Annotated in this window: 49 protein-coding genes; 27 read left to right on the forward strand and 22 right to left on the reverse strand. The window is 73.7% G+C overall.

What is annotated here, in order from left to right; all coding sequences use genetic code 11:
- The coding region (locus tag ABEA77_RS24580; RefSeq protein WP_345651625.1) for a hypothetical protein at positions 1–1,235 on the forward strand (1,235 nt) is incomplete at its 5' end.
- A gap of 95 nt (positions 1,236–1,330) precedes the next feature.
- Here the strand turns inward: ABEA77_RS24580 and ABEA77_RS24585 are convergent.
- Positions 1,331–1,687: a HesB/IscA family protein gene (locus tag ABEA77_RS24585; RefSeq protein WP_345651628.1), complete on the reverse strand. Its 357-nt coding sequence runs from the start codon at positions 1,685–1,687 to the stop codon at positions 1,331–1,333.
- Between the two features lie 280 nt (positions 1,688–1,967).
- Between ABEA77_RS24585 and nadA the strand changes: the two genes are divergently transcribed.
- Positions 1,968–3,155 carry a quinolinate synthase NadA gene (nadA, locus tag ABEA77_RS24590; RefSeq protein ID WP_345651631.1) on the forward strand — a complete coding sequence of 396 codons (1,188 nt, stop codon included), beginning with the start codon at positions 1,968–1,970 and terminating at the stop codon, positions 3,153–3,155.
- A 94-nt stretch (positions 3,156–3,249) separates the two neighbouring features.
- On the opposite strand, the gene ABEA77_RS24595 is transcribed toward nadA, so the two are convergent.
- The 5 genes from ABEA77_RS24595 to ABEA77_RS24615 all read right to left on the reverse strand — a co-directional run bounded on the left by ABEA77_RS24595 (position 3,250) and on the right by ABEA77_RS24615 (position 9,863).
- The gene (locus ABEA77_RS24595; RefSeq protein ID WP_345651633.1) at positions 3,250–6,396 is read right to left on the reverse strand and encodes an efflux RND transporter permease subunit; all 3,147 of its coding nucleotides are present in this window, start codon (positions 6,394–6,396) and stop codon (positions 3,250–3,252) included.
- A gap of 217 nt (positions 6,397–6,613) precedes the next feature.
- The gene (locus ABEA77_RS24600; protein ID WP_345651635.1) at positions 6,614–7,300 is read right to left on the reverse strand and encodes a response regulator; all 687 of its coding nucleotides are present in this window, start codon (positions 7,298–7,300) and stop codon (positions 6,614–6,616) included.
- Positions 7,297–8,547: a sensor histidine kinase gene (locus tag ABEA77_RS24605; protein WP_425588381.1), complete on the reverse strand. Its 1,251-nt coding sequence runs from the start codon at positions 8,545–8,547 to the stop codon at positions 7,297–7,299. Before ABEA77_RS24605 ends, ABEA77_RS24600 begins: the two co-directional genes overlap by 4 nt.
- Positions 8,548–8,710: 163 nt before the next feature.
- Positions 8,711–8,995, reverse strand: a complete 285-nt coding sequence (pspAA, locus tag ABEA77_RS24610) for a PspA-associated protein PspAA (protein WP_345651640.1) — start codon at positions 8,993–8,995, stop codon at positions 8,711–8,713.
- An 82-nt stretch (positions 8,996–9,077) separates the two neighbouring features.
- Positions 9,078–9,863 carry a PspA/IM30 family protein gene (locus ABEA77_RS24615; protein ID WP_345651643.1) on the reverse strand — a complete coding sequence of 262 codons (786 nt, stop codon included), beginning with the start codon at positions 9,861–9,863 and terminating at the stop codon, positions 9,078–9,080.
- A gap of 286 nt (positions 9,864–10,149) precedes the next feature.
- Here ABEA77_RS24615 and ABEA77_RS24620 point away from each other — a divergent pair, with 286 nt between their 5' ends.
- The 3 genes from ABEA77_RS24620 (at position 10,150) to ABEA77_RS24630 (ending at position 12,804) form a co-directional block, all read left to right on the forward strand.
- Positions 10,150–10,749, forward strand: coding sequence for a DUF3043 domain-containing protein (locus ABEA77_RS24620; RefSeq protein ID WP_345651646.1), 600 nt, complete (start codon positions 10,150–10,152; stop codon positions 10,747–10,749).
- Positions 10,750–10,841: 92 nt separating this feature from the next.
- Entirely contained in the window at positions 10,842–11,564 is a 723-nt protein-coding gene (locus ABEA77_RS24625) for a class I SAM-dependent methyltransferase (protein WP_345651648.1), read from the forward strand.
- Between the two features lie 88 nt (positions 11,565–11,652).
- A complete protein-coding gene (locus ABEA77_RS24630) occupies positions 11,653–12,804 on the forward strand; it encodes a S1C family serine protease (protein ID WP_345651650.1) in 1,152 nt (383 codons plus the stop codon).
- A gap of 242 nt (positions 12,805–13,046) precedes the next feature.
- On the opposite strand, the gene ABEA77_RS24635 is transcribed toward ABEA77_RS24630, so the two are convergent.
- Positions 13,047–13,319, reverse strand: coding sequence for a hypothetical protein (locus ABEA77_RS24635; RefSeq protein WP_345651735.1), 273 nt, complete (start codon positions 13,317–13,319; stop codon positions 13,047–13,049).
- A 110-nt stretch (positions 13,320–13,429) separates the two neighbouring features.
- Here ABEA77_RS24635 and ABEA77_RS24640 point away from each other — a divergent pair, with 110 nt between their 5' ends.
- Together ABEA77_RS24640 and cobT are read left to right on the forward strand one after the other, a co-directional pair.
- The gene (locus ABEA77_RS24640; protein ID WP_345651652.1) at positions 13,430–14,638 is read left to right on the forward strand and encodes a bifunctional adenosylcobinamide kinase/adenosylcobinamide-phosphate guanylyltransferase; all 1,209 of its coding nucleotides are present in this window, start codon (positions 13,430–13,432) and stop codon (positions 14,636–14,638) included.
- A gap of 81 nt (positions 14,639–14,719) precedes the next feature.
- Positions 14,720–15,802, forward strand: a complete 1,083-nt coding sequence (gene cobT / locus ABEA77_RS24645; protein ID WP_345651737.1) for a nicotinate-nucleotide--dimethylbenzimidazole phosphoribosyltransferase — start codon at positions 14,720–14,722, stop codon at positions 15,800–15,802.
- A 64-nt stretch (positions 15,803–15,866) separates the two neighbouring features.
- Here the strand turns inward: cobT and ABEA77_RS24650 are convergent, their stop codons facing one another.
- Positions 15,867–16,634, reverse strand: coding sequence for a hypothetical protein (locus ABEA77_RS24650; protein ID WP_345651655.1), 768 nt, complete (start codon positions 16,632–16,634; stop codon positions 15,867–15,869).
- 163 nt (positions 16,635–16,797) lie between these two features.
- On the opposite strand from ABEA77_RS24650, the gene ABEA77_RS24655 reads away from it, so the two are divergent.
- The 7 genes from ABEA77_RS24655 to ABEA77_RS24685 all read left to right on the forward strand — a co-directional run bounded on the left by ABEA77_RS24655 (position 16,798) and on the right by ABEA77_RS24685 (position 27,910).
- Positions 16,798–17,619: an adenosylcobinamide-GDP ribazoletransferase gene (locus ABEA77_RS24655; protein WP_345651657.1), complete on the forward strand. Its 822-nt coding sequence runs from the start codon at positions 16,798–16,800 to the stop codon at positions 17,617–17,619.
- Between the two features lie 184 nt (positions 17,620–17,803).
- A complete protein-coding gene (locus ABEA77_RS24660) occupies positions 17,804–19,345 on the forward strand; it encodes a leucyl aminopeptidase (RefSeq protein WP_345651659.1) in 1,542 nt (513 codons plus the stop codon).
- Between the two features lie 260 nt (positions 19,346–19,605).
- Entirely contained in the window at positions 19,606–20,994 is a 1,389-nt protein-coding gene (lpdA, locus tag ABEA77_RS24665; protein ID WP_345651662.1) for a dihydrolipoyl dehydrogenase, read from the forward strand.
- A gap of 65 nt (positions 20,995–21,059) precedes the next feature.
- Positions 21,060–22,871: a 2-oxoglutarate dehydrogenase, E2 component, dihydrolipoamide succinyltransferase gene (sucB, locus tag ABEA77_RS24670; protein ID WP_345651664.1), complete on the forward strand. Its 1,812-nt coding sequence runs from the start codon at positions 21,060–21,062 to the stop codon at positions 22,869–22,871.
- Between the two features lie 161 nt (positions 22,872–23,032).
- Positions 23,033–23,677, forward strand: a complete 645-nt coding sequence (locus ABEA77_RS24675) for a GntR family transcriptional regulator (protein WP_345651667.1) — start codon at positions 23,033–23,035, stop codon at positions 23,675–23,677.
- 325 nt (positions 23,678–24,002) lie between these two features.
- A complete protein-coding gene (gene aceE / locus ABEA77_RS24680) occupies positions 24,003–26,672 on the forward strand; it encodes a pyruvate dehydrogenase (acetyl-transferring), homodimeric type (RefSeq protein ID WP_345651670.1) in 2,670 nt (889 codons plus the stop codon).
- Positions 26,673–26,824: 152 nt separating this feature from the next.
- Complete coding sequence (locus ABEA77_RS24685; protein ID WP_345651672.1) at positions 26,825–27,910, forward strand: helix-turn-helix transcriptional regulator; 1,086 nt, start codon at positions 26,825–26,827, stop codon at positions 27,908–27,910.
- A 74-nt stretch (positions 27,911–27,984) separates the two neighbouring features.
- Here ABEA77_RS24685 and ABEA77_RS24690 read toward each other — a convergent pair whose 3' ends face one another.
- Positions 27,985–28,920, reverse strand: a complete 936-nt coding sequence (locus ABEA77_RS24690) for an SDR family oxidoreductase (RefSeq protein ID WP_345651674.1) — start codon at positions 28,918–28,920, stop codon at positions 27,985–27,987.
- Between the two features lie 131 nt (positions 28,921–29,051).
- Between ABEA77_RS24690 and ABEA77_RS24695 the strand changes: the two genes are divergently transcribed.
- The 3 genes from ABEA77_RS24695 (at position 29,052) to ABEA77_RS24705 (ending at position 32,238) form a co-directional block, all read left to right on the forward strand.
- On the forward strand, positions 29,052–29,585 hold the full coding sequence (locus tag ABEA77_RS24695; protein WP_345651740.1) for a DUF4240 domain-containing protein: 534 nt from the start codon (positions 29,052–29,054) through the stop codon (positions 29,583–29,585).
- Between the two features lie 67 nt (positions 29,586–29,652).
- The gene (locus ABEA77_RS24700) at positions 29,653–30,540 is read left to right on the forward strand and encodes a TIGR01777 family oxidoreductase (protein WP_345651676.1); all 888 of its coding nucleotides are present in this window, start codon (positions 29,653–29,655) and stop codon (positions 30,538–30,540) included.
- Between the two features lie 387 nt (positions 30,541–30,927).
- Complete coding sequence (locus ABEA77_RS24705) at positions 30,928–32,238, forward strand: FAD-dependent oxidoreductase (RefSeq protein WP_345651679.1); 1,311 nt, start codon at positions 30,928–30,930, stop codon at positions 32,236–32,238.
- Positions 32,239–32,358: 120 nt separating this feature from the next.
- On the opposite strand, the gene ABEA77_RS24710 is transcribed toward ABEA77_RS24705, so the two are convergent.
- Positions 32,359–33,981: an NsdA family TPR-like regulatory protein gene (locus ABEA77_RS24710; protein ID WP_345651681.1), complete on the reverse strand. Its 1,623-nt coding sequence runs from the start codon at positions 33,979–33,981 to the stop codon at positions 32,359–32,361.
- Between the two features lie 313 nt (positions 33,982–34,294).
- Between ABEA77_RS24710 and lipB the strand changes: the two genes are divergently transcribed.
- The 4 genes from lipB (at position 34,295) to ABEA77_RS24730 (ending at position 37,533) form a co-directional block, all read left to right on the forward strand.
- Positions 34,295–35,137 carry a lipoyl(octanoyl) transferase LipB gene (gene lipB / locus ABEA77_RS24715; protein ID WP_345651684.1) on the forward strand — a complete coding sequence of 281 codons (843 nt, stop codon included), beginning with the start codon at positions 34,295–34,297 and terminating at the stop codon, positions 35,135–35,137.
- 152 nt (positions 35,138–35,289) lie between these two features.
- Positions 35,290–36,297 carry a lipoyl synthase gene (gene lipA, locus ABEA77_RS24720; RefSeq protein WP_345651687.1) on the forward strand — a complete coding sequence of 336 codons (1,008 nt, stop codon included), beginning with the start codon at positions 35,290–35,292 and terminating at the stop codon, positions 36,295–36,297.
- A 311-nt stretch (positions 36,298–36,608) separates the two neighbouring features.
- Positions 36,609–36,824 (forward strand): SCO2195 family GlnR-regulated protein, encoded by a 216-nt coding sequence (locus tag ABEA77_RS24725; RefSeq protein WP_345651742.1) that lies wholly within the window; start codon positions 36,609–36,611, stop codon positions 36,822–36,824.
- Positions 36,825–36,834: 10 nt separating this feature from the next.
- Positions 36,835–37,533 carry a DUF4191 domain-containing protein gene (locus tag ABEA77_RS24730; protein ID WP_345651690.1) on the forward strand — a complete coding sequence of 233 codons (699 nt, stop codon included), beginning with the start codon at positions 36,835–36,837 and terminating at the stop codon, positions 37,531–37,533.
- Between the two features lie 305 nt (positions 37,534–37,838).
- On the opposite strand, the gene ABEA77_RS24735 is transcribed toward ABEA77_RS24730, so the two are convergent.
- Positions 37,839–38,306 (reverse strand): RDD family protein, encoded by a 468-nt coding sequence (locus ABEA77_RS24735; RefSeq protein WP_345651692.1) that lies wholly within the window; start codon positions 38,304–38,306, stop codon positions 37,839–37,841.
- A gap of 243 nt (positions 38,307–38,549) precedes the next feature.
- On the opposite strand from ABEA77_RS24735, the gene glnA reads away from it, so the two are divergent.
- On the forward strand, positions 38,550–39,959 hold the full coding sequence (gene glnA, locus ABEA77_RS24740) for a type I glutamate--ammonia ligase (RefSeq protein WP_345651694.1): 1,410 nt from the start codon (positions 38,550–38,552) through the stop codon (positions 39,957–39,959).
- 376 nt (positions 39,960–40,335) lie between these two features.
- Here glnA and ABEA77_RS24745 read toward each other — a convergent pair whose 3' ends face one another.
- Positions 40,336–40,749, reverse strand: coding sequence for a MarR family winged helix-turn-helix transcriptional regulator (locus ABEA77_RS24745; RefSeq protein WP_345651696.1), 414 nt, complete (start codon positions 40,747–40,749; stop codon positions 40,336–40,338).
- 87 nt (positions 40,750–40,836) lie between these two features.
- Between ABEA77_RS24745 and ABEA77_RS24750 the strand changes: the two genes are divergently transcribed.
- Entirely contained in the window at positions 40,837–41,772 is a 936-nt protein-coding gene (locus ABEA77_RS24750) for an alpha/beta hydrolase (RefSeq protein ID WP_345651745.1), read from the forward strand.
- A 78-nt stretch (positions 41,773–41,850) separates the two neighbouring features.
- Here ABEA77_RS24750 and ABEA77_RS24755 read toward each other — a convergent pair whose 3' ends face one another.
- The 7 genes from ABEA77_RS24755 to ABEA77_RS24785 all read right to left on the reverse strand — a co-directional run bounded on the left by ABEA77_RS24755 (position 41,851) and on the right by ABEA77_RS24785 (position 50,518).
- Positions 41,851–42,420, reverse strand: coding sequence for a hypothetical protein (locus ABEA77_RS24755; protein ID WP_345651699.1), 570 nt, complete (start codon positions 42,418–42,420; stop codon positions 41,851–41,853).
- 571 nt (positions 42,421–42,991) lie between these two features.
- On the reverse strand, positions 42,992–43,933 hold the full coding sequence (locus ABEA77_RS24760; RefSeq protein WP_345651700.1) for a PfkB family carbohydrate kinase: 942 nt from the start codon (positions 43,931–43,933) through the stop codon (positions 42,992–42,994).
- Complete coding sequence (locus tag ABEA77_RS24765) at positions 43,930–45,969, reverse strand: beta-galactosidase trimerization domain-containing protein (protein ID WP_345651703.1); 2,040 nt, start codon at positions 45,967–45,969, stop codon at positions 43,930–43,932. The genes ABEA77_RS24760 and ABEA77_RS24765 overlap by 4 nt, the downstream gene beginning before the upstream one ends.
- Positions 45,966–47,429, reverse strand: a complete 1,464-nt coding sequence (locus ABEA77_RS24770) for a GH32 C-terminal domain-containing protein (RefSeq protein ID WP_345651706.1) — start codon at positions 47,427–47,429, stop codon at positions 45,966–45,968. Before ABEA77_RS24770 ends, ABEA77_RS24765 begins: the two co-directional genes overlap by 4 nt.
- A gap of 82 nt (positions 47,430–47,511) precedes the next feature.
- The gene (locus tag ABEA77_RS24775) at positions 47,512–48,324 is read right to left on the reverse strand and encodes a carbohydrate ABC transporter permease (RefSeq protein ID WP_345651709.1); all 813 of its coding nucleotides are present in this window, start codon (positions 48,322–48,324) and stop codon (positions 47,512–47,514) included.
- A gap of 5 nt (positions 48,325–48,329) precedes the next feature.
- On the reverse strand, positions 48,330–49,247 hold the full coding sequence (locus tag ABEA77_RS24780) for a carbohydrate ABC transporter permease (protein WP_345651712.1): 918 nt from the start codon (positions 49,245–49,247) through the stop codon (positions 48,330–48,332).
- A complete protein-coding gene (locus ABEA77_RS24785) occupies positions 49,244–50,518 on the reverse strand; it encodes an ABC transporter substrate-binding protein (RefSeq protein WP_345651715.1) in 1,275 nt (424 codons plus the stop codon). The genes ABEA77_RS24780 and ABEA77_RS24785 overlap by 4 nt, the downstream gene beginning before the upstream one ends.
- A 421-nt stretch (positions 50,519–50,939) precedes the next feature.
- Here ABEA77_RS24785 and ABEA77_RS24790 point away from each other — a divergent pair, with 421 nt between their 5' ends.
- The 3 genes from ABEA77_RS24790 (at position 50,940) to ABEA77_RS24800 (ending at position 53,996) form a co-directional block, all read left to right on the forward strand.
- Positions 50,940–51,998 carry a LacI family DNA-binding transcriptional regulator gene (locus ABEA77_RS24790; RefSeq protein ID WP_345651718.1) on the forward strand — a complete coding sequence of 353 codons (1,059 nt, stop codon included), beginning with the start codon at positions 50,940–50,942 and terminating at the stop codon, positions 51,996–51,998.
- 226 nt (positions 51,999–52,224) lie between these two features.
- Positions 52,225–52,962, forward strand: a complete 738-nt coding sequence (locus ABEA77_RS24795) for an SGNH/GDSL hydrolase family protein (RefSeq protein WP_345651721.1) — start codon at positions 52,225–52,227, stop codon at positions 52,960–52,962.
- Between the two features lie 74 nt (positions 52,963–53,036).
- Positions 53,037–53,996, forward strand: a complete 960-nt coding sequence (locus ABEA77_RS24800) for an SCO4651 family lipoprotein (protein WP_345651724.1) — start codon at positions 53,037–53,039, stop codon at positions 53,994–53,996.
- Between the two features lie 34 nt (positions 53,997–54,030).
- Here the strand turns inward: ABEA77_RS24800 and ABEA77_RS24805 are convergent, their stop codons facing one another.
- Both ABEA77_RS24805 and ABEA77_RS24810 read right to left on the reverse strand, forming a co-directional pair.
- Positions 54,031–54,909: a DUF3626 domain-containing protein gene (locus tag ABEA77_RS24805; RefSeq protein ID WP_345651727.1), complete on the reverse strand. Its 879-nt coding sequence runs from the start codon at positions 54,907–54,909 to the stop codon at positions 54,031–54,033.
- A 68-nt stretch (positions 54,910–54,977) separates the two neighbouring features.
- On the reverse strand, positions 54,978–55,472 hold the full coding sequence (locus ABEA77_RS24810) for a GNAT family N-acetyltransferase (protein WP_345651729.1): 495 nt from the start codon (positions 55,470–55,472) through the stop codon (positions 54,978–54,980).
- Positions 55,473–55,577: 105 nt separating this feature from the next.
- Here ABEA77_RS24810 and ABEA77_RS24815 point away from each other — a divergent pair, with 105 nt between their 5' ends.
- A complete protein-coding gene (locus ABEA77_RS24815; protein ID WP_345651732.1) occupies positions 55,578–56,216 on the forward strand; it encodes a GNAT family N-acetyltransferase in 639 nt (212 codons plus the stop codon).
- A 94-nt stretch (positions 56,217–56,310) separates the two neighbouring features.
- Here ABEA77_RS24815 and ABEA77_RS24820 read toward each other — a convergent pair whose 3' ends face one another.
- Positions 56,311–56,529, reverse strand: coding sequence for a hypothetical protein (locus ABEA77_RS24820; protein WP_345651748.1), 219 nt, complete (start codon positions 56,527–56,529; stop codon positions 56,311–56,313).
- Positions 56,530–56,567: the final 38 nt, after the last annotated feature.

Raw genomic sequence — 56,567 nt, forward strand, 5'->3', positions numbered from 1 at the left:
TCGCGCCGGGCGAGCCCGATCCGCGCGGGCCCGGGTACCGGGTGACGGTCCCGCTGCCCGAAGGCCCGGACACGGCCCGGGTCTACGAGGTGCGTGGTGACGTAGCCGCGGGCCGGGTCGCCGCGCTGGCGAAGGCGCTCGGGGTGCCGGGGCCGCCGCGCACGGCGGGGCTGTTCTGGCAGGTCGGCGCGGCGGCGGACGGCACGGGCCCGGTGCTGCGGGTCCGGAAGAAGGCGCCGGGCGCCTGGACGTTCTCCCGGTACGCGGTCGCGCCGGGCGGCGACGGCTGCACGAGGGGGAGGCCGTGCCCCGGCGGAGGCCCGTCCTCCCTGGGCGGCGTGGTGGGTCCTACGGGCGGTGCGGTGAGCGAGACCGCGGCGAAGAGGGCGGCGGCGCCGGTCCTCGCGGCGGCGGGCCTGCGGGGCGCGCACCTCGACGCGAGCCGGCGGCTCGGCGCGGTGCGCGTGGTGGACGCGGACCCGGTGGTGGGCGGGTTGCCGACCTACGGCTGGACGACGGGCCTCCAGGTCGGCGCGGACGGGCGGATCGCGAGCGGCGGCGGGCAGCTGGGCGTCCCCGAGGCGGGCACGGCGTATCAGGTGACGGGGGCGGCGGAGGCGCTGAAGGCGCTCGACGCGGGCGCGCAGGGGACCGCCGGCTGCGCCACGCGGACGCCCCTGACGGGCCCCGTCACAGGCGCCGAGCCCGCGCCGACGGCGAGCTGTCCGCCGGACGGTAGCGCGCGGAGGCTCCCGGTGGACGCGGTGGTGTTCGGGCTCGCGGCGCGGTCGGTGGACGGCAGGCCGGGGCTCGTACCGTCCTGGCTGTTCACGGTCGACCCGGGCGGCGGCACCCCGGCGTACCGGGTGGCGCAGCCGGCGCTGCGCCCGGGAGCCTCGCGTACGCCGCTGCCCTCCCTGCCACCGCACGGGATGAAGCCGGGCGGCGGGAGCGGCGCGGCCGGCGCGCCCGAGCAGCCCCTCTCGTACAGCGCGCACGGCCGCACGCTCACGGTGCGGTTCTGGGGCGGGGTGTGCGGGACGTACGGCGTACGGGCCGACGAGTCGGACTCCGCGGTGGCGGTACGGGTGGAGGGGCCCGCCCGGAAACCGGGCGAGCGCTGCGTCGCCCTGGCAGAGCGCCGGTCGAGCACCCTGACGCTGGACCGCCCGCTGGGCACCCGCACCGTCGTCAGCGCCAGCACCGGCGCGAAGGTGCCGTCCGCGCCCCGGTGAGCGCGGCCCCCGCGGGGCGCGGGGCCGGGCATGGCTAAGGGCGGCGGCCCCCGGGGCGGGGGGCCGCCGCCCTTTTCGCGGTCAGCGGGGGCGGCTCAGTGGAAGGAGTCGCCGCAGGCGCAGGAACCCGTCGCGTTCGGGTTGTCGATGGTGAAGCCCTGCTTCTCGATCGTGTCGACGAAGTCGATCGACGCGCCGCCCAGGTACGGGGCGCTCATGCGGTCGGTGACGACCCTGACGCCGCCGAACTCCTTGACGATGTCGCCGTCGAGCGAGCGCTCGTCGAAGAACAGCTGGTATCGCAGGCCGGAGCAGCCACCGGGCTGCACGGCGACGCGCAGCGCGAGGTCGTCGCGACCCTCCTGGTCGAGCAGGGTCTTGACCTTGCTGGCGGCGGCGTCGGACAGGAGGATGCCGTCGCTCACGGTGGTGGTCTCGTCCGATACGGACATCTGCTTCTCTCCCGGGTTGTACGGACTGCTTGCCGACTGTGGCAACCGGCACGGCCGCGGTTTCATTCCGCGGCCCGGTACTCGTTCCCTTCCTTCATGCTCGCACACCGGGCGCCGGTACGGGGCGGCCACGGGTCCCGGCCCCGGGGCGAAGGGGATCGCGTCACATCGACGGTATGCGCATCGTCAACGTGACGCGAAGCGGATATGATAGATAGCGTCAATCCGACGAAAAGGCCGACGCAGTTCACCGGTCCGCAGAGAAGAAAGGGTGCGTGACGTGACCACGGCCCAACCCCTTACGGAACTCGACGTGCAGCCCACGCCGCTGGCGCTGCTGCTGCTCGGCCGCGACGCCGACCCGCGCAGCGAGCGCGGCGTCGAGTGTCCCGGCGACCTGCCCGCCCCCTCGGACCCGGACCTCGTGGCGCGCGCCCGCGCGGCCAAGGAGCGCCTCGGCGACCGGGTGTTCGTGCTCGGGCACCACTACCAGCGCGACGAGGTCATCCAGTTCGCCGATGTGACGGGCGACTCCTTCAAGCTCGCCAGGGACGCGGCCGACCGGCCGGACGCCGAGTACATCGTCTTCTGCGGTGTGCACTTCATGGCCGAGTCCGCGGACATCCTGACCTCGCGGAGCCAGCAGGTCATCCTGCCCGACCTGGCGGCCGGCTGCTCGATGGCCGACATGGCCACCGCCGAGCAGGTCGCGGAGTGCTGGGACGTCCTGACGGAGGCGGGGGCGGCCGAGGGCACCGTCCCCGTCTCGTACATGAACTCCTCCGCGGACATCAAGGCCTTCACCGGCAGGCACGGCGGCACGATCTGCACGTCCTCCAACGCGGAGCGCGCGCTGAACTGGGCGTTCGGGCAGGGCGAGCGGGTGCTCTTCCTGCCCGACCAGCATCTCGGCCGCAACACCGCCGTGCGCGACCTCGGCCTCTCCCTCGACGACTGCGTGGTCTACGACCCGCACAAGCCGGACGGCGGGCTGACCGCCGAGCAGCTGCGCGACGCGAAGATGATCCTGTGGCGCGGGCACTGCTCGGTGCACGGCCGCTTCACCCTGGAGTCGGTGCGCGAGGTGCGCGAGCGCATACCGGGCGTCAATGTCCTGGTGCATCCCGAGTGCCGGCACGAGGTCGTCTCGGCGGCCGACCAGGTCGGCTCGACGGAGTACATCATCAAGGCGCTCGAAGCGGCGCCCGCGGGCTCCAAGTGGGCCGTGGGCACGGAGCTCAACCTGGTGCGGCGGCTGGCGAACCGGTTCGCCGCCGAGGGCAAGGAGATCGTCTTCCTCGACCGCACGGTCTGCTTCTGCTCGACCATGAACCGCATCGACCTGCCGCACCTGGTGTGGACGCTGGAGTCGCTGGCGGACGGAAACGAGGTCAACCGCATCCGGGTGGACGACGAGACCGCCCGCTACGCGCAGGCGGCGCTCCAGCAGATGCTCGCCCTGCCGTGACCCGGGCGGCGCCCGCGCCGCACGCGAAGGGGCGGGCCCCCGGCGGAGTGTCCGCCGGGGGCCCGCCCCTTCGCCGTACCGGCGTGCGCCCGGCTCAGGCGTGCGCGCCCTGCGGGGTGCGCTCGTCCGAGGGGGCCGAAGGCGGCGTGCCGTCCCCGCGCCTGTCGGCCTTCTTCTTCGCCCTGCGCTCCTTGCGCAGCTCGACCATCGCGTAGAGCGTCGGCACGAGCAGCAGCGTCAGCAGCGTCGAGGAGATCAGGCCGCCGATCACCACCACCGCGAGCGGCTGGGCGATGAAGCCGCCCTCGCCGGTCACGCCGAGCGCCATCGGCAGCAGCGCGAAGATGGTGGCGAGCGCCGTCATCAGGATCGGCCGCAGCCGGTGCCTGCCGCCCTCGACGACCGCCTCGACGACGCCGTGCCCCTGCGCTCTGTACTGGTTGATCAGGTCGATCAGCACGATCGCGTTGGTGACCACGATGCCGATCAGCATCAGCATGCCGATCAGCGCGGGCACGCCGAGCGGGGTGCCGGTGAGCAGCAGCAGGGCGAGCGCGCCGGTCGCCGCGAACGGGATCGACACCAGCAGGATCAGCGGCTGCACCAGCGACCTGAACGTGCCGACGAGCAGCATGAACACGATCGCCACGGCCGCGGCCATCGCCAGACCCAGCTTCTTGAACGCGTCGTTCTGGTCGGAGGTCACCCCGCCGATGGAGGCGGTGGCGCCCGCGGGCAGCTTCAGCGCGTCGACCTTCGACTGGAGCGCGCTGCTGACCGAGCCCGTGTTGTCGCCGGTCGGGCGCGCGGTGACGGTCGCGGCGCGGTTGCCGTCGATGCGCGTCATGGAGACCGGTCCCGGTACGACCTTCACATCGGCGATCTGGCCGAGCTTGACCGGGCCGAGCGGCAGGCCCTTGAGCTGCGCGACGGTCGTCGCGGGCCGCTTCGAGGTGACCACCACGTCCCGCTCGGTGTCGTCGAGGATCGCCGTGCCCGACGTGGTCCCGCTGACGGCCTGCGCGACCGCGGCGCCCAGCGTCGCGTTGCTGAAGCCCGCGGCGGCGGCCTTGTCGTTGGCCGTCACGGAGACCCGCGGGATGGACTGCGACAGGTCGCTCTGCACGTCGGTGACGTCGTGCAGGGTGCCGACCGCGGCGGTGACCTGGTCGGAGGCCTTCTTCAGGGTCGCCGCGTCGCCGGCCTTGACCACCACGCTCAGATCCTGGCTGCCGAAGCCGCCGCCCGCGGAGACCGTCGTGTCGCCGATCCCCTTGAGGCCGTGCAGCGCGTGCTCGATGGCGCTCTGCGTCTTCTCGTACTGCGCGGCGTCCTTGACGGTCACCTGGTAGCTGGCCTGGCTGGTGCCGGAGCCGCCGCCGAGCGCGGCCTGGAAGCCGGAGGTGCCGACGGTGACCTGGTAGTCCTTCACCTGGTCGAGGCCCGCGAGCACGTGCTCGACCTTCTTGGCGGCCGCGTTCGTCGCGTCGAGGCTGGTGCCGGGCGCCATCTTCTGGCTGATGGACAGCACGTCCTGGTCGCTGTTGTCGAAGAAGTTGGTCTTCAGGAAGCTCGACATGCCGAGCGTGCCGACGAGGATCACCACGGCGATCAGCACGCTGGTGAGGCGCTTGCGGGTGGCCCAGCGCAGCACCGGCACGTACGCGCGCTGGAGCCTGCTGTGGGACTCCTTCTCCTCGGCGCGGCGGCGCGCCTCGTCCGCGCCGAGCTCCTGCACGTCCTTCGGGGCGCGCAGGAACCAGTACGAGAAGACCGGGACCGCCGTCAGCGAGACCAGCAGCGACGCGAGCAGCGCGGCCGTGACGGTCAGCGAGAACGAGCCGAACAGCTCGCCGACGATGCCGCCGACCAGGCCGATCGGCAGGAAGACCGCGACGGTGGTGAGCGTCGAGGCGGTGACCGCGCCCGCGACCTCCTTGACCGCGTTGACGATCGCCCGGTGGCGCTCCTCGCCGTAGCCGAGGTGTCTCTTGATGTTCTCCAGGACCACGATCGAGTCGTCGACGACCCGGCCGATGGCGATGGTGAGGCCGCCGAGGCTGAGGACGTTGAGCGTCTCGCCGTCGATCCACAGCACGATGAGCGCGATGACGACGGAGAGCGGGATGGAGATCGCGGTGACCAGCGTCGAGCGCAGCGAGGCGAGGAACAGCAGGATCACGATGACCGCGAACAGCAGGCCGAGCGCGCCCTCGGTGGTCAGTCCTGAGATCGACTTGGAGACCGCGGGCCCCTGGTCGCTCGCGACGACGACCTTCGTGCCGGAGCCCAGCTGGTCGCGCAGGTGGGGCAGCTTGTCCTTGACGGCGTCGGAGATCGAGACGGCGCTGCCGTCCTGCGAGTCCATGGTGATGTTGACGGCCAGGCTCGGCTGCCCGTCGGTGCGGGTCAGGGAGGTCTCGGGCGCGGGCCGCTGGGCGACGGAGGCGACGTCGCCCAGGCGCACCGGCTTGGCAGGCGCGGCGCCGGGCGCGGCCTGCGGGGTGACTTCGAGGTCGCGGATCTGCCCGAGCGAGGTGAAGCCGGTGCCGACCTGTACGGTGCGGCTCTTGCCGTCCTCGGCGAACGACCCCGCGGGCACGGGCACGCCGCCCGCCTTGAGCGCGTCGGAGAGCGACGCGGTGGTGAGCCCCGCCGCGGCGAGCTTCGCCGGGTCCGGGGTGACGGCGACCCGCAGGTCGCGCACGCCGTCGACGGTGACCTGGCCGACGCCGTCGATGCCCTGGAGGTCGGGGACGACCGTGCGGTCGAGCTGGTCGGCGAGCGCCTGCTGGTCCTTGTCCGAGGTGACGGCGAGCACCACGGTGGGCAGGTCGTTGGTGGAGCCCGCGACCACCTGCGGGTCGACGCTGTCGGGCAGCTGGTTGGAGGCCCGGTTGACGGCCTGCTGGATGTCGGCGACCAGCTGCTTGGTGCCGGACTGGCCGAACTCGAAGCTGGCGACGACGGTGGCGCTGCCCTCGCTCGACGTCGAGGTGACGCTGCTGACGCCGTCGACCGCCTTCATGGCGTTCTCCAGCGGCTCGGCCACCTGCTTCTCCACCACGTCCGGCGACGCGCCCTGGTAGGGGGCCACCACCGAGACGAGCGGCAGGTCGATGGGCGGCAGCAGCTGCTGCTTCAGCTGCGGGATCGCTATCGCGCCGAACACGAGGGCGATGATCGACATCAGGCCGACTAGGGCCCGTTGTCTGAGGCTGAACCTGGACAGCCAGGACATGGGGTCTCTCTTCTGTGTGCGTGCTGCGGGTGCGCGTCCGCGGAAAGCGGCGGTGAACGGGGCGGGGGCAGGCGGCGGCGTGCCGGCCTGCCACCGGGCTGCGGGCGGCTCTCCGTCCCTCTACACGATCAGGCATGGAACGGGGCGTTTCCGTCCGCCGCAGGTCCCTTTCCGGTACCCGCGGAGTACCGCGCCTGGAGTACGCGGTGGAGGAGCGCTACTCCACCCTCGGACGCACCAGGCCCGATTCGTACGCGAATACCACCAGTTGCGCCCTGTCCCTGGCTCCGAGCTTGGCCATGGCCCGGTTGACGTGCGTCTTCACGGTGAGGGGGCTGACGGCGAGGCGCTCGGCGATCTCGTCGTTGGAGTGGCCGCCCGCGACCAGACCGAGCACCTCGCGCTCCCGCACGGTCAGCGCGGCGAGCAGTTCCGCGTGCGCGGCCGGGCCCTCCCGGTCGCCGCCCGCGCCGCCCTGCGCGAGGAACGAGGCGATCAGGCCCTTGGTGGCGGCGGGCGAGAGCAGCGCCTCACCGGCCGCGGCGATCCGGATCGCGTTCAGCAGCTCCATCGGCTCCGCGCCCTTGCCGAGGAAGCCCGAGGCGCCCGCGCGCAGCGACTGCACCACGTACTCGTCGACCTCGAACGTCGTGAGCATCACCACGTGCACACCGGCGAGTCCGGGGTCGGCGCTGATCATGCGGGTGGCGGCGAGGCCGTCCGTGCCCGGCATGCGGATGTCCATGAGGACCACGTCGGCGCGCTCCGAGCGGGCCAGGGAGACGGCCTCGGCGCCGTCCGCGGCCTCGGCCACCACCTCCATGTCGGGCTCCGAGTCGACCAGGACGCGGAAGGCGCTGCGCAGCAGGGCCTGGTCGTCCGCGAGCAGGACCCTGATCGTCACGCGTGCTCTCCCTGTCGTCGCGGCGGTTCCCCCGGCAGTATCGCCTGCACCCGGAAGCCGCCCCCGTACCGGGGCTCGGCGACCAGGCTGCCGCCGAGGGCGACGACGCGCTCGCGCATGCCGAGCAGGCCGTGCCCGCCGCCGGGCGCGCTCTCCCGCGGCCCGGTGCCGCCGTCGTCGAGGACGGTCACCTCGATGCCCGCGCCCGCGCGCACGACGCTCACCTCGGCCCTGGCCCCGGCGCCCGCGTGCTTGCGCACATTGGTCAGCGCCTCCTGGACGATCCGGTACGCGGCGAGGCCGACGGCCGCGGGCAGCCGGGGCGGCTCCTCGGGTACCAGGCACTCCACGGGCAGTCCCGCGGAGCGGAAGGTGTCGACGAGCGCGTCGAGCTGGGCGAGGCCCGGCGCGGGTTCCGTGGGCGCCTCGGGGTCGCCGGACTGGCGCAGCAGGCCCACGGTGGCGCGCAGTTCCTCGATGGCGCTGCGACTGGCCTCGCGCACATGGGCGAGGGCCTCCTTGGCCTGGTCCGGGCGCTTGTCCATGACGTGTGCCGCGACGCCGGCCTGCACGTTGACCAGGGCGATGTGGTGGGCGACGACGTCGTGCAGGTCGCGGGCGATGCGCAGCCGCTCCTCGGCGACGCGCCGTCCCGCCTCCTCCTCGCGCGTGCGCTCGGCGCGCTCGGCGCGCTCCCGCATGGCGTCGATGAAGGCACGCCTGCTGCGCACGGCGTCGCCCGCGGCGGCGGCCATGCCGGTCCAGGCGAAGACGCCGAGGTTCTGCTGCGTGTACCAGGGGCCGGTGCCGAAGGCCATGGCGACGCCGGTGAGCACGGCCATGGTGAGCAGGCCGACCCGCCAGGTGGTGGGCCTGTCGGTGTGGGCGGCGAGCGTGAACAGGCCGACGACCACGGTGAACACGATCGGCGAGTCGGGTCGCCCCGCGGCCAGCTCGACCACGGTGAGGCAGCCGGTGACCAGCAGCACGGAGCGCGGCCTGTGGCGCCTGAGGACGAGGGCGGCGGCGGCCAGTGTCATCAGCGTGAAGCTGAGCGCGCCCGGCGGCCGTACGTCGATGGGCGGGGTGAACCCCCGGCCGCCGCGCGGGTGCGCGACGGCGGTGACCAGCATGAGGACCTGGACGACGACGGCGATGAGGACATCGGGTCCGGTCGGGTGCGCCCGGGACCAGCAGACCGCGCGCCGGATCGGGCCCGGCGCGTGGGCCACGGGGCCCCTTGCCATGGCGTCGCGGTCGGCCCGTACGGCGTCGCGGCCCTTCGGCGGGGCGGCGGGGCCGGCGGGCTGCGGGGAGGAGGAGGCAGCGGTCCGCCCCGTGCCTGCGGGGCGTGGGGCGGCGGGGTCGTCCGTGTGGGGGGTGCGCACGGTGGGTCCTGGGTCGGGCCGGTCAGACCGACGAGGGGATCAGGCCCTCGTCGCTCAGCAGCTCCCTTACCTCTTCGAGCGTCGCGTCGGCGGCGGGCAGGATGAGGCCCGAGGGTTCGAGCGCGTCGTCGGGCAGGGGCTCGCCCAGCTCCCTGACCCGGTCGAGCAGCGCGGTGAACGTACGCCGGAAGCCGGCCTCGTCACCCCGCTCGACCTCGGCCATCAGCTCGTCGTCCAGCTCGTTCAGCTGCTCCAGACAGCTGTCCGCGACCCTGGCCTGCCCTTCCCCCATGATCCGTACGATCATGACGCTCCTCAGCGCTCGTCGGCTCTGTCCTGCCCGCTCGTGTCAGGTCTTGTCGGCTCTCATCGGGTCTTGTCAGCTCGTGTCAGCTCTTGTCGAGGTTGGGGCGCTCGGCGCCCCGCTCCCCCGCGCCGCCCTCGATCGCCTGCTGCGGGGCGGCCGAGGAGCCGCCCGCGAGTTCCGCCTTCATCCGCTGGAGTTCGAGCTCCACGTCGGAGCCGCCGGAGATCCGGTCCAGCTCGGTGGCGATGTCGTCCTTCGCCAGGCCCGACTGGTCGTCGAGGGCGCCGGAGGCCAGGAGCTCGTCGATCGCGCCCGCCCTGGCCTGGAGCTGGGCCGTCTTGTCCTCCGCGCGCTGGATCGCCAGGCCGACGTCGCCCATCTCCTCGGAGATGCCGGAGAACGACTCCGCGATCCTGGTCTGCGCCTGGGCGGCGGTGTAGGTGGCCTTGATGGTCTCCTTCTTCGTGCGGAAGGCGTCGACCTTGGCCTGGAGGCGCTGCGCCGCGAGCGTCAGCTTCTCCTCCTCGCCCTGGAGCGTGGTGTGCTGGGTCTCCAGGTCGGAGACCTGCTGCTGGAGCGCGGCCTTGCGGGAGAGTGCCTCGCGCGCGAGGTCCTCGCGCCCGAGGGCGAGCGCCTTGCGGCCCTGCTCCTCCAGCTTGTCCGACTGGCCCTGGAGCTGGCTCAGCTGGAGTTCCAGACGCTTGCGCGAGGTGGCCACGTCGGCGACGCCCCTGCGCACCTTCTGGAGCAGCTCAAGCTGCTTCTGGTAGGAGTAATCGAGGGTCTCCCGCGGGTCCTCGGCCCTGTCCAGGGCCTTGTTGGCCTTCGCGCGGAAGATCATCCCCATACGCTTCATCACACCGCTCATGGGCTTCGCGCGCCCCCTTCGTGACGGACTCCGGAACCAGCACTCCTGCAGAACCCACAGTACGGGCCCTGCCTCTATTACCGCACTGTTCGAGAGCGGATGCGGTCATCCCCAAGGACGACTCCCGCGACGGGCCGCTCCGGCGGAGGGAGTAGGGACGCCTCTGTGGGAGCCGCGCCCCCGCGCGCCCGCGGCCTGCCCCGTACCCCGTGAAGACGAAGGCCGTTGCGGGATCGTTCCCCGCGGGGGTGGGGTCCATGCACCCGAGCCCGTACCCTTGGCCCTTGTGTTCCGTAGCCGTTCGAACGAAGAGAAGGCGCCCGACACCCAGGTGACGGCCGACCTGACCAAGCAGTCCCGTGACCCGCAGGCGCCCAAGGGCAGGCCCACACCGAAGCGGAGCGAGGCGCAGACGCAGCGCCGCCGCGCGGTGACGACCGCCCCCGCCGACCGCAAGACGGCGGTGAAGCGCCAGCGCGAGACGCGCAGGGCCGACATGGCGCGCCAGCGCGAGGCGCTGAACAACGGGGACGAGCGCTATCTGCCGGCGCGCGACAAGGGCCCGGTGCGCCGCTTCGCCCGCAACTACGTCGACGCCAGGTTCTGCGCCGCCGAGTTCTTCCTGCCGTCCGCCGTGGTGATCCTCGTGCTGACGATGGTCAGGGTCCCCGCGCTCCAGAACATCGCGTTGCTGCTGTGGCTGCTGGTGATCGTCGCCATGGTCGTCGACTCGGTCTTCCTCGGCCTGCGACTGAAGAAGCAGCTCGCCGTGCGCTTCCCGAACGAGCCCACTCGCGGCGTCGTGATGTACGGCCTGATGCGCACACTGCAGATCCGCAAGCTGCGGCTGCCGAAGCCGCAGGTCAAGCGCGGGGCGAAACTCTGAGCGGCGATCCGGCCGGCCGTCTCGCGGACGGCGGCGGCTTCGCCGGGGGTTCGGGCCCCTGGCTCAGCGGCCTCGGCGGGCTGCGCGACGTCGTGCGCCAGGAGCTGGTCTCCCGGCAGCTGGAGGAGCAGATATCCGGCCGCTTCCCCGTCGGGCAGCGGCTGCGGGTACTGGACGTCGGCATGGGCCGCGGCACCCAGGTGCTGCGCCTCGCGCGCGCCGGGCACGGCGTCACGGGCCTGGAGTCCGATCCCGCGCTGGTGGCGGCGGCCCGCGCCGACCTGGCGCGCGAGCCCGAGGGCATCAGGGAGCGGGTCCGGCTGATCCAGGGCGAGGGCATGGACACCGGGGTGCACTTCAAGCCGGGCTCCTTCGACGTGGTCCTCTGCCACGGCGTGCTGATGTACGTGAAGCAACCGGACGCGCTGCTCGCGGGTCTCGCCAGGATGCTGGCTCCCGGCGGGCTGCTCTCGCTGCTCGTGCGCAACGGCGACGCGCTGGCGCTGCGTCCGGGGTACGCGGGCGACTGGGCCACCGCGCTCGCGTCGTTCGACGGGTCCTCGTACACCAACAGGCTCGGGCTGACCGTGCGGGCCGACCGGCTCGCGGACCTGACCAGGACACTGGAGGGGATCGCGGCGCCGCTGCGCGCCTGGTACGGGGTGCGCGTCTTCACGGACGGCGCGGACGACACGGCCGAGGCGCCCACCGGCGGGAAGCTGGAGCGGCTGCTCGCGGCCGAGGAGCGCGCGGGCAGGACCGATCCGTACCGCGCGGTGGCGGCACTGCTGCACCTGTGCGGTGTGCGCGGCTGACGCCTCCCCGGCAGCCCGGGAGCGAGGGGGCGCGCCGCCCGCCGCGCGCCACCCATCGGACAAATAGCGCCAAAGGGATACTCCGGCCATGGATGCTTCCCTTCCCCGCCGTCATGTTCTCCGTGGCTCCGCGACGGTGCCGCCGCTGACCGTCGCCGCCGGGCTCTGCGCGGTCGCCCTCGCGGGCTGCTCCGCGGCCTCTGGCACCTCGGCCGCCCCCGCGGCGCCGCCCGCCGCCCGGGGCACCGCGGCGCCGTCGAGCCCGGCCGCCACCGAGCGGCCGGCGCCCCCGCACACGGCGAACGGCCTCCAGACGGACTACGAGAACACCATCGGGAAGGTGCTGCCCTCGGTCGTGCAGATCGACGCGGGCGACTCCCTCGGCTCCGGCATCGTCTACGACGGCTCGGGCCACATCGTCACCAACGCGCACGTCGTCGGCTCGAAGAAGACCTTCAAGGTCACCGTCGCCACCCGCGAGCAGCCGCTCACCGCCCGGCTGGTCTCCAGCTTCCCGCAGCAGGACCTCGCGGTGATCAAGCTGGACTCGGTGCCCAAGGGGCTGAAGGGCGCGGTGTTCGGCGACTCGTCCAAGGTCGCCGTGGGCCAGATCGTGCTGGCGATGGGTTCACCGCTCGGCCTGTCGAGCAGCGTCACCCAGGGCATCGTCTCCGCCGTGGGGCGGACCGTGAGCGAGGGGAAGGGGCAGTCGGGCGGCACCGGCGCGACCATCGCGACCATCGCGAACATGGTGCAGACGTCGGCCGCGATCAACCCGGGCAACAGCGGCGGCGCGCTCGTCGACCTGGACAGCGAGGTCATCGGCATCCCGACGCTCGCGGCCACCGACCCGCAGATCGGGGGCGGCGGCAGCGCGGCGCCCGGCATCGGCTTCGCGATCCCCGCCTCCACGGTGAAGAACGTCGCCGACCAGATCATCAAGAGCGGGAAGGTCACCCACTCGGGCCGGGCCGCGCTCGGCATCACGGGCCGCACCGTGCTCGGCCCCGACCTCCAGCCCACGGGCGTGGCGGTCGTCAGCACGGCCGAGGGAGGCGGCGCCAGGGCCGCGGGCCTCAAGCCCGGCGACATCGTCGTCAGGGTGGGGGGCGAGCGCATCACCGACATCGCGTCGCTCTCCGAGGTCCTCGCGGGCGACCGGCCGGGCCGGCGGGCAACCGTCACCTACCTGCGCGGCGACGCGACGAAGACGGTGAAGGTCACGCTCGGCGAGATGTGAGCCCCGGGCCGGACGCGCGCCCGGCCCGTGCGGGCCATGGCGGTGCGCCCCGCTCTGTGCGGGCCGGAGCCCGGCGGGGACGGGCCCGGGGCGCTGCCGGGGGTCCACAGCCCCCGGGGCGGTTCTCCTGACCCTCGCAGCACCGGGTGGTTCACCGCCGCCCCCGCAGCACCGGGGCGGCTCGCGCGCGAGGGCGCCGCGCGGCCGGCGGCCGGGTGGCGCCCTCGCGCGCGGCGGGGCGGTCAGCCCTCGTCCTGCGCCTCCGGCGCGTCGGCGTCCGGGGTGCCGAGCGCCGCGGGGTCCTCGCCCGTCTGCTCGGCGTGCAGGCTCATCGGCCCGTACACCTTCGTGCCGTCCTCGAACAGCGTGACCTGGTCGGCGCCGCCCTCGACCAGTTCCTTCCACTCCTCGCCGATCCACGACTCGGCGTCGCCCTGGGTGGGGAACTCCTCCGCCCGCACGGCGGGCGTGACCTCCGTCCCGTCTGCCTTCTCGAACCGCCACGTCCACGCCATGTGCGCCTCCAGGTGCTGCGGGGCTGCTGCCACTGTCGCTGATCACTGTGTTGCTGCCCGCAGCGTAGCCGGGCGCGCACGGTGCGCGGGGTCGCGGGAGGATCGTGGATGTGGAACTCACTCTGCTCGGCACCGGGGCCCCCGAGGGGCTGCCGCGCCCCGACTGTCCCTGCGCCGTGTGCGCCGCGGCCCGCGGCGGCGCGGTGCGCGCCGCGACGTCACTGCTCGTCGACGGCGTGCTGCTGCTCGACCTGACACCGGGCGCCGCGCTCGCCGCGGCCCGAGCGGGCCGCACGCTGGCGGGCGTGCGGCAGGTCCTGCTCAGCCATCCCCACGAAGGGCCCGCCATGGAGCTGCCGCCCGGCCTGCCGGCCGCCGGGCGGGTGGCGGACGGCAGGGTGCTGACGCTGCTGAGCGGGCACCGGGTACGGGCCGTGCCGATGGACGCGCCGGGGACCGGGTACGAGGTGGTCTCGCCTGACGGCGAGCGGCTGCTGTACCTGCCGCCCGGCGGCGCGCCCGCGGGCCTGGACGCGGAGCGCGTGCGGTCGGAGCCGTACGACCTGGTGGCCGCGGACGTGGTGGGGCGGCCCGACGCGGTGGCGCGGCTGCGCGTGGCGGGCGTGGTCGGGCCCTCGACCGAGGTGCTCGCGGTCCACCTTGACCACGGCGTGCCGCAGGGCGCCGAGCTGGCGCGGCGGCTCGCGGCGGCGGGTGCGCGCGCCGTGCCCGACGGCACGGCGCTCGTCGTCGGGGCGTACCGCCCGGTGCCGCAGGTCCCGCGGCGGACCCTGGTGACCGGCGGGGCGCGCTCGGGCAAGTCGCTGGAGGCGGAGCGGCGGCTCGCCGCCTTCCCCGGGGTGGTGTACGTGGCGACCGGCGGCGGCAGGGACGGCGACGCGGAGTGGGCGGAGCGGGTGCGGGCGCACCGCGAGCGGCGCCCCGCGTCCTGGCGCACGGAGGAGACCTGCGACCTGGTGCCGCTGCTCGCGCAGGACGGGCCGCCGCTGCTGGTCGACTGCCTCTCGCTGTGGCTGACCGACGCGATGGACCGGGTCGGCGCGTGGGACGACGCGGCGTGGGAGGGCGGCGGCGAGAAGGCGCTGCGGGCGCGCACGGCCGAGCTGGTCGACGCGGTGCGCGCCACCCGGCGCACGGTGGTCGCGGTGACGAACGAGGTGGGTTCTTCGGTGGTGCCCGCGACCGCTTCCGTACGCCGCTACCGCGACGAACTCGGCCGTCTCAACGCGGCGTTCGCGGCCGAGTGCGAGCACCTGCTGCTGGTGGTCGCGGGGCAGGCGCTGGTGCTGCGCGGCTGAGCGCCGCCCAGCCCGCGCGCACCGGCACCTGCGCGGTGGCGGGCAGGGCGGGTCCGGGTACTGTTCGGGCACATGAGCGCCCTGAATCTCGACGACTTCTCCGATCTGATCGAGCGCCCCGACAGCGGCATGCGGCGGGACGCCGAGGAACGCAGGGAGCGGCAGACCGTGCCTGCCGGGGCGCTCGGGCGCCTCGACGAACTGGGCGAGTGGCTGTCGGCCGCGCAGCGGTCCGTGCCCGTGCGCGCCGTGGCGCAGCCCCGCGTCGTCGTGTTCGCGGGCGACCACGGGGTGGCCGCGCTCGGCGTGTCGGGGCGGCCTGCGGCGAGCGCGCACACGCTGGTGCGCGAGGCGCTCGACGGCACGAGCCCCGGCGCCGTGGTGGCGCGCCGCGCTGGCGTCCCGGTGCGGATCGTGGACGCGGGCCTCGACTGCGACCCGGCGCTGCTGCCCGGCGACGTCGTACGCCAGCGGGTGCGGCGCGGCAGCGGCCGGATCGACGTGGAGGACGCGCTGACGCCCCAGGAGGCCGAGGAGGCGGTGCGGCTGGGGATGCGCGTCGCGGACGAGGAGGCCGACTCGGGCACGGACCTGGTGGTCCTCGGCGACCTGAGCGTCGGCGGCACGACCCCGGCCGCGGTCCTCGTCGCGGCGCTGTGCGGCACCGACGCGTCGGTGGTGACGGGGCGCGGCGGTGTGCGGATCGACGACCTGACGTGGATGCGCAAGTGCGCCGCGGTGCGGGACGCGCTGCGCAGGGCCCGGCCGGTGCTCGGCGACCAGCTGCGGCTGCTCGCCGCGGTGGGCGGCGCTGACCTGGCGGCGACGACGGGCTTCCTGCTCCAGAGCGCTGTACGTCGCATGCCGGTGATCCTGGACGGCGTGGTCTCCGCGGCCTGTGCGCTGGTGGGCCAGCGGGCCGCGTTCCGCGCGCCGGACTGGTGGCTCGCGGGCCACCTCACCGGCGAGCCCGGCCAGGCGAAGGCGCTCGACCGGATGGCGATGACCCCGCTGCTCGACCAGGGCGTCACGGTGGGCGGCGGAACAGGCGCGCTGCTCGCCCTGCCGCTGGTGCAGGCGGCGGCCGGGCTCGCGGCCGACCTGCCGGAGGCACCCGCGGCCCCGAAGCCCGACGACCGCCCCGGAGTGCTCGACGCGACCTGACGCCCGCGGACACGCCACACGGGCCGCGCGCCCCGGGGCGTACTGACGGGCCCGGGGCGGCCGTTCAGCGCCGTGGCTCCTGTGGTGCGGGCGGGGATGGGTCGGGGGTGCCGCCGAGCCAGTTCTGGAAGGCGCGCCGGGGGCCCGTCCAGCGCGCGTCGTGGCGGTACGCACGCAGGGTGGCGCGGGCGCGGGCCCGCGGGCGGCGGCGGTAGGCGCGCTTCGCCCAGGGTGAGCCGGGGCGGGCGAGCCGCACGGCGGTGACGAGGGCGACGAAGGGCACGAGCACCCCGATCAGGCCGAGCCGCGGCTTGCCCTTGAGGAACGTGACCACGGCGAAGAGGCAGTTGACGGTGATCGCCGCGACCGCGGCCGCCCGGTCGTGCTGCTCGTCGGCGGTGAGCGAGTCGACGCCGAGCGGGGCGAAGCCGCCGAGCGCGAGCGCGGCGAGGGCAGCCGCCATCACCACGACCTCGACGCTCTGGCGGCCCTGCTCCGTCCAGTACACGTCGTCCAGGTGCAGGATGAGCGCGAACTCGTCGAGGACGAGGCCCGCCCCGACGCCGAAGACCACCGCGAAGGCCCCGGCCGCCGCGCCGTGGGTGCCCGTGCCGACCGCGCCGAAGCCGCCGATCACGGTGAGGACCACGCCGGGCACGACATGGTGGATGTGCAGGCCGCCGGGCGTGACGTTGCGGAAGGGCCCCTTGCCCGCCCTGATCAGCCGGGTGACCGTGCGGGTCAGCAGGAAGCACACGACGAAGGAGAGCAGCGCGAGCAGCATCGGCAGCTTGCCGGGCTCCACCACGTTCCGCTGCAACCAGTGGCCCATGCCACCCCCGTCCGGCCGGTACGCAAGGAGGGCGCCCCGCGGACGCGGCGCCTCGGCCGCCCCGAACGGAACGTAACGGGCAAAGCCCGCGAAGGAAACGTATCGCCTCCCGCCCGTCCGACGCCCCGGCGACTCCGGCGCGGCGCCCGGTTAGGGTGCGGCGGTGCCCGACTCCCCCGCCGCCCCCGCCCCCGCGCAGTCCCCCGCCTCCCTCGGTGACGGGGTGCGCTTCGCCCTCGGCACCCTCACCGTGCTGCCCGTCAGGGTGACCCGGTGGGACCGGGAGGCCGCGCGGCTGGGCATGCTCGCCGCGCCCCTCGCCGGGTTCGCCGTCGCCGCCGCGTCCGCCGCGCTCGCCACCGCGCTGTGGCTGCTCGGCACCGGCGGGCTGCTCGCCGCGGCCGGGGCGCTCGCCGCGCCCGCCGCCCTCACCAGGGGCCTGCACCTCGACGGGCTCGCCGACACCGCGGACGGGCTGGGCAGCGGCCGGCCCGCCGAGGACGCGCTGCGGATCATGAAGCAGTCGGACATCGGGCCGTTCGGCGTGCTCACGCTCGTCCTGGTGCTGCTCGCCCAGGCGGCGGCCGTGGCCAGGCTCTACGACCACGGCCCGGGCCGCGCGGCCGTGGGGCTCGCCGTCGCGGCCGTCGCCGCCAGGTCGGTCTTCGCGCTCGGCTGCCGTACGGGCGTGCCGCCGGCCAGGCCGGGCGGGCTCGGCGCGGCGGTCGCGGGCACGGTCCCCACCCGGGCGGCTGCCCTGGCGCTGACCGCAGCGGTCCTCGCGGCTGCGGCCGCGGGGCTCGGCTTCTCCGCCGCGGACGCGGTGCGGGACGGCGCGGCGGTGCTGTGTGCCGCGGGCGCCGCGCAGTTGCTCCTTCGTCACTGTGTGCGCCGCTTCGGCGGCATCACCGGCGACGTGCTCGGCGCGCTCGCCGAGACGGCGGCCACCGTCGCGCTGGTGGTGCTGGCGGTCGCGCCCGCCTGACGCGCCCCCGGTGCGCCGGGGGCGCGCGGGTGCGGGCGGCCCCGCCGTCCAGGGGATGAGAAGCCTCACGTCAGCGGCGCGTAGGCTCGCTCCCGGCGCGCCGAGGGCCGGTCACGGCGCGCTGGGAAGGCCGGCCCATCCCCCGGCCAGTCAACGAACTCACCGGAAGCGAGATTTCACCACCGTGACTGCTCTCACTCTCACCACGTCGGGCGCGGCGACGCTGCGCGCCGACGTCATCGTCGTCGGTGTCGCCAAGGGCGCCGCCGGACCGGTCGTGGCCCCGGGCGCCGAGGCCGTGGACAAGGGCTTCGACGGCAAGCTCGCCGCCGTGCTGGAAACCCTCGGGGCCACCGGCGCCGAGGGTGAGGTGACCAAGGTGCCCGCGCCCGCGGGCTTCAAGTCCCCCGTCGTGCTCGCGGTCGGCCTCGGCAGGCAGCCGGAGAAGGGCGAGGCGTACGGCACCGAGTCGCTGCGCCGCGCCGCGGGCGTGGCCGCGCGGTCGCTGTCCGGTACGAAGAAGGCGGGCGTGGCGCTGCCCGTCGAGGCGGCCGAGGACGTCGCCGCCATCGGCGAGGGCCTGCTGCTCGGCGCGTACGCCTTCACCGTCTACCGGGGCGGCGAGAAGAGGACCAGCACGGCCGCCGCCGCGGACGCGGCCGTGAAGCAGCCGCTCGGCGAGGCCGTCCTGCTCGGCGCGAAGCCCCGCGACAAGGCCCACAAGGCCGCGGCGGAGCGCGCGACCGCGCTGACGGAGGAGATCAACCGCGCCCGCGACCTGATCAACACCCCGTCCAACGACCTCACCCCCGAGGGCTTCGCCGCCGTCGCCGCCGCCGCGGGCAAGGAGCACGGCGTCAAGGTCGAGGTGCTGGACGAGAAGGCGCTCGCCAAGGGCGGCTACGGCGGCCTGATCGGCGTGGGCCAGGGCTCCGCCAACCCGCCGCGCCTGGTCCGCCTCTCCTACACGGCGCGCGGCGCGAGGCAGAGCCTCGCGTTCGTCGGCAAGGGCATCACGTACGACTCGGGCGGCATCTCGCTGAAGCCGGCAGGACACAACGAGACCATGAAGTGCGACATGAGCGGCGCGGCCGCGGTGTTCGCCGCCGTGGTGACAGCCGCCCGCCTCGGCCTCAAGGTCAATGTGACCGGCTGGCTCGCGCTCGCCGAGAACATGCCCTCGGGCTCCGCCACCCGTCCGGGCGACGTGCTGCGGATGTACAGCGGCACGACCGTCGAGGTGCTCAACACGGACGCCGAGGGCCGCCTGGTGCTGGCCGACGCGATCACCCGGGCCGCCGAGGAGAAGCCCGACGCGATCGTCGACGTGGCGACGCTGACCGGCGCGATGATGCTGGCGCTCGGCAGCCGCACGTTCGGCATCATGGCGAACGACGACGCCTTCCGCACCACCCTGCACGAGATCGCCGACGAGGCGGGCGAGGCCGCCTGGCCGATGCCGCTCCCCGCGGATCTGCGCAAGGGCCTCGACTCGCCGATCGCGGACCTGGCCAACATGGGCGAGCGGATGGGCGGCGGCCTGGTCGCCGGCATCTTCCTGCGCGAGTTCGTGCCCGAGGACATCACGTGGGCGCACCTGGACATCGCCGGTCCCGCCTTCAACGAGGGCGCGCCCTTCGGCTACACGCCCAAGGGCGGCACCGGGACCGCGGTGCGCACCCTGGTCGCGCTCGCCGAGCACGCGGCCGCGGGGGACCTCGGCTGACGACGGCCCTCCCCGCGCACACCGCGGCGGCGCTCCCGTCCGGGCCGGAGCGCCGCCGCGGCCTCAGGTGAACGTGAGTCCGCTCACCCGCCGCCCCGCAGCGCGGCCCCGCGTCCCGCCGGACGCCGACAAGTGCAAAGATGGGTTCTCGGCAGGACAGGGCCCCCACCACAGGGCCGAAGAGAAGCGGCCGAACACCAGCCGTCCGGACGAGCCGAGACCCGCCCGGCGCACGGCGCACATGCATGGAGGAACGTGACGTGGCGAACGACGCCAGCACCGTTTTCGACCTAGTGATCCTCGGCGGTGGCAGCGGTGGTTACGCCGCGGCCCTGCGCGGGGCCCAGCTGGGTCTTGACGTGGCCCTGATCGAGAAGGGCAAGGTCGGCGGCACCTGCCTGCACCGCGGCTGCATCCCCACGAAGGCCCTGCTGCACGCGGGCGAGATCGCCGACCAGGCGCGCGAGTCCGAGCAGTTCGGTGTCAAGGCCACGTTCGAGGGCATCGACATCGCGGCCGTCCACCAGTACAAGGATGAGGTCATCGGGGGCCTGTACAAGGGCCTCCAGGGACTCGTCGCCTCCCGCAAGGTGACCTACATCGAGGGTGAGGGCCGCCTGTCCTCCCGCACCTCCGTCGATGTGAACGGCCGCCGCGTCGAGGGTCGCCACGTCCTCCTGGCGACCGGCTCCGTACCGAAGTCCCTGCCCGGCCTGGAGATCGACGGCAACCGCATCATCTCCTCCGACCACGCCCTGACGCTCGACCGCGTGCCGAAGTCCGCGATCATCCTCGGCGGCGGTGTGATCGGCGTCGAGTTCGCCTCCGCGTGGAAGTCCTTCGGCACCGACGTGACGATCGTCGAGGGCCTCAAGCACCTCGTCCCCGTCGAGGACGAGAACAGCTCCAAGCTCCTGGAGCGGGCCTTCCGCAAGCGCGGCATCAAGTTCAACCTGGGCACCTTCTTCCAGAAGGCCGAGTACACCGAGGACGGCGTCCGGGTGACGCTGGCCGACGGCAAGACCTTCGAGGGCGAGGTGCTGCTGGTCGCGATCGGCCGCGGCCCGGTCTCGCAGGGCCTCGGCTACGAGGAGCAGGGCGTGGCCATGGACCGCGGCTACGTCCTGGTCGACGAGTACATGCGCACGAACGTCGAGACGATCTCGGCGGTCGGCGACCTCGTGCCCACCCTCCAGCTCGCGCACGTCGGCTTCGCCGAGGGCATCCTCGTCGCGGAGCGGCTGGCCGGTCTCAAGACCGTCCCGATCGACTACGACGGCGTGCCGCGGGTGACGTACTGCCACCCCGAGGTCGCCTCCGTCGGCATCTCCGAGGCCAAGGCCAAGGAGATCTACGGTGCCGACAAGGTCGTCGCCCTCAAGTACAACCTGGCGGGCAACGGCCGCAGCAAGATCCTCAAGACCGCGGGCGAGGTCAAGCTCGTCCAGGTCAAGGACGGTGCGGTGGTCGGCGTCCACATGGTCGGTGACCGTATGGGCGAGCAGGTCGGCGAGGCTCAGCTGATCTACAACTGGGAGGCGCTGCCGGCCGAGGTCGCGCAGCTCATCCACGCCCACCCGACCCAGAGCGAAGCGCTCGGCGAGGCCCACCTCGCACTGGCGGGCAAGCCCCTCCACTCCCACGACTGACGCGACACGCAGTCAGAGCGCGCGACGAGACCACTACCGCACTTCCGATAGGAGCAAGAGGAACCATGGCGGTTTCCGTAACCCTGCCGGCGCTCGGCGAGAGCGTCACCGAGGGCACTGTCACCCGCTGGCTCAAGGCCGAGGGCGAACGCGTGGAGGCCGACGAGCCGCTGCTCGAAGTCTCCACCGACAAGGTCGACACCGAGATCCCCGCGCCCGCCGCAGGCGTCCTGTCGTCGATCAAGGTCGCGGAGGACGAGACCGTCGAGGTGGGCGCCGAGCTGGCCCTCATCGACGACGGCACGGGCGCCCCCGCCGCCGACCAGGCCCCGGCCGCCGAGCAGCAGCAGGCGCCGGCCCCCGAGCCCGCCCAGCCTGCCCAGGCCGCGCCGTCCGCCGAGGCCCAGGCCCCGGCCCCCGCGCCGACGCCGCAGGCGTCGTCCGGCGGCAGCGGCGCCGAGGGCAGCGGCGGCACTGATGTGCTGCTGCCCGCCCTGGGCGAGAGCGTCACCGAGGGCACCGTGACCCGCTGGCTCAAGGAGGTCGGCGAGTCGGTCGAGGAGGACGAGCCGCTGCTGGAGGTCTCCACCGACAAGGTCGACACGGAGATCCCCGCGCCCGCCGCGGGCGTCCTGCTGGAGATCGTGGTCGGTGAGGACGAGACCGCCGAGGTCGGCGCCAAGCTCGCCGTCATCGGCGCGCCCGGCGCGGCCCCGCAGCAGCAGGAGGCCCCGGCCCAGCCCGCCCCGCAGGAGCAGGCCCCGGCGCCCGCCCCGCAGCAGGAGCAGGCGCCCGCCCCGCAGGCGCCCACCGCGCCGGCGCCGCAGCAGCAGACCGCGCCCGCTCCCGACCCGGCCCCGGCGGCCCCGGCGCCCGCTCCGGCCCCGGCTCCGCAGCCGGTCACCCCGGCCCCTGCGGCCGCGTCGGACGGCGGCTCGGACGACGGCGCGTACGTGACGCCGCTGGTCCGCAAGCTGGCCTCGGAGAACGGCGTGGACCTGTCCACGGTCAAGGGCTCCGGCGTCGGCGGCCGTATCCGCAAGCAGGACGTCGTCGCCGCCGCCGAGGCGGCCAAGGCCGCCGCGACCCCGGCGCCCGCGACCGCCCCCGCCGCTCCGGCCGCCTCGAAGGCGCCGAAGCTGGAGGCGTCCCCGCTGCGCGGCCAGACCGTCAAGATGACCCGCATGCGCAAGGTCATCGGCGACAACATGATGAAGGCGCTGCACGGCCAGGCCCAGCTGTCCTCCGTGGTCGAGGTGGACATCACGAAGCTGATGCGCCTGCGCGCGCGGGCGAAGGACTCCTTCGCGGCCCGCGAGGGCGTGAAGCTCTCCCCGATGCCGTTCTTCGTCAAGGCGGCGGCCCAGGCGCTCAAGGCCCACCCGGTCGTCAACGCCAGGATCAACGAGGACGAGGGCACGGTCACCTACTTCGACACCGAGAACATCGGTATCGCGGTGGACTCCGAGAAGGGCCTGATGACCCCGGTCATCAAGGGTGCGGGCGACCTGAACATCGCCGGCATCGCCAAGAAGACCGCGGAGCTGGCGAACGCCGTGCGCGCGTCGAAGATCACCCCGGACGACCTGGCCGGCGCGACCTTCACCATCTCCAACACCGGTTCGCGCGGCGCCCTGTTCGACACGATCATCGTCCCGCCGAACCAGGTCGCGATCCTCGGCATCGGTGCGACCGTCAAGCGCCCCGTGGTCATCGACCACCCGGAGCTCGGTGAGACCATCGCGATCCGCGACATGACGTACGTGGTGCTCTCCTACGACCACCGCCTGGTGGACGGCGCCGACGCGGCCCGCTACCTGACGGCGGTCAAGGCGATCCTGGAGGCCGGCGAGTTCGAGGTCGACCTGGGGCTGTGAGCCCCGGCCGCGCACCGCGCGCGGCCCACGCAGGAACAGCTACGGCAACGACGCCCCTGTCGGGACTCTCCGTCCGGACAGGGGCGTCGCCGTACTGTCGTCGCCTATCGTCGAGGGGCGCCGGCCGTCCGCACCCGGCCGCCCGCCAGGAGGAGCTGTCCATGACCCCGCCCGTCGTCCACTCGCTGCGCGAGCAGATCCGCGAGCACATCGTGGAGGGGATCGTCAGCGGGCGCTGGAAGCCCGGCGAGCGGATCGTCGAGCGGCGGATCGCGACGGAGCTGCAGGTCAGCCAGACGCCCGTGCGGGAGGCGCTGCGGGAGCTCGAAAGCCTGCGGCTGATCGAGTCCGCCCCCAACAAGGGCGTGCGGGTGCGCAATCTGAGCGCCGCCGACCTGGAGGAGAGCTATCCGGTCAGGGCGGGCCTCGAACAGATCGCCGCGGAGCTGGCCGCCGACCGCCTCGCCGACGACTGCTCGGCGCTCGAACCGCACGTGGCGGGGTTGTACGAGGCGGACAGGGACAGCGACGGCACCGGCCAGGTGCTGCACACCGTGGGCTTCCACCGGGAGCTGGTGCGCGCGGCCGGCAACAGCGTGCTCCTGCACACCTGGGAGGGCCTCGGCATCGAGGTGTTCACGGCGCTCTCGATCCGCTGGCTGGGCACGGTGCAGCAGTCGTACGCGGAGGAGCACCAGGAGCTGGTGGAGGCGTTCAAGCGGCGGGATCCGGCGATCGGGCCGCTGGTCAAGGTGCATGTCCTGGGGTGCGCGCCGCGTCCGGACGGAGCACCGGGGCGCTCCTGAGCGCCAGGGGCGCCGGCCTCCGCCCGGTTCCCTTACGACCTCCGCCCGGCCTCTGCCCGGCCTCTGCCCGGTCTCCGCCCGGTCTCCGAAATGCCGGTTTGATCAGGGAAAACGGCTTCCGTACCACGTCACTGGGTGCCGTGGGGTCTGGCACGGAATGCCAATTTCATCGGATGGTGCAACTTTCTCCCTCTCCCCCTTTGATCGATCATCGATCAGCGATTTACAGTCGACGGTGGACTGCACCACAGCCCACCGCCCTGTCCTGCCAGACAAGGCCAGAACAACCCCCTCCTGTGTTTGCTGTGTTTGGAAGGCGGCGACCATGCCCGACCCCGTAGGCAAGCTTCCGAGCGAGCTCGATCAGCTCCCGGACCGTGACGCCGAGGAAACCGCCGAGTGGGCGGCCTCCATCGACGCCGTCACGGAGCATGCGGGCCCCCACCGCGCGGCGTACCTGCTGCGCAGGACCCTCGAACACGCCGACAGGTCCGGCGTCTCGCTGCCGAAGCTCCTGGAGAGCGACTACGTCAACACCATCCCCACCGCCGCGGAGCCCGAGTTCCCCGGCGACGAGGCGATGGAGGCCAGGATCACCGCCTGGAACCGGTGGAACGCGGCGGCCATGGTCACCCGCGGCTCCAAACTCGGGCTCGGCGGCCACATCGCCACGTACGCCTCGGTGGCGTGGCTGTACGAGACCGGCTTCGACCACTTCTTCCGCGGCAAGGACGGCGACGGCAGCGGCGACCAGCTCTACCTGCAGGGCCACGCCTCCCCCGGCATCTACGCCCGCGCCTTCCTCGACGGCCGCCTCAGCGCCGACCAGCTCGACCGCTTCCGCCAGGAGGCGGGCGGCGACGGCCTCCCCTCGTACCCGCACCCGCGCAGGCTGCCCTGGCTGTGGGAGTTCCCGACCGTCTCGATGGGCCTCGGCCCGATCTCCGCGATCTACCAGGCGCGCTTCAACCGCTACCTGGAGAACCGCGGCATCAAGGACACCTCGGGCTCGCACGTCTGGGCGTTCCTCGGCGACGGCGAGATGGACGAGCCGGAGTCGACGGCCTCCCTCGCGCTCGCCGCGCGCGAGGGCCTCGACAACCTGACGTTCGTCATCAACTGCAACCTCCAGCGCCTCGACGGCCCGGTCCGCCCGAACTTCAAGATCGTGCGCGAGCTTGAGGCCCAGTTCAGGGGCGCCGGCTGGAACGTCGTCAAGACGCTCTGGGGCCGGGCGTGGGACGACGTGCTCGCGCAGGACGTCGACGGCGCGCTCGTGCGCCGCCTCGGCGAGACCCCGGACGCGCAGTTCCAGACCTACGCGACCCGTGACGCCGCCTACATCCGCGAGCACTTCTTCGCCGGCGAGTCGCTGCGCCGGATCGCGCAGGGCCTGAGCGACGCCAAGCTGATCGAGCTGTTCCAGAACTCCCGCGGCGGCCACGAGCCCCGCAAGGTGTACGCCGCGTACAAGGCCGCCCTCGATCACAAGGGTGCCCCGACGGTGGTGCTCGCGCAGACGATCAAGGGCCACACGCTGGGCAGCGGCTTCGAGTCGCGCAACGCGAACCACCAGATGAAGAAGCTCACGGGCGAGGAGTTCCGCGCCATGCGGGACCTGCTCGACCTGCCCATCCCGGACAGCGCGCTCACCGGCGACCTCCCCCCGTACTGGCACCCCGGCGAGGACTCCCCCGAGGTGAAGTACCTGCGTGAGCGCCGCGCCGCGCTCGGCGGCCTCGCCCCGGCCCGCAAGGTGGTCGCGAAGCCGCTGCCGGCCCCCGCGGAGAAGCCGTTCGAGGCGCTGAAGAAGGGCTCGGGCACCCAGGAGATCGCCACCACGATGGCCTTCGTCCGCCTGGTCAAGGACCTGATGCGGGAGAAGGAGACCGGCAGGCGCTGGGTCCCCGTCGTCCCCGACGAGGCCCGCACCTTCGGCATGGAGTCGCTGTTCCCCTCGGCGGGCCTGTACTCGCCGAAGGGCCAGACCTACGACCCGGTCGACCGCGACCAGCTCCTGTACTACAAGGAGGCGAAGAACGGCCAGATACTCAACGAGGGCATCACCGAGGCCGGTTCGCTCGCGGACTTCACCGCGGCCGCCACGTCGTACGCGACACACGGCGAGCCGATGATCCCGTTCTACATCTTCTACTCGATGTTCGGCTGGCAGCGCACGGGCGACCAGTTCTGGGCGCTCGCCGACCAGCTGGGCCGCGGCTTCGTGATCGGCGCGACCGCGGGCAAGACCACGATGACGGGCGAGGGCCTCCAGCACGCGGACGGCCACTCGCACCTGATCGCCTCCACCAACCCGGCGGCGGTCTCCTACGACCCGGCGTTCGCGTACGAGGTCGCGGTCATCGTGAAGGAGGGCCTGCGGCGGATGTACGGCCCCGACTCCGAGGACGTCTTCTACTACCTGACGGTCTACAACGAGCCGAAGGTGCAGCCCGCGATGCCCGCGGAGGCCACGGAGGAGGGCATCCTCAAGGGCCTCTACCGCTTCCGCACGGCCGACCTGGCCGCGCCCGAGGCGCCGCGGATCCAGCTGCTCGCCTCCGGCACGGCGATCCACTGGGTGCTCGACGCGCAGCGGATCCTCGCCGACGAGTGGGGCGTCGCGGCGGACGTCTGGTCGGCGCCGTCCTGGACGGAGCTGCGGCGTGACGCCCTTGAGGCCGACGCGGCGCTGCTGCGCGGCGAGGAGCGGGTGCCGTACGTGAAGCGCGCGCTGGCCGGGGCGCAGGGCCCGGTGCTGGCCGTCAGCGACTGGATGCGGCAGGTGCCCGACCAGATCAGCCAGTGGGTGGAGCAGGACTGGTCCTCGCTCGGCACGGACGGCTTCGGCCTCTCCGACACCCGGGACGCGGCGCGCCGCCACTTCGGCGTCGACCCGCAGTCCGTCGTGGTCGCGGCGCTCGCACAGCTCGCGCGGCGCGGCGAGGTCAAGCCGCAGCGGGTGGCCGAGGCGCGGGAGCGCTACGGCCTGTGACCCGGGTCCGCCGCGCGCGCGGCGGGCGGGGTCGCAGGTGTCCGGGGGGTGATCCCGGGGGATCCCTGTCGGGGAGCCGCGCACGCACCGTGCACAGTTCCTCGACAGGGATTCCTGTACGTGGAGGCCCTGTCGCCCTGCATGATGGTGGGATGCGCGCTGCCCGCCTGATCAGGATGGTCCTCCTGCTCCAGTCAAGACCCTTGATGACCGCGGCCCAACTCGCCGCCGAACTCGGGGTCTCCGAGCGGACGATCACCCGGGACGCCCAGGCGCTCTCCGAGGCGGGCGTCCCGGTCTACGCGGACCGGGGCAGGAGCGGCGGCTACCGCCTCGTGGGCGGGTACCGCACGGGCCTGACGGGGCTCGCGCAGGGGGAGGCAGAGGCGCTGTTCCTCTCGGGGCTGCCGGGGGCGCTGCGCGAGATGGGGCTCGCGGACGCGGCGAGCGCGGCGCGGCTGAAGGTCTCGGCGGCGCTGGTGCCGTCGCTGCGGGACACCCCGGACGCGGTGGCGCGCCGCTTCCACCTGGACGCGCCCGGCTGGTTCAGGGAGCCGAGGACGCCGGAGCTGCTGCCGCTGTTCGCCGAGGCGGTCTGGGGCGACCGCCTGGTGTCCGCGGCGTACCGGCCGCCGTCCGCGGCCGGCGAGGATCGGGACGCGGGCCCCCGCGCGGCCCCCGGCGAGGAAGGACCGGGGGACGTGACGCGTGAACTGGCGCCGTACGGGCTCGTGTTGAAGGCGGGCGTCTGGTATCTCTGCGCCGCCGTGACGGCGGCGCAGGACGACGCCTTCCGGGTGTACAGGATCGACCGGTTCCGGAGCGCCGAACTCCTGGAGGAACGTTTCCGCAGAGACGAGTCCTTCGCGCTCCCGGAGTTCTGGGAGGAACGCGCCGCCCAGTTCGCCAGGTCACTGCTGCGGTACGAGGTGACGCTGCGGCTCACCGAGGCGGGCGCCGCCCGCCTCCCGCACGCCACCGACCGGGGGGCCGCAGAGGAGGCGCTCGCCACCGCCCCGCCCCCGGACGCCGAGGGCCGGGTCACCGCACGCCTCGCCATGGAGTCCGAGGAGGTCGCCCTCGGCCAGCTCCTCCCGCTCGGCCCCGACGCCGAGGTTCTGGCACCGCCCGCCCTCCGCGCGCGCCTCACCGCAGCGGCGCGCGGCCTCGCCGAGCTGTACGGGCCCGACGCGGGCGGCGCGTCCTCGGGCGGCGCGGCTGACGGGCTCCGCGGCTGACGGGTCCGGACGGGTCCGGGGGCGGACGGGTCCGGGGGCGGCGGATCCGCGGTGAGCGGACCCGCCGGCGGCGCTCAGCGGTAGTCGTCGGCGTCGGCCTCGGTGCCGTTCTCGCGTGCCGCGGTGAACGCGGCGATGTAGGGCCAGGCGTCCGGCGCGCTGCCGTCCGTGTCGGTGAAGCCGTAGACCCGGGCGAGCTGCCCGCTGGAGAGCGAGCCGCCGTTCCAGCGGTGTCGGTCGGGGTCGGACGCGAGCGCGGCGAGCGCCCGCCCGACGAAGACCGGGCTCTCCGCGATGGCGAAGGCGGGCTCCCGCGCGATCGCGTCGCGCCAGTTGTCCTCCCGTACGCCGAAGTGGTCGAGCATCCACTCGGAGCGCAGGAAGCCTGGCGTCAGCGAGACCGCCGTGCAGCCGACCGGGTCAAGCTCCTGTGCGAGGCCCTTGACCAGGCGGATCGGCGCGTATTTGACCAGGTCGAAGAAGAGGTTCTCGCGATAGGTCCCGGCCGACTCGGCCGTGCCGTCCGTCACCTCCACGACCAGGCCGCCCGGGCGGCGCACGAGCAGCGGCAGCGCGCGGCGCAGGGTGATCAGGTGCGCCCTGACGCCGAGGTCCAGCATCCGCAGGCCCTTGTCGAGGTCGAGCTCCCAGGCCCGCTTCCCGAACTCGATCAGGTGCTCGCCGCCCCACACGCCGTCCACCAGCACGTCGAGCCGCCCGTGGTCGCCCTCGACGCGGTCCACGACCGCGCGTACCGCGGCGGGGTCCAGGTGGTCGGCGGGCAGGGCGATCCCCTCGCCGCCCGCCGCGGTGACCAGGTCCGCCGTCTCCTCGATGGTCTCCGTGGCCCTGCCCACCTCGCTGACGCGGCCCCGGGTCGTGCGGCCCGTCACGTACACGGTGGCGCCGCGCGCCCCCAGCTGTACGGCGAACTGCCGGCCCGCGCCCCTGGTCGCCCCTGCCACCAGGGCGACCCGCCCGGCGAGTGTGTCGTCCGTCGTCGTCTCCATGCGGGAACCCTCCCAGCCGAACCCGACACCCTCTGGCGCCTTTGCGGCGCGTCTTCCGGGGAGGCGGGCGCGGCGCGTCCGGGGGATGCCCGCGTGCGTCCGCGCGCGGCAGGCAGGATGCTGGTCCCGTGATGGACGAGACGGACTTCTGGGAGATCGTCGACGGCACCCGCGAGGCGGCGGCCGGCGATCCGGAGGAACACGCGGACCTGCTGGTCGAGCGCCTGGCGCAGCTCGACCCCGACGCCGTGCTCGACTTCGCCAGGCACTTCGAGTCGCGCTACCACCGCGCGTACCGCTGGGACCTGTGGGGCGCCGCGTCGATCCTGCTGGACGGGGCGAGCGACGACGCGTTCGACTTCTTCCGCTGCTGGCTCATCGGGCAGGGCCGCGAGATCTTCGAGGGGGCCCTCCAGGACCCGGACGACCTGGCCGACCTGCTCGACCACTTCGACCCGGACTCCGACGGCGACGGCGAGGAACTCGGCTACGCGGCGGACGAGGCGTACGAGCAGCTGACCGGAACCGTCGCGCCGGACCTCGGCATCCCCGCGCAGCCGCGCGAGCCGGAGGGCACGGCCTTCGACATCGACGACCCTGACGTGCTCGAAGTGCGCCTGCCCCGGCTCTGGGAGCGGTTCGGCGCGGACTCGTACACGGGATGAGGCCGGGCGGGCCGTGCCGTCCGCGCCGCGGGCGCGCGAAGCCGCCGCCGCGGGGCAGGATGGCCGTATGAGAATCGCGGTCACCGGTTCCACCGGGCTCATCGGTACAGCACTCGTACGGTCGCTGCGTGCGGACGGTCACGAGGTGGTGCGCCTGGTGCGGCGTGCCCCCGCGGGCCCCGACGAGGTCCGCTGGGACCCGGGGCTGCAGCGGGTCGACGCGGCCGGCCTGCGCGGTTGCGGGGCCGTCGTCCACCTCGCGGGCGCGGGCATCGGCGACCGGCGCTGGACGGCGGAGTACAAGCGGCGGATCAGGGACAGCAGGCTGCTCGGCACGTCCGCGCTCGCCGAGGCACTGGCGTCGCTCGACGAGCCGCCCCGGGTCCTCGTCTCGGGTTCCGCCATCGGCTACTACGGCGACACGGGCGACCGCGCGGTGGACGAGAGCGCGCCGCCCGGCTACGGCTTCCTGCCCACGCTGTGCGTGGAGTGGGAGGCGGCAGCGGCGGCGGCCCAGGAGGCGGGCATCCGCACGGTCTTCCCGCGCACCGGCCTGGTGGTGGCGCGCGGGGGCGGTGCGTGGGGGCGGCTGTTCCCGCTGTTCCGCGCGGGGCTCGGCGGGCGGCTGGGCGACGGCCGCCAGTACTGGAGCTTCATCGCGCTGCACGACCACGTCGCCGCGCTGCGGCACCTGATCGACACCGAGGCGCTTGAGGGCCCGGTGAACCTGACCGCGCCGGAGCCGGTGACCAACCGCGAGGTGACGGCCGCGATGGGGCGTGTGCTGCGCCGCCCGACGCCGCTCCCGGTCCCGGCCGCCGCGCTGAAGCTGGCGCTCGGCGAGCTGTCGGGCGACGTGCTCGGCAGCCAGCGCGTGCTGCCCCGGCGCCTGCTCGACTCGGGCTTCACCTTCGCCTTCCCGACCGTCGACGAGGCGATCGCCGCGGCCGTCTGACGCCGCCGGGGCCCGGCCGGCCGACGCCGCCGAGGCCCGGCCGGCAGGCGGGCCGGGCAGGGCGCGGGACGGGGCTGCGCATGACGGGCCGCCGCGTGACGGGCGGCACGTCCCCCCGGCGCGCGAGAGGCGTGGCGGGCGTGGCGTGTGACGGCGCCCCGAGGCCCCGGAGCGCGGGGCGGGCGCGCGGGGTCCCCGGGCGCGCGCCGTCCATGCTCCGGTGCACCGTGCGCGTGCGCGTACGAAGTGCCGCCATCCGCTCGTAACCTCAGGCTCGACTGGGCGGCTCCCAGGGGCAGTCGGGCCACCCCCGACACCCAGGCCGCCAGGTGCGGGACCAGGGGAGGGCATGTGCCGGAGAGCGGACCACGCGTCAGGGGCGCCACCGTGGACTCCCGGACCGATGTCGTCGTCATCGGCGCGGGCCCGGCGGGGCTCGCCGCCGCGCACCACCTGGCGGCGGGCGGCCTCGCCGTCACCGTGCTGGAGGCCGCCCCGCGCGTCGGCGGGCGCATGGCGACCGAGCGGGTCGACGGCTTCCTGCTCGACCGGCTCGGCAGGCCGCTCGGCACGGCGTGGGCCGGGCCGCCCGGTGCGCCGGACGCGCCGGCGGTGCCGCTGCGCGCGTTCGCGCCCGGGGTCACCGTGCACAGCGACGGCAGGCGCCACCGGATCGGCGCCCCGCGCCCACCGCGGGGCGCGAGAGGTGCGCGGGGCGCGCTCACCGCGGTGCGCGCCCTCGCGGGCGCTCCCCTGACACCGCTGCCGCCGCGCCCCGCGGCGCTCGACCAGGCACGCCTCGGCGCGGCCCTCGGCCGCCTCGCGGCGACCCCGGGAGACCGGCTGCTCGCCCGCCCCGAGCGCACCGCCAGGGAGGCGTACACGTCGCCGCTCGCCAGGCTCCTGCTCTCCGCGCTGCTGTACGACCCGGCGCTGCTGTCGTCGAGCCGCAGCGCCGACCTGGCGCTGCGCGCCTTCGCGCGCGGCCGGCTGTGCGTGCCGGAGGGCGGGGCCGCCGCCCTGCCCGGCCTGCTCGCGGCGACGCTGCCGGCCGGCTGCGCCGTGCACACCGACGTGTGGGTGACGGACGCGTCGATCGACCGCGTCACCACCAAGGAGCACGGGGAGATCGCCTGCCGCGCGCTGGTGGTGGCGACCGGTGCGCGGGCCGCGGCCGGGCTGCTGCCGGGGCTGCGCGTGCCGGAGTTCCAGTCCGTCACGGTCTTCCACCACAGCGCGCCCGTGGCGCCGGCCACCGGGACCGCCCTGCTGCTCGACGCCGACCGCGGAGGTCCCGTCGCGCACACGGCGGTGATGAGCGCGGTGGATCCGGCCCGCGCGCCGGGCGGCAGGACGCTGGTCTCCTCGACGGTGCTCGGGCCGCCGCCCGCCGACGCGGCCATCCGCGCGCACCTGGCGCGGATGTACGGCGTCCCGACGCACGACTGGGACCTGCTCGCGGTCCACCACGACCCCGAGGCGGTCCCGAGGACCCGGCCGCCGCACGACCCGCGCAGGCCGGTGCGGCTGCTCGCGGGCCTCTATGTGTGCGGCGACCACCGGGACTCCGCCACGGTCGAGGGTGCGCTGCACTCCGGCCGCAGGGCGGCCCGCGCGGTCCTCGCCGACCTCGGCCGCGGCGCACACCGGACGCCGGGGGCCGCCGCGTCGGGACCGCCGCGCGAGAGCGCCGCCTGAGCCTCCTCGCGCACCTGGACGCCCCGCTCCCCGGTGCCGACACCCGGGGGGCGGGGAGCAGACACCGTGGCGGCGGCGCGGGCGGCGGCCGAGCGGACGGCCCCTCCCCCACGGGGGCGCTCAGCGCAGTGTCGAGACCCGGTCGCGGTAGGTGCGTACGGCCGCCGTGTCACGGTAGGGCTCAAGCCGGCGTTCGAAGTCGCGTACGTACTCCACCGCGCGCGCCGACCGCATCTCCGCCGCCGCCTGCGCGGCCTCGGCGCCGAGCGCGCACGCCTGGTCGAGCTCGCCGAGGCCGAGGCGCGCCGTGGCGAGCACGACCGTGCAGAACAGCCGGCTGCGGGCCAGTTCCTGCGGGCGCAGGCTCAGCGCGCGCTCGGCGTGCTGGGCCGCGGCGCGCCACTGGGCGAGGTCGCGGTGGCAGTGCCCGATCTCGTCGGCGAGCTGTCCCTCGTCGAAGGAGCGCGCCCAGTGCGGCACGTCGTCGCCGGGGCGCGCCGCCTCCAGCGCCCGCTCCGCCCGCAGCAGTGCGGCCGTGCACGCGCGGGCGTCGCCCACCACGCCGTGCCCGCGCGCCTCGGCGGCCTGGAGCAGCGCCTGCACCACGGGCGGCGCCGTCGTGCCGACGCCCTGCTGCGCCACGCGCGTCAGCTGCACGGCCTCCCTGCCGTGGCTCAGGTAGACGGCCTGGCGGCTCATCGTGACCAGCACGTACGCGCCGTACACCCGGTCGGCCGCGGCCTGCGAGAGCCGCAGGGCCTGCACGAAGTACCGCTGCGCGAGGCCGTGCGCCGCGATGTCGTACGACGTCCAGCCGGCGAGCCTGGTCAGGTCGGCGACCGCGCCGAACAGGCGGCGGCCGACGTTCTCCCCGTACACGCCGCGCAGCATCGGCTCGGCCTCGTGCTCCAGGTAGCGGACGAGGGCCTGGCGCGCGTGCCCGCCGCCGTAGCGCTGGTCGAGGCTGCGGAACAGCTCGCCGACCGAGCGGAGCGCCGCGATGTCGCCGGCCGAGACCCGCAGGCCGAGGCTGTGGCCGTGGCCGTGGGCATGTCCCGGCAGGCCGGCGCCGCGGGGCCGCGGGACGAGCGCCGACTCGGCCGCGCCCGCGGTCGACTGGGCGGGCACCCGCACCACGGCGGGGGCGTGGCCCGCGCCGCCGCCCGGCGCCGGTGGCGCGCCCTGGACTCCGGCGCCCGGGGCCGCCGGGGGCCGTGCGGACACCCCTGCGCCGGCGGCCGCGGCGGCCTGGGCCACGGGCGCGGCGGGCCCTCCGGGGGCGAGGCCGGGGTGGCCGACCCGCTCGTCGGGACGTCCGATCAGCCAGTCCCTGCTGGGCACCACGAGGCCGGCGGGGGTGAACGCGATCTTGCGCAGCTCAGCGTGGCTGCCCGAGTCCTTCTTCCACAGGCCGCCGACGATGTCGACGGCCTCCTCGGGGGTGGCCGCGAACTCCAGGCCCGCGTACACCGGCGCGCAGGCGTCGAGGCCCAGGTCCTGGGTGGACAGGCGGCGGCCGAGCCTGCGGGTGAAGACCTCGGCGATCAGCGCCGGGGTCGTGCCGCGCGGCTGCTGGCCGCGCAGCCAGCGGGTGACGGAGGTCTTGTCGTAGCGGAGGTCGAGCCCGTGCTCCAGGCCGAGCTGGTCGACCCTGCGGGCGAGGCCCGCGTGTGAGAAGCCCGCCTCCGCGATGAGCGTGGCGAGTCTGCGATTGGGATTGCGCTGCGGAGGTCGTTCCGACATCAGCTGTACGGTCTCCTGCCTTTTGGGCCCCGGGGGCAGCCCCATACCATCGGCCCCTCACGATCGGCGCGAATTTAGCGGTAATGGCCCCGCTCACAGCGGCTTTCACCCTGGGTTCATCCGATCGTGTGAGGATCGGCGCCAGGCCTGGAAAGCCCTCGCAGAAACTGCGTCCGGCACGTGCCCGCAGCCCCGCCCGGTGTCTCGTCCGCCACCTCCCGGGCCGCCGTCCCACCTGCCGCCGTACAGTTGCGAGAGCGCCAGAAGTGCCCCGAAGGCCGTGGTGCACCGATAGCTCTAAGGAGGCACTGCCGTGGGCGAGCTGCGGTACGTCCGTCTGGGATTCGGCGACGAGGCCGTCGCGTACCTGGACGCATGGGAGGAGCAGCGCCGGGTGCACGCCGCGCGCGTCGCCGACGAGGTGCCGGACACCTGCCTCCTGCTCGAACACCCGCCCGTCTACACGGCAGGCCGCAGGACGCGGGACGACGAGCGCCCGCTCGACGGCACCCCGGTGGTCGACGTGGACCGCGGCGGGAAGATCACCTGGCACGGTCCGGGGCAGCTGGTGGGCTATCCCATCCTGAAGCTGCCGAACCCGGTCGACGTGATCGCCCATGTGCGCCGCCTTGAGGAGGCCCTGATCCGCACGGCCGCCGAGTTCGGGCTCGACACCACCCGCGTCGAGGGCCGCAGCGGGGTGTGGGTGCTGGGCGACGCCGTCGAGGACCGTCCGCGCCCCGGCCTGGTGCTCGACTTCGACCCGCGCGTGCGGACCGACGCGTTCGACCCGCGCCTCAGCGGCCCGGAGTACGCCCCGTCCAACGCGGGCCAGCGCCGCGAGGACCGCAAGCTCGCGGCGATCGGCATCCGGGTCGCCAAGGGCGTCACGATGCACGGCTTCTCGCTCAACGTGAACCCCGACAACACGTACTTCGACCGCATCGTGCCGTGCGGCATCAGGGACGCGGGCGTCACGTCGCTCGCGTACGAGCTGGGCCGCGACGTCACCGTGGCGGAGGTGCTGCCCGTGGTGGAGCGGCACCTGCGGGAGGTCCTGGCCGAGGCCGGGGCCCCGGGCGCCGCCGAGGTCGCGGGCGCCGCGCCGCGCCTGCCCGGCGTGGGGGCGGCGGGACTGGAGCACGCGAGCGCCTGACCCATCCGCCGCGCCCTTGCCGGCGCCGACTCCCCCGCGCCGTCCGCTGCCGTCCAGCGGCTGGACAGCCCACAAGACCACGTAATTCACGGGCGTAACCTGGTATTCGCCGAAGAATCGAATGCCGCGCCAGCCAGAGAGAGGTGCCGGACGTGTCCGCTGTCGCACCCGACGGACGCAAGATGCTGCGCCTGGAGGTCCGGAACAGCCAGACCCCCATCGAGCGCAAGCCCGAGTGGATCAAGACCAGGGCCAAAATGGGGCCCGAGTACAACCAGCTCCAGAAACTCGTCAAGAGCGAGGGCCTGCACACCGTCTGCCAGGAAGCCGGCTGCCCCAACATCTTCGAGTGCTGGGAGGACCGCGAGGCCACCTTCCTCATCGGCGGCGACCAGTGCACCAGGCGCTGCGACTTCTGCCAGATCGACACCGGCAAGCCCGCCGCGCTCGACCGCGACGAGCCCCGCCGCGTCGGCGAGTCCGTGCTGACGATGGACCTCAACTACGCCACCGTCACCGGCGTCGCCCGCGACGACCTCGACGACGGCGGCGCCTGGCTCTACGCGGAGACGGTGCGCCAGATCCACACCCTCACCGCCGCCCAGCGCCCCACCGGCACGACCAAGGTCGAGCTGCTCATCCCCGACTTCAACGCCGTGCCCGAGCAGCTCGCCGAGGTCTTCGCCGCGCGCCCCGAGGTCCTCGCCCACAATGTCGAGACCGTCCCACGGATCTTCAAGCGCATCCGCCCCGGCTTCCGCTACGAGCGCTCCCTCTCGGTGATCACCCGCGCCCGCGAGGCCGGACTGATCACCAAGTCCAACCTCATCCTCGGCATGGGCGAGGAGCGCGCCGAGGTCAGCGAGGCGCTGCGCCAGCTCCACGAGGCGGGCTGCGAGCTGATCACCATCACCCAGTACCTGCGCCCCTCCGCGCGCCACCACCCCGTGGAGCGCTGGGTCAAGCCCGACGAGTTCGTCGAGCTGCGCGAGGAGGCCGAGCAGATCGGCTTCTCCGGCGTCATGTCCGGCCCCCTGGTCCGCTCCTCCTACCGCGCGGGCCGCCTCTACCAGCAGGCCATGGAGCGCCGCGGCGAGGGCCTCGCGGGCGTCGGCTCCGTAGCGGCGGGCGAGACCCCGGCGGTACCGCCGGCGGTGTGAATCCGCGCACAAGCGACTACCGGCGAGTAGCCGACCGGGTACGGCGCGGTCCGCACGCCTCCCCCAGGTGGGGGGCGCGTACGGGCCGCGCCGGCGGTTTCGCGGCCCGTACGCGCCTGCGGCCCGGGGCTTCATGGCGGTTTGACCACCGGGTCACGTACTGGTAACACCGGTGAGTGACGCTGGAGCCACGCAGCGCGTACCCCACGACCGCGGTCACCGCGCGCCGCGGCGACCGCCCGCAGGGCACCGCGCCGCACGGCCCCGCACCGTCCGCCCCGCCCCTCGCCTCTCCCCGGGAGATCGACATCATGCAGGCCGCTCCGGTCCTTCCGAGTGTCCGCCCGCTGGCAGCCGCGCGGCTCGCGCTGCGCGCCGCGGAGTCCCTGCTGCTGGGCGGCGGCCAGCGCACCGCGCGCCGCAACGCCTGGTCCGCGGTGCTCGACGACCGCAGGGCCGCGCGGGATCGGGCGGAGGCGCAGTCCGTCATCGAGGCTGTGTCTGGCCCCTCCTCCCAGGCCACGTAAACTTCTGTGTATGGCGACGAAGGACAACGCAGACTCTGCTGCGAACCAGGGGCGACTGAAGCAGATCGCTCTGACGTACAAGATGACCCGACGGGTCGATTCCAAGGTCGGCCTTGTCGTCGGTGGCGTGGGAATCGTCACCTTCGGTGTCTTCCTCGCCATCGGCTTCGTCATCGGCCACCCGCTCTACCTGGGCATCCTCGGCTTCATCCTGGCGTTCCTCGCGATGGCGATCATCTTCGGCCGCCGCGCCGAGCGCGCCGCGTTCGGACAGATGGAGGGACAGCCGGGGGCTGCGGCCGCGGTCCTGGAGAACGTCGGCAGGGGCTGGACCACGACGCCCGCGGTGGCGATGAACCGCAGTCAGGACGTCGTGCACCGCGCCGTGAGCAAGGCGGGCATCGTGCTCGTCGGCGAGGGCAACCCGAACCGCCTCAAGTCGCTCCTCGCCGCCGAGAAGCGCAAGATGGCGCGTGTCGTCGTGGACGTCCCGGTCCAGGACATCATCGTCGGCGACGGCGAGGGCCAGGTGCCGCTCAAGAAGGTACGGGCCACGCTGCTGAAGATGCCGCGCGTGGTCGACGGCCCGACGGTCACCACCACCAACGACCGGCTGCGGGCCATGGGCGACCTGATGAGCAACATGCCGGTCCCGAAGGGCCCCATGCCGAAGAACGTGCGCATGCCGCGCGGCGGAAGGATGCGCTGAGGCGCGCGCCCCGGAACGCCGTGGGGGGTCGGCCCGGATCCGGGCCGACCCCCCACGGCGTTCTCGTGTTTCCGGCGATGGCCTGCGCGGGGCGCGGGCGTACGCAGCGCGGGCCGTGCGCGGCGCGCGGGCGTACGCGCCCCACGGCCGTACGCCACCCACCGCCGTACGCGGCGTGCGTCCCAGGCCCGGAGCCGCCCGCGGCGGTCGGCCGTGCGCGGTCGGCGGCCGTACGCCGTCCCACGCCGGAAGCGGCCCGCACCCCGTACGCGAGCGCCGCCGCGGGCGGTCAGCAGCGGCGCGGCTCAGACGCGCACCTGGACCGCGCGGGCCAGGCGGTCGTGGAGGCCTCGGCCGTCACGGTCCCAGATGAGCGCGGGGATCGCCAGGCAGAGCAACACGCTGCGGACCACCACGCGGCCGATGCCGAGACGGCCGCCGCCCTCCGCGACGACCCGCAGGCGGAAGAGACGCTTGCCCGGGGTCGAGCCGACGGTGCCCACGGTCAGGAGGCTGAGCACGAAGAACACGGCGAGCGCCCAGTTCTCCACGGCGTGCGCGCCGTCCCTGGTGATCAGCCCGTACGCGACGATCACGCACAGCGCCCAGTCGACGAAGAGGGCGCCGAGGCGCCGACCGAACCGGGCGACCGAGCCGGGGCCCTCCTCGGGCAGGCCGAGCCGCTCGCCGCGGTACCCGAAGTCGACGCCCATCTCCTCGGCCGCCGCGCGGGGACCCGAGAGCCATGACCCGATTGCTTCCCTGTTGTCCACGGGACCACGGTACGCGCCAGGGCAGGGGCGGGAAGCGGCCACCCCTCGGCCGTGAGGCACCTCCCGCAGCGTGCCGGTTAACGTGGACGAAACAAACGGGTCATGCTGGAGAAATCGCGGAAACATAGGGTCGCGGACACCATGTGCCCTAGGGCGCGGGCCGAGGGACCCCGGCCCGCCAGCCCGCACACAGCCGAGTTTCAAGCCCCCGCCCCTCCCCGGAGCGGGAGGAGGAGGAGCTGGATGTTCCAGAACGCCGACGAGGCCAAGAAATTCATCTCGGACGAGGACGTCAAGTTCGTCGACGTGCGCTTCTGCGACCTGCCCGGTGTGATGCAGCACTTCACCGTACCGGCGAAGTCGTTCGACCCGTCGGAGGAGCTGGCCTTCGACGGATCGTCCATCCGCGGCTTCCAGGCGATCCACGAGTCGGACATGGCGCTGCGCGCGGACCTGCTGACCGCGCGCGTCGACCCGTTCCGCCGGGACAAGACGCTGAACATCAACTTCTTCATCCACGACCCGATCACGGGCGAGCAGTACAGCCGCGACCCGCGCAACATCGCCAAGAAGGCCGAGACATACCTCGCCTCGACCGGCGTCGCGGACACCGCGTACTTCGGTCCCGAGGCCGAGTTCTACGTCTTCGACAGCGTGCGCTTCAACACCACGTCGAACGAGGGCTTCTACCACATCGACTCCGAGGCGGGCGCCTGGAACACCGGCTCCACCGAGGACAACCGGGGCTACAAGGTCCGCTACAAGGGCGGCTACTTCCCCGCCCCGCCGGTGGACCACTTCGCGGACCTGCGCGCCGAGATCTCCCTCGAACTGGAGCGCGCCGGCCTTGAGGTCGAGCGCCAGCACCACGAGGTCGGCACGGCGGGCCAGGCCGAGATCAACTACAAGTTCAACACGCTGCTGCACGCGGCCGACGACCTGATGCTGTTCAAGTACATCGTCAAGAACGTCGCCTGGCGCAACAACAAGACCGCGACGTTCATGCCGAAGCCGATCTTCGGCGACAACGGCTCGGGCATGCACGTCCACCAGTCCCTGTGGCAGGGCGGCTCCCCGCTGTTCTACGACGAGCAGGGCTACGCGGGCCTCTCGGACACCGCCCGCTACTACATCGGCGGCATCCTCAGGCACGCCCCCTCGCTGCTGGCCTTCACCAACCCGACGGTGAACTCCTACCACCGCCTGGTCCCCGGCTTCGAGGCCCCGGTCAACCTGGTCTACTCGCAGCGCAACCGCTCCGCGGCCATGCGCATCCCGATCACGGGCTCCAACCCGAAGGCCAAGCGCGTCGAGTTCCGCGCGCCGGACCCGTCGTCCAACCCGTACCTGGCGTTCTCCGCGCTCCTCCTCGCGGGCCTCGACGGCATCAAGAACAAGATCGAGCCCGCGGAGCCGATCGACAAGGACCTCTACGAGCTCGCCCCCGAGGAGCACGCGGGCGTCCCCCAGGTCCCGACGTCCCTCCCGGCGGTCCTCGACGCCCTCGAACAGGACAACGAGTACCTCCAGGCCGGCGGCGTCTTCACCGCGGACCTCATCGAGACCTGGATCGACTACAAGCGCACCAAGGAAATCGCGCCCATCCAGCTCCGCCCCCACCCGCACGAGTTCGAACTGTACTTCGACATCTAATACGGGAATGCCACCGCACCCCGCCTGACCTGCCACGGAGTGGGGCAGGACGGGGTGCGGTGGCATCTCTGGGACTTCTCCGGGACTTTGGGCCTGCTGCGGGCTACGAACCGCGTTCCACGGGCTCTACCGACTGGCCGCGGCCGCAGCTACGCGAAGATCGCGTCGATGGCGGCGCTGCCTCGTGCGCCGGGCACGGGGCAGAAAGTGGGAGTACTTCCGCAGCGTGAGCGCGCCCGCATCCGCAGCGAGAAAGGGATCCGCTGGGGCAGACGCCCCCTCGCCACCGCAGCCCGAACGATCCAACGAATCTACGCGGTCACAGCACTGGCGAGCAGGGGCTCACCGGGCAGGCGAACCGCTGGTGACCATGGACTCATGCGGGCGAGAGCATCTCCTGAAGGATGCGCTGCAGCTCGGTGCGGTCCTGCGGAGTGATCCTTGCCAGCCTGCGGTCGTACTCCGCCGCGAGGGCTGCAAGTGCACGATCCCGTGTCTCTGTGCCCTCAGCGGTTAGTACGAGCCGGTGACGCCGCAGGTCCGCGTCGTCGATCTCGCGCCGGATGAACCCCTTGGCGACGAGGTTGCGGACGTAGACCGTCACGCTCGCTTTGGGGAGCAGCAGTGCCGTCGCGATCTCGGCCGGGTACGGCGAGGCTTCCACCTCGGCCAGGACGAAGAATTCCTTCGTCTCCAGTCCGAGCTCGGCCAGCTCCTGCGTGCAGGCGTCCATCACGACGCTCAGCAGCCGCTGGTTCAGAGTCCACAGCTGCGCCCCGCCGACCGTCATGCGACTCCCCTTCCCGGGTAGTACAGTTCTGTACTAGTCTCAAACCGTATCAGTAAGCGTTTCGTACTGGGCATCTATGGAACAACAATCTCTCGAAGGGTGCCACCCATGCTTCGGCACATCACGATCCCGCGCGGACCGATCGAACTCGCCGCCGACCTCCACCTGCCCGACAACGCCGACAGCACCGCGCCGCTGCGCGCCGTGGTGCTCTCCACACCCGGCAGCAGCGTGAAGGAGCAGATCGGCGCGACCTACGCGTCCCGCCTCGCCGCCCGCGGCATCGCGGCGCTCGTCTTCGACCCCGCTCACCAAGGGCAGAGCGCAGGCGAGCCCCGCGACCTCGAAGACCCCTACCGCCGCGGCGAGGACATCTCCTACGCCATCGACGCGCTCACCACGACCCCCGGCATCGACCCGCAGCGCATCGGCGTCCTCGGCATCTGCGCCGGCGGCGGCTACGCCGTGCACACCGCCCGCACCGATCACCGCATCAAGGCCGTTGGAACCGTCGTCCCCGTCAACATGGGCACCTCGTTCCGCAGCTTCCAGCCCGACGGCCCGGCCGCCGCACTCGACGCCCTCGCCGACGCGCGCATCGAAGAAACCCGGTCCGGCGAGATGACCCGGGTGAACTGGCTGCCCGACACCCTGGAGGATGCCACGACAGCGGGCCTGACCGACATCGACACCACCCAGGCCATCACCTACTACCGCACCGAGCGCGGCGGCAACAAGCACTCCACCAACCGCCGCCTCTCGCGCAGCGAATCCCTCCTGCTGGGCTACGACGCGTTCCACCTCATCGACCAGCTCATGACCCAGCCACTGCAGGTCATCCTCGCCGGACGCATCGGCAACACCGGCTCCTACGACACCGGCATGCAGCTGTGGAAACTGGCCCCCAACCCGGTCAACCTCATGATGATCGACGGCGCCGGCCACTACGAGATGTACGACGAGCCCGAATACGTCGACGCCGCCGTCGAAAGGCTCACCACCTTCTACGTCAACCACCTGTAAGGCATCCATCCCGGCGAACCTATGCGGTCACAGCACTAGCGCTCTCCGTCACTCATCACCCCCTGCCGCGCCAGTCGTTCAACGACGCCTACGCCGCCTGGTAGTTGCCACGAAGATGTCTGCCGTCAGTTCGCCCCGGTCGTCTTGCCGCCCCCCTGCACCCGCATCGGCGCAGTCCGAACCCTTCCGGGGCCGATGAGGACCGGGCAGCGTGGACACCGAGCGGGGCCGCCCGCTGGAATCGAGCCGTTCGACGAGCCCGTGGTGGCGCACAGAGTCGGAAGACACCTGCCGCCTGGCGCGTCCTACCACCTCACGCAGGCCGTAGTCACCCGCAAGCCCGGTGAGCACCACGGCCTCCACCTGCCCGGCGGGGGCGAAGACCCGCGGCACCGCTCGCAGGCCGTCCGGCCCTGCGGGGCGGGGTACGACCACGCCGAGCCAATGTTCCGCCTCCTCTGCGACGGTGTCCTCGAAGCCGTCCCCGGCGCTGTCGGCCACATTCTCCAGCCAGTCGGCCGGCCTTTCGCGTCGTCGGGCCCGCGCGTACCGCCAACCGGCGCTGCGGGCGGCCCTGATCAGCGACGGGGCGGCGAGCTCTCCGGGGAGGTCGACGCTCGGGATCTCTTCGAGGAGCGCCAGCATCATCTCCGACTCCACGTCCGCACGCTCGGCACGAAGACGCTGGCAGATCTTCCGGGCCGTACCGGCCGGCCGGGGCGGCAACAGCCGGCAGAATCCCCGAACGTCCCGGCGCCTGACACACCAAGCCCGCTCGCCGCTGCTCGCGGGTTCGGCATCCACCCCGGGGACCGCCTACCGGCTGGTCCGGGAAGGCGCCTTCCCTTGCCCCGTGTTGCGGGCCGGCGGGCGGTATCGGGCTCCGACGGCGCACTTGATGCGCGTACTCGGCGTCCAGGAGCGTCCGGTGTACGCCGTGGATCCTGGGGACGGCGCTCCGGCCATGCCGCTGGAGACGTGCAGCGGGTGACCCGGACCGTCACATGTCCGGTCGGCGGTCCGGGGCCGGTGCCCCGGACCGCAGGCTGGTCGTGCCGAGGACACGTGGGCGGCGTGACCCGGTCCGCGCCGACGCACGCGTTCGCGGGGGCGTCGGGGATCCGGTGGTCCGCGAACTCGTGGCACCGATGTATGACGTCTGCGCACGTGCGCCCAGGTGCCACCGCCGCCCCGCCGCTATGGTCCCGGGCGCCCGGTGTCAGGTGCTGTCCGTAAGGGCCTCCCACTCCGCCCTGGTCCAGTCGGGGAGCGCGCCCGTCCGCGAGGCCGTGAGGCCGCCGAGGGCGTTGGCCCGGCGGAGGGCGCGGGCGGCGGGCAGCGTGCGGTGCAGCCCCTCGGCGAGAGCGGCGGTGAAGGCGTCGCCCGCCCCCACCGTGTCGGCGACGGCGACGGGGGCGGACGCCGCGCGCGCGAAGGCACCGTCGAGGAGGAGCGCGCCGCCGCGGCCGCCCATCGAGCAGGCGGCGGCCCTGAGCCCGTAGCGGTCGGCGAGCGTCCGCAGGCCGGACTCGACCGCGGCGTCGTCCAGGGGCCGCTCCCGCCCGTCGGGCAGCCCGAGGAGCGCGATGAGCTCGCTCTCGCTCAGTTTCAGCACGTTGGCATGGGCGGCGAGCCGGTGCACAAGGCCCGGGGCCCAGCGGCCCTCGCGCAGGTTCACGTCGTAGACGCGCAGGGCGTGCTGCGGCGCCGCGGCGGCCAGGCGGCCGACGAGCTCGCAGGTGGCCGGCTCCTGGCTCGCGAGGGTGCCGTAGACGAGGACATCCGCCGCGCCCGCGGCCAGGACGGCCGCGGCCACGTCGCCGGCCGCGAGCCGGTCGTGGGCCGCGGGACTGAGGACGTCGAACCGCGGTTCGCCCGCCGCGTCGAGCGTCACCTCCGCACGGCCCGTGGGGAGGGCGACCGTGCGCACCAGGGCGGTGCCGACGCCCAGTTCGCGCATGCGCTCGCACGCGGCAAGGCCGGGTTCGTCGTCGCCGACCGCGGTCAGGTACCCGGCGGTGAAGCCCATACGGGCCAGTTGCGCGGTGACGTTGAAGGGAGCGCCGCCGAGCCTGCGGCCCGAGGGCAGCAGGTCCCAGAGCACCTCGCCGATCCCGAGGACGGCGGGCGCGCGCTGGGGGCGCGGTGGCGAGCCGGTCACGAGGTCTCCACGCAGATCATGCGGTGCCCGTCGATGCGGTCGACAAAGATGCGGGTGCGGCCGTCCGCGGTGGCGTACGGCAGGGGCGTGCCGTCGGGTACGGAGATGACGGCCCGCACGGCACCCCGGGTGCGCAGCGACACGGTGAGGCCGTGCAGCGGGATGACGTCCTCGACGGTGTCGAAGGCGCTGCCCCGGCGCTCGGGGACATAGTGCAGCAGGTGGACGACCTGTCGGCCCTCTTCGGGCTGCGCGTTCACCGTGGCCCGCAGGGTGGACGGGCCGTCGTGGCGCAGCAGCGGCTCGGGGAGCAGGAGGTCGACCGCGTCGAGGAAGAGGTGCTTCATCCACAGCGGGGCGTTGCGCTCGTACTGGGTGAACAGGGGGTGCGCGAAGTAGACGGCGTTGCCCCTGCGGGTGGCCGCGGGGCCGCGCACCCGGCCGGACGAGGGGGCCTGGAGGTGCGAGGTGTAGTGGCGCCAGTGGCGGTCGAAGTAGGGGGCGACGGTGTCGGCGAGTACGTCGGTGCCGTCGTCGGCCGAGATGTCGACGCCCCTGGCGTACGTGGTGTGTTCGGTGCGCGGCACCCGGCCCGCGAGCACCTCGCCCGGACGCACGTAGTCGGTGTGGTCGTTGCGCGGGAAGGCCCGGCCGCGCACCGGACGGCCCTCGGCGTCCGTCTCCCCCGGCCCGCGTGCGGTGACCCCGAGGCTGGGCAGGGCGAAGGCGGAGCCGTCCGGTGTCATCCCGGACTCGAAGGTGGCGACGAGCGCGCCGCCCGCGGCCAGGAACCGCTCGATCTTCTCCGCGACGCGCGGCCCTGTGCGGATGTGGTCGGGGAGCACCAGCATCCGGTAGCGGCCGAAGTCCGCGTGGGAGTCGACGAGATCGAACTGGTGGCCCCCCTCCTCCAGCATGCGCGTCACGCCCTGGACGGCCGGCGGCAGCTGCATCACCCCGCCGCCGAGCACCTCTTCCGGGTGCAGCACGGCGATCTCCGTGACCGGGACCGCGCCGCGGCACCATGGCTCCTTGCGCTCGACCTCCGCGTAGACGTCGCCGATCAGCCGGTAGGCGTCCGGGTCGAGGACGCCGCTCGGGTGCAGCTGGTCGCCGATCGAGCAGCCCGCCGCCATGGCGAGCATCCGGTAGCACTCGTACTCCAGGGCCGCCTTGTTCTTGAGGGAGTGGAAGTCGCCCCACGTGCTGTGGAACTTGCCGGTGGTGCCCACGACGGCGGGGCCGAGGGTGCGGGCGTAGCGCGCGGTGACCGGGAAGTACTGGTAGCCCCAGCCCCCGCTCGGCAGCGTCTCCAGTTCGAAGTGCGTGTACGCGCCGGCGATTTCGCGGTGCCGCATGCCGATGTGCCCGCCGTTGTACGTGACGGGGCAGCCGGGGACGAGGGAGCGCGCGTACGCCGACATCTCCGCCTCGAAGGCGTTGACGGTGGAGACGCCGAACTCCTCGCGGTCTGCGGGGCGTTCGGGGTCGAGTCCGTTCTCCTCCATGAGGCGGCGGCAGTGCATGCAGACGCACACGTCGGGGCGGATGAAGTCCAGGTAGAGGCCGTCGCCGCCGACCGTGGTGAGGATCTCCCTGACGTGGTCCTTCATGAACTGCCTGAAGGGCGAGTTGAGGCAGAGCTTGCGGTAGAAGCCCGCCTCGAAGGGCGGTGTGCCCTCAAGGCTCCCGTCCGCGTGCTGGATCCGCCACTCGGGGTGTGCCGTGCAGGTGAGGTCGTCCCACTGCACGGTGGTGTAGACGGGGACGCGGATGCCGACGTCCCGGCAGGCGCGTATCTGCTCCTCCAGCAGGTCTGCGCGGAGCTGGGGGTGGACGCGGTCGGCGAGGTCGGCCGAGCGGTAGTAGACCCAGCCGTGGTGGCAGCGGGCGAAGCAGATCACCGAGTCCACATGGGCCCGTGCGAGGGTGTCGGCGAAGACCTCGGCGTCGAACCGGCCCGCCACGTCGGGCAGGTGCTCGCTGGTGTGGAAGTCGAGGTGGATCTGGCGCGTCGGCGCGGGGCGGCGGGTCACAGCGCGCCCACCGCGAGGGAGGAGAAGCGCGCGGTGCCCTGCGCCGCGTAGAGCCCGAACTCGCCGCCGGTGAGGTCGTATCCGCGGGTGGTGAGGGCGATGTCGTCGACGTAGACGGACACGACGGAGCCTTCCAGTGTGATCCGTACGCGGACGGTGCCGTCGGTGCGCGGCAGCGGGCGCTCGATCTCGTGGTCGGGCGCGGAGACGTACGAGCGGTCCTTGTCGTGGTCGAAGGGGCCGTCGAACGTGTGGGGCCTGCGGTCGAACACCACCCGGCCGTGCCGGGGCTCGAAGCGCAGCAGGTAGGCGGCGGAGAAGTCGTCGCGTGCGCGCAGCGCGATGCCGAACTCCTCGCAGTCGGCGTCGAGATGGACGTCGGCCTCCAGCAGCGCGGTGTGGCCGCAGGCACCCAGCGAGCACCAGCCGAAGCCGTCGCCTTCGTACGCGGCGGCGTCGCCGGTGACGGTCCAGGAGCCCGCACGGGGTTCGGCGCGCGCCGCCGACCGGGAGAAGCGGGCGAGGCTCGCCTCGGGGGGTGCGACGCCGAGGGTGCCGTCCGGCCGCGGGACCAGCTCGTGGGCGACGAGGTCGCCACCCCACTGGCGGTGCCCCGCGTCGGTGTCGCCCGCGCGGGTGGCGAGCCAGCCGATGAGGTGGCGCCGTTCACCGGTCTCGTCGGCGACGGTGTTCATCGCGTACACATCGTTGGTGTCCAGCGCGTCCCAGTCCGGGCGCCGCCATGCCTCCTGTCCCGGCTCGCGGTAGCGGTAGCGGGTGGCGAAGCGGTCGCTGTACGTGGAGTAGACGAGGTACTCGCGCCCCGCGAGGGTGAAGATCTCGGGGCACTCGGGGGCGTAGGTGGTGCCGGGCGTGTACAGCGGCGGCAGCGCACGCCAGGTGAGCAGGTCGTCGGACTCGGCGAGGCCGATGGCGCCGCGTCGCTCCGCGGGGCCCTCGGTGCTCCGCGCGCACAGCAGCATCCGCCAGCGGTCGCCGTGCCGGTAGAGGAACGGGTCGCGCCAGGCGTCGCGTTCGTACCAGCGCGGATCGGCCTCGAAGACGAAGTCCTCGTCCTTTGTCCAGTTCGCCAGGTCCTGGCTGGTGGCGCGGAGCACGACCTGTTCGGGCTCGCCCCGCTCCGTCCTGCGGGGGTTGATGCCGACGTAGTAGGCGTAGTACGTGCCGTCGACGGGCCCTGTGACCGAGCCCGCGCCGGCCAGCAGGTCGACGTCGTCGGGGCCGCCGTGGTCGAGGGCCCGTGGGTGCTCCTCGAAGTGCACGAAGTCGCGAGTGGTCAGGTGCGCCCAGGTCAGGGGCTTGCACACACCGGGGGCCCCGGTGTCGTCGCGGTCGAGGTGGCAGTAGAAGACGTGGTAGACGCCGTCGACGAGGATCGGCATGACGTCGCCGAACCAGCCGTCGGCCGGGCGGTGGAAGGGGGCGGGTGCTTCGGTCACGGTGTGCGGTGCTTTCTTCGGCGGTGCGGTGCCCCGGTGGGGGCCGGACGGGCCGGACCTGACGGGCCGGACTGCTCAGATCTCAGACGTTGGTCTTGAGGCTGCTGACGAACATGCGCTGGAAGGCGAGGAAGACGGCGACGGTGGGCACGGAGACCAGCAGCGCCCCGGCAAGCACCACCGGCGGGCCGACGGTGGAGTAGCTGCCCTGGAGCCCGGCGAGCGCGGCCATCACCGGCCGCACGCCGCCGCTGAAGCTCAGCGTGATGCCGAAAAGCAGCTCGTTCCACACCCACACGAACTGGAAGATGAAGGCGGCGACGAGCGAGGGCACGACGAGCGGCAGGTGGATGGAGAAGAACATCCGCGTCCAGGACGCCCCGTCCATCCGGGCGGCCTCGGCGACCTCGGGTGGCAGCGAGCGCATCGTGTTGCGCAGGATGAAGAACGAGAACGGCACGCAGGTGGCCGCGTAGATGACGAAGAGGCCGAGGCGGGTGTCGTAGAGGCCGGTCGACGCGAAGCCGTTGAACAGCGGCCGCAGGAACGCCTGCACGGGAAAGAGCGAACCGACGTAGACGGCCCAGAACCACAGCACCTTGCCGCGGCCGGGCAGTACGGTCGCGGCGAAGGCCGCCATGGCGGCGACGAACACGGCGAGCGCGCCGCTGACGGTCGCGTACAGGGCGCTGTTGAGCATCGCGGGCCCCAGATCGGCGGCCTGCCACGCCTGGCGGACGTTGTCGAAGAAGCCGAAACTGGTGGGGAGCCAGTGGACGGTGCCCGAGTAGTCCTTGCTCGACACGATGCCGTTGACCACCAGCAGGTAGGTCGGCACCAGCCACAGCAGGGACAGGACGACGACGGTGACGGGACGGATGTACCTGGTCATCATGGGTCCTATGCGGAGCGGAGCTGGCGTCGCAGGTAGGCGACCGAGGTGGCCACCACGACGAGGGTGAGGACGACGGCAAGGGCCGCGCCCGAGCCGGGCCGCTGGAGGACGAAGCTCTCCCAGTACATGCTCACGGCGAGCGTCTCGGTGCTGCGGCCCGGCCCGCCCCCGGTGAGCACCCAGATCAGGTCGAACGCCTTGAGTCCGCCGGCGAGGCTGATGCCGACCACGACGACTGTGGTGCCGCGCAGTTGGGGCAGGACGATGTGCCGGAACCGCGTCCAGCCGATCGCGCCGTCGAGCGCCGCGGCCTCGACGGTCTCCGGCGGGATGCCCTGGAGTCCGACGAGGTAGAGGATGACGGCGACGCCTGTGGCCTGCCAGGCGTTGGCGACGATCAGCACGACGGTGTTGCCCGGCCAGGTCAGCAGCCATCCGTGGGCGAACGCCCCGAGGCCGAGGGCGTGCAGGGCGCTGTTGAGCGCGCCGTTGTCCTGGAGCAGGAAGTTCCACACCACGGCGACGGCGGAGCCGGACAGGGCGTACGGCAGGACGACCGCGGTGCGTGCCCAGCGGCCCCAGGAGAGCCGCTCGGTCATCACGGCGACGAGGAGGCCGAGGCCCACGGGCAGTACGACGGTGCCGACGAGCCAGAACAGTGTGTTGAGGAGCGAGCGCAGGACGACGGGGTCCGACAGCATCTGGATGTAGGTGTCGACGCCAGCCCAGCCGGGGTGGACGAACCGGTCGTCGTGGAAGCTGCGCCAGAGGGTGAGGACGAACGGCACGGTGCTGAGGACCGTGACGAGGACGACGGCGGGGAGCAGGAAGCCGGTGCGGGCCGGCAGGGCGCGGTCGCGGCGGCGCGGCGGCCGGTGCGCGGCCGTGGGCGGCGCCTGGTGCGCGGGGGTGCCGGTGCTCACGACGTCTCCTTCTTCCAGTACTCCCACTCGGTGCGGGCGCGGCTCTGCATGCTTTCCAGGACACCGTCCGGGTCGGAGGGATCGGCCATGAAGCCGCCGAGGTCCTGGACGTTGCCCTCGACGAGCGCGGGCGGGGACGCCTCCCAGTAGCGGTTGAGCACCCGGAGCCGGCCGCCCGCGACCTCGCGCTGGATGCGCCGGCTCGCCGGCTCCTGCCACGGCAGCGTCGGGTTGGCCGAGCTGCCCCACAGGAAGGACGACCAGGGCCGCTGGACGTCGGGGTCGAGCCAGTGGTCGAGCAGTTCCAGGCTCTGCCGCCGCCCGGAAGCGCGGGCCGCCGCGGTGATGCCCGCGGCCTCGGAGATGACGGTCCGCTCGGTCCCGGCTGAGACGGTGGGCAGCAGGAACGCCCCGAAGTCGGTGGTGGGTCTCATGCCCGCGGCCTCAAGGGACTGGGTGGTCCAGGAGACCGCTGCCGCGTACATCGCGATGCCGCCCTCCTTGAGCAGGGCGGGGAAGTCGTCGAAGCTGCGGTCGGGGCTCGTGTGGTAGCCCGCGCGGATCATGGACTGCCACATCCGCATCATCCTGCGGGGGGCCGCGTCGGTGTACGAGGCCCGGCCCATTGTGACCCGGCGGTACCAGTCGGGGTCGGTCTTGCTGGCCAGCTCGCCGAACCAGATGGCGGCCGGCCAGGCGTTGACCTGGGTGGTGCCGATCGGCGTGGTGCCGTGCCGTTTGAGTGTTTCGAGGACGTGGGTGAAGGCGTCCCAGGTGGTGGGTTCCGACAGGCCGAGGCGGGCGAACAGCTTCTTGTTGTAGAGCATCACGTAGTAGCCGTTCTGCAGCGGCAGGCCGTAGACGCGGCCCCGGTAGGTGAAGCGGGAGCGCAGCGCGGGGTCGAGCCAGCCGCGCTTCTCCGCCCTGGCCCACTGGGCGTCGAGCGGGGCGAGGGTGCCGGTCCTCGCCAGGTCCTGCATGCGGTAGCCGCTCCCCCACTTGATCAGGTCGGGCGGGTTGCGGGTCTGGAGCTGGGACTTGATGACCTGCTCGTAGGAGGAGGTGGTGGGGATGGACTGCGGCGCGAGACCGGTGCCGGTGACCGCGCGCAGCCGTTCGCCCGCCCTGCGCAGCCCGGTGCCCCAGGTGGGGGCGTCGATGAAGAAGTCGGCATCGCCCCCGCGGCTCGCGGAGTCCGGGCCGGAGCAGGCGCCGAGCGCGGCGCCCGCGGCTGCAGCTCCCAGCCCTCCGATGAACGCACGACGTCGCACGGTTGGCGGTCCTCTCTGAGTGGGGCGCGGCCGTCCTCCGCGCCCGCGGCAGCCGGCTCCCGGTACGACCCGTGGGGTCGGCCTCAGCCTGGTGCCGTGCTCTCACGACGCACGCGGCCCCGAGACCGCTACGTCAACGTTGACGTTACCTTCCTCCGGCGATGGGGCGCTGTCAATCCCCCGTTCGTCATCCACCGGAAACACGAAGGACGGCATTACGTACGGGGTGATGGCTTTTTGTCGTTGGACGGGCACAGCCCGGGTGGCTGGCGGAGAGAGTCCCCTCAGGGTGTAGCGGACCGGTTCTTGTCCATCGTTGTCAGAGCCGTCTTGCTAGGCTGACGGGCGTCCGGCGGGCGACGCCGGCGATCGCGCCGGAGCCACGGCCCCGGCGGCAGCAGCACGAGGAGGAAACAGAGCCGTGGCGCAATCGCCGCCCCCCGCGCGGCCCGGTCAGGAGGGCGCGGCCACCCCGCGCAGGCGGCCGACGCTCCGCGACGTCGCCGAGGCCGCGGGCGTCGCGGCCAAGACGGTCTCCCGGGTGGTCAACGGCGAGGCGGGCGTCGGCGCGGCCACCACCGAGCGGGTGCGCAGGGTCATCGCCGAGCTCGGCTACCGGCCCAACAGCAGCGCGCGCACCCTGCGCCAGGGGCGCGCCGCGACCATCGGCCTGGTCTGCGACGACGTCTCCGAGCCCTTCCAGTCCGCCCTCACCCGCGCCGTCGAGGAGGTCGCCATCCGGCACGAGTGCATGCTGCTCGTCGCCTCCTCGCTGCACGACAGGGAGCGCGAGCGCACCAGCGTGCAGGCGCTCCTCGCCCGCCAGGTGGACGGCTTGATCGTCACGCCGGTCGCCGGGAGCCAGGCGTATCTGGGCGCCGACATCGCCGCGGGTACACCGGTGGTGTTCGCGGACCGGCCCGCCGTCGGCGCCGAGGCCGACACCGTGCTCGTGGACAACGTGGAGGGTGCGCGGCGCGGCGTGCGCCACCTCCTGGAGCAGGGGCACCGCAGGATCGGCTTCGTCGGCGACGCGCCGCACCTCTACACCCAGGACGAGCGCGTGGAGGGCTACCGCGCCGCGCTGCGCGACGCGGGCGTGCCCGAGGACGACCGGCTGATCTCCCGTCAGGTACCGGAGAGCGGGGCGGTACGCGCCACGGTGGAGTCGATGCTCTCGGCGCCGGAACCGGCGACGGCGCTGTTCACCGGCAACGCACTGTGCACCTACGCCGTTCTGCGGGCGCTGCGGGACGCGGGGCCCCCGCCCGCTCTGGTGGCCTTCGACGACTTCCCGCTCGCCGAACTCCTGCACCCGGCCGTCACCGTGGTCGCCCAGGACCCGGTGGGGATGGGCCGTACGGCTGCCGAGATCCTCTTCCGGCGCATAGCGGGCGACACGAGCGCGGACCAGGTCGTACGCCTGCGGACCCGCCTGATCCCGCGCGGCTCGGGCGAGCGGGCCCCGGCGGAGGGCTGACCCGCCGCCCCGGCCCCGTGCGGGGGAATTCCTCCGGTCGGCCGGGGCGGAACCGTGACCGCCCGGGTAAGGACGCAGGGCGAGTCGGTGGACCGCACGCCGCGCACCCGGTGGTGCGTGACGCGGGAAGACGCCGTGGCAGACAGGTCCTTCCCCCGGGCGGCCGGCTCGTCGTCGGCGCCGGCCGCCCGGGGGCTTCGCTCCCCCGCACCCGAGGATGTGTTCGATGGATGCAGTGCTTTCCAGACGCGCGGCCGTGCTCGGCGGTGTGGTCGCCGCGGCCGAGGTGGTGTCGGGCCGTGCCGTGGCGGGTGCCGCGGTGGGCGGCGAGTCCGGCGGGGGTGTGCGTGTCATGCCGCTCGGCGACTCCCTGACGGACGGCTTCACGCCCTACCCGGGCGGCTACCGGGTCGAGTTGTGGCGACTGCTCACGGCCGGCGGGCGCACCGTCGACTTCGTCGGGTCGCAGTCCAACGGGCCCGCGGAGCTGGGCGACCACGACCACGAGGGCCACTCGGGGTGGCGCATCGACCAGTTGGACGCGCACGTCGGCACGTGGCTGCGGCAGAGCGAGCCGCGGACGGTCCTGCTGCTGATCGGCACCAACGATGTGAACCAGAACCTGGACGTCGCGGGCGCGCCGGACCGGCTGTCCGGGCTGATCGACCGCATCACGGGGGTGGCGCCGCGGTGCGACCTCTTCGTGGCGACCGTCCCGCCCGAGGCCGACCGTGCGCGGCAGACCCGGGTCGTGGCGTACAACGCCGAGGTGCCGCGGGTGGTGGCGGCCAAGGGCCCGCGCGTCCATCTGGTGCGGATGTACGAGGCGTTGACGACGGCCGACCTCGCCGACGGCACCCATCCGACGCGGGAGGGGTACGGGAAGATGGCGGCCGTCTGGTATGCGGCCCTGCGGTCCGTGCCGGGCAGCCTCACGGCGTATGCGGGTCGCGCGCGCGGGTAGCCGGGCCCTGTCGGGGTCCCGGAGCGGGACCTGGCCGGTTTCGGCCAACAGGCAAGCGTGGGACGGGAGATGGCATGGTTCACAACAGCAAGGGCCGACGTGCGGCGGCGCTGGCGATCAGTGGTGTGGCGGCGGTGGGTGTGCTGGCGGGGTGCGGCCCGGGTGGGGACGCGAGCGGCGCTGCCGCGGCGTCCTCGCCCGGTCCCTCCGGGTCCGCGTCCGGTTCGGCCGGCGGGGGCGGGGGCACCGACGCGGGCGGCCAGGGCTCGGCGGCCGTGCGGGCCGCGTACCGGAAGACCGTGGACGCCAAGAGCGCCAGGCTCACGATGAGCACGACGGTCGGCGGTGTGAGCGGGAATGGCTCACTGGCCCTGCGCGGCTCCGGCGTGATCGACCTGGCGCGCGGCGCAAGCGATGTCGTCATGCACCTCGGCAGCCAGCAGATCGAGGAGCGCACCCTCGACGGCATGCTGTACGAGAAGCTGCCGTCGTCGACGTCGAAGCGGCTGCTGCCCGGCGGCAAGAGCTGGCTGAAGATCGACATGGGCGAGGTGTCGAGTTCCTTCGGCGGAGGGTCCGCGAGCTCGGCGCAGCTGACGGACCCGGCGGCCCCGTTCTCCTACGTGAAGAACCTGAGCGGCAAGGACGTCACCAAGGTCGGCACGGAGAGCGTGGGCGGCACGCGGACCACCCACTACCGGGTCGCGGTCGACGTGGGCAGGCTGGCGCCCGGCGACTCCTCCCGGGCGCGGCAGCTGCGGCAGCAGCTCGGGAACACCCTCCCCGTCGACCTGTGGCTCGACGGCCGGGGCCGGATCCGGCAGGAGGAGGTCAAGGCCAGTGTGAAGACGCCCGCCTCCGCGTCCCCTTCGACGTCGGCGCCGTCCGGTGCCGGCCGCCTGGCCCTCGACTCGAAGCTCCGGTTCAGCGACTTCGGTGCCACGGCGGACGTCACCGCGCCGCCCGCGGACCAGACCGCGGACGTCACGGGCAAGATCCAGCAGGGCGCCACGGCCTCCCCCGGCGGCAGCTGACGGCGGGCCCGCGCCCGCGCCGGGGCGGGCCCGGTCACGCCGGGGGCGGCGGGGCCCCGAAGCGGGCGACGTAGTGCCAGACCTTCTTGACCGCCTGCGGGTCGTACCTGCCGGAGCGCGCCGCCTCCCCCACGGCGCGCGCGTCGAGTACGCCGTCCCGCGCGATCCGGACTCCGAGGTCCACGTACTCCTGGCCGCGGAAGTCCGGGTGGGCACGCAGCACCTCGACGGGCAGCCGGTGGCCCGGGTGCCAGAGCAGCGGGCAGGGCAGGTCACGGGCCGCCGTCTCCACGGGAGTGCCGCGGTAGGACGCGTCGAGCACCAGCGCCGCCACGTCCTCCGCGAGCAGGACCGGACCGTGCACATGCGCCTCGACATGGTCGTCCAGCGGGTCGAGCCGGTCCGCGAGCGCCTTCGCGACCAGGGGGGCACAGTGCTCCGCGACGCCGAAGTCCTCGGGCCACGCCGAGCTGTCCGGACAGCAGAAGGTGGTGCGGGCCAGGGTGTGCGCGGCGAGCCTGAGATACGAGGACCCGAAGCGCGGCGCGGCCCCGGCGACCGCTCCTCGGTGGTCGAGCGCACCGTGGACGGGCCGGTCGTGCGGCGGGGCGCCGTCGTACGCGCCGCCGAAGATGCGGCTCTCCCAGCGGTGGCGGTCGCCGCCCGGACGGGCGGTCAGGCCGCCGTTGCTCGTACCGGTGACGAACTGCGAGACATAGCGGCCGTCCCTGGCCAGGGCCTCGATCACCGGCACGCCGTCGCGGCCCCGGCGGTCGGGGTGGAAGTTGAGGGTGACCCGCCAGGTGGGATCGGCCGGCCCGCCGGCGGAGCGCTCCGCCACGTGCCGGATCGCGCGCTCCGCCGGTGTCCCGGCGGGCGGCACGGCGGCGGGCCCGTACGTGTACGTGTCCATGCCGCGCAGTCTGTACGGGGACCCTGCGGTGGCGCACCCCGGTGTGCCGGGCGGGGGTGGCCGGGTGGTCAGGGCGTGGTCGGGAGGGTGAGTTCGGGGCGGTCCCACGGGACGGCCGGGGGGTGGGCGAGGTCGGTGCCGGTGCGGGTGGCGCCCATGGCGGTGTAGAAGCCCTCGGCCGGGGGGTGGGAGACGACGCGGACCCGCTCGGCCCCGGCGGCTCGGGCCGTCCGCAGCATGTGGCGGGCGAGGAGGCGGCCGATGCCGCGGCCCTGCGCGCGGTCCGCGACGAACATGAGGTCGAGCTCCGGCTCCGGCGGCGTGAGCAGCAGGGCGTAGAAGCCGAGTATCCGGCCGCCGCCGGGGGGCCGGGCCGCCTCGGTCGCCACGTGGACCTGGTGTGCCTCGATGTAGTCGGGGCCGACGCGGTAGCCCTCGACCGCGGAGGCGTACCGCCCCTCGTACGCGCGTGAGGAGCCGACGAGGGCGGTCAGCCGCTTCGCGTCCCGCGCGACGGCCCGGCGGATCGCCACGCCCACCCCGTCCGTACCAGGTCGTGCCATGCGGAGAGTATGCCTCAGCGGGGCCGCGCGGAGTTTTCCACAGGCGTGGGCAGGCGTTGTCCACAGGCTGGGCGGACTGTCGGCAGGGGCTGGCACGATGACGGCATGGAAGAGTCCTACGCGGTGTCCGTGCCGCACGCGGCCCCGGCGAGGGGGCAGAGCGCCGTGTCCGCGGCCGGGGGCGCGTGGCCGCTCGTCGCCGAGCCGATACGCACGCCCGGGCTCGCGCTGCTGCCGCTGCGCGTGGCGCACGCCACGGAGATGGCGCGGGTGCTGGGCGATGCCGCGCTGCACGAGTTCATCGGCGGCGCCCCCGCCCCGGTCGCGGAGCTGCGGGCGCGGTACGCGCGGATGTCGGCGGGCCCGGGGGACCCGGCGGTGTCCTGGTGCAACTGGGTCGTGGAGATACGGGAGCCGGCCGGCGCGCGGGCCCTGGCCGGCACCGTGCAGGCCACGGTGACGGCGCCGGCTCCGGGCCGGACGGGGGCGGCGGGGTCCGCGCCCGGTCCTGTGGCCGAGCTCGCGTGGGTCGTGGGCACCCCGTTCCAGGGGCGTGGCGTCGCGAAGGAGGCGGCCCGGGGGCTCGCGCGGTGGCTGGCCGACAGGGGCGTCGGCACGTTCGTCGCGCACATCCGCGCGGACCACGCCGCATCGGCGGCGGTGGCCCGCGCGGTCGGGCTGGTCAGGACGGACGTGGTGCACGAGGGAGAGGAGCTGTGGGAGGGGCGGGCGCCCGGCGCCTGACCCGGCGGGCGCGGCGGGCCCGCATGCCGTGTTCCGCCGTCCGCCGGCCGCTGTGCCGGGTGCGGGGGCGCGCCGGGCGGCGGAACCGGCCGGGTCAGCGGAGCAGGGTACGGACCAGGTGGCAGGTGGTGTCGGACGGGGGGTGAATGCCGATGCGGGCCGCGATGGAGCGGATGCGTGCGTCGTCGGCGTGGGTGGGGTGGTACACGCCGGTGTCGAGGAGGGCTATCGCCAGGTGCATGGCCTTGAGCCTGCGGTTGTGCGTCTCGTACCACTCGCGGGGGCGGCCCGCGGGCAGCGGCACGCGCGGCAGTCGCCGCGAAAGGCCCCCACCGCTCCGGCGTGTGGGGG

Source organism: Streptomyces tremellae (genome assembly GCF_039540215.1).
Classification (GTDB): Bacteria; Actinomycetota; Actinomycetes; order Streptomycetales; family Streptomycetaceae; genus Streptomyces; species Streptomyces tremellae.

Coding starts and splice junctions, on each gene's coding strand:
- ABEA77_RS24585 (WP_345651628.1), bottom strand. CDS start 1,687: ATGTCCGTATCGGACGAGACCACCACCGTGAGCGACGGCATCCTCCTG.
- ABEA77_RS24595 (WP_345651633.1), bottom strand. CDS start 6,396: ATGTCCTGGCTGTCCAGGTTCAGCCTCAGACAACGGGCCCTAGTCGGC.
- ABEA77_RS24605 (WP_425588381.1), bottom strand. CDS start 8,547: ATGGCAAGGGGCCCCGTGGCCCACGCGCCGGGCCCGATCCGGCGCGCG.
- pspAA (WP_345651640.1), bottom strand. CDS start 8,995: ATGATCGTACGGATCATGGGGGAAGGGCAGGCCAGGGTCGCGGACAGC.
- ABEA77_RS24615 (WP_345651643.1), bottom strand. CDS start 9,863: ATGAGCGGTGTGATGAAGCGTATGGGGATGATCTTCCGCGCGAAGGCC.
- ABEA77_RS24630 (WP_345651650.1), top strand. CDS start 11,653: ATGGATGCTTCCCTTCCCCGCCGTCATGTTCTCCGTGGCTCCGCGACG.
- ABEA77_RS24635 (WP_345651735.1), bottom strand. CDS start 13,319: ATGGCGTGGACGTGGCGGTTCGAGAAGGCAGACGGGACGGAGGTCACG.
- ABEA77_RS24650 (WP_345651655.1), bottom strand. CDS start 16,634: ATGGGCCACTGGTTGCAGCGGAACGTGGTGGAGCCCGGCAAGCTGCCG.
- sucB (WP_345651664.1), top strand. CDS start 21,060: ATGGCGGTTTCCGTAACCCTGCCGGCGCTCGGCGAGAGCGTCACCGAG.
- ABEA77_RS24675 (WP_345651667.1), top strand. CDS start 23,033: ATGACCCCGCCCGTCGTCCACTCGCTGCGCGAGCAGATCCGCGAGCAC.
- aceE (WP_345651670.1), top strand. CDS start 24,003: ATGCCCGACCCCGTAGGCAAGCTTCCGAGCGAGCTCGATCAGCTCCCG.
- ABEA77_RS24685 (WP_345651672.1), top strand. CDS start 26,825: ATGCGCGCTGCCCGCCTGATCAGGATGGTCCTCCTGCTCCAGTCAAGA.
- ABEA77_RS24690 (WP_345651674.1), bottom strand. CDS start 28,920: ATGGAGACGACGACGGACGACACACTCGCCGGGCGGGTCGCCCTGGTG.
- ABEA77_RS24695 (WP_345651740.1), top strand. CDS start 29,052: ATGGACGAGACGGACTTCTGGGAGATCGTCGACGGCACCCGCGAGGCG.
- ABEA77_RS24700 (WP_345651676.1), top strand. CDS start 29,653: ATGAGAATCGCGGTCACCGGTTCCACCGGGCTCATCGGTACAGCACTC.
- ABEA77_RS24710 (WP_345651681.1), bottom strand. CDS start 33,981: ATGTCGGAACGACCTCCGCAGCGCAATCCCAATCGCAGACTCGCCACG.
- ABEA77_RS24725 (WP_345651742.1), top strand. CDS start 36,609: ATGCAGGCCGCTCCGGTCCTTCCGAGTGTCCGCCCGCTGGCAGCCGCG.
- ABEA77_RS24730 (WP_345651690.1), top strand. CDS start 36,835: ATGGCGACGAAGGACAACGCAGACTCTGCTGCGAACCAGGGGCGACTG.
- glnA (WP_345651694.1), top strand. CDS start 38,550: ATGTTCCAGAACGCCGACGAGGCCAAGAAATTCATCTCGGACGAGGAC.
- ABEA77_RS24745 (WP_345651696.1), bottom strand. CDS start 40,749: ATGACGGTCGGCGGGGCGCAGCTGTGGACTCTGAACCAGCGGCTGCTG.
- ABEA77_RS24755 (WP_345651699.1), bottom strand. CDS start 42,420: ATGATGCTGGCGCTCCTCGAAGAGATCCCGAGCGTCGACCTCCCCGGA.
- ABEA77_RS24775 (WP_345651709.1), bottom strand. CDS start 48,324: ATGATGACCAGGTACATCCGTCCCGTCACCGTCGTCGTCCTGTCCCTG.
- ABEA77_RS24795 (WP_345651721.1), top strand. CDS start 52,225: ATGGATGCAGTGCTTTCCAGACGCGCGGCCGTGCTCGGCGGTGTGGTC.
- ABEA77_RS24800 (WP_345651724.1), top strand. CDS start 53,037: ATGGTTCACAACAGCAAGGGCCGACGTGCGGCGGCGCTGGCGATCAGT.
- ABEA77_RS24805 (WP_345651727.1), bottom strand. CDS start 54,909: ATGGACACGTACACGTACGGGCCCGCCGCCGTGCCGCCCGCCGGGACA.
- ABEA77_RS24810 (WP_345651729.1), bottom strand. CDS start 55,472: ATGGCACGACCTGGTACGGACGGGGTGGGCGTGGCGATCCGCCGGGCC.
- ABEA77_RS24815 (WP_345651732.1), top strand. CDS start 55,578: ATGGAAGAGTCCTACGCGGTGTCCGTGCCGCACGCGGCCCCGGCGAGG.